Origin of the sequence: Polyangium mundeleinium, assembly GCF_028369105.1 — a bacterium.
Lineage (GTDB): Bacteria > Myxococcota_A > Polyangia > Polyangiales > Polyangiaceae > Polyangium > Polyangium mundeleinium.
In genome coordinates this window covers 8883144-8940607 of record NZ_JAQNDO010000001.1, presented here as the reverse complement: position 1 = coordinate 8940607, position 57464 = coordinate 8883144, and the positions used below count along the sequence as shown (strand labels likewise).

Sequence of the window (57464 nt, the reverse complement as noted above, 5' to 3'; positions counted from 1 at the left end):
CTACCGCGGCCCGGACGTGCTCGCGGATCTGCTCCTCGGCTCGGCGCAGACGCTCTTTGGCGTCGTCGCGGCGGGCGTGCTCCTCGGCGGATACCTCTTGCTTTACGAGCGGCGCTTTTTCGACGTCTCGCCGGACTCGGCGCTCGCCTGGGCCTCCTTGCTCGTCGGGCTCGATTTTCTTTATTACTGGTTCCACCGCGCCTCGCACCGCATGAACCTCGCGTGGGCCGCGCACGCGCCGCACCACCAGAGCGAGGATTACAACTTCGCCGTCGCGCTCCGCCAGGGGCCCGTCCAGCCGCTCGTATCGCGTTTCTTTTACCTGCCGCTCGCCCTCTTCGGATTCCCACCCGCCATGTTCGCGACGGCGCTCGGAATCAATACGGTCTACCAGTTCTGGATTCACACCGAGCTCGTCGGCAAACTCGGCCCGCTCGAATGGGTGCTGAATACGCCCTCGCACCACCGCGTGCATCACGGTTGCAATGGGCGGTATCTCGATCGCAACCACGGCGGCATGCTCATCGTCTGGGATCGGCTCTTCGGGACGTTCGAGCCCGAGGCGGAGAAGCCGGTCTACGGGACCGTCAAGCCCGTCGCCTCGTGGAACCCGCTCGTCTGCGCGTGGGCGCCCTTCGGCGACATCCTGGAGACCGCCGCTCGCGCGCCGCGCTTCCTCGACAAACTCAAGGTCTGGTTCATGCCCCCCGAGTGGCGGCCCCGCGGGATGACGCCGGCCGCGATCGACATCGCGCCGGATCGACCGAAGTACGATGCGCGGCCGACGCGCGGCGCGGGGATCTACGCGGCCGTGATGCTCGTCCTCACGCTCGCCGCCACGGTGCACTTCCTCGTGAAGGGCGCGTCGGCGCCGCTCGGCACGCAGCTCGTGTTCTCGGCGTGGTTCGTGGCGGCGCTCGGCGGGCTCGGGGGCGTGCTCGAAGGGCGCGCGTGGGCGAAGCCGCTCGAAGCCGCGCGCGTCGTCGCCACGCCGTTCGTGCTCTGGATGCTCCTCTGACGATCCCGAACCGAGCGTTTGCCCAGGAACGATCGGACGGGCGCGCCGAACCCGCGCGCCTCTCGCGCGTCGTGTTCGTGCTCGGTTCGTTCGGCGGAGTGTCGTTCAGCCGACGCGGATCTTGGCGTCGCCACGATGCCGGCCGGTGCGAGAACGGATCTCGATCCTGTACACACCGAGGGACGACACGACGAACTCGATCGGCGGAGGGCTCTGCGGCGCGCCGGTCGGCGGATCCCGCACGAGGGAGTCGACGATGTTCGTGCCCGAGGGCGAGAAGACCTTGAGGGAGTAGGGCGGGTCCGCCGTCTCGGCGGGGACAAAGACGAGCGAGAGCCGTTCCCCCTGCGGGATCTTCTCGAAAAACGGCACAGTGCCGCGGTTCGAGGAGCGGGCCGGGTGGCAGTAAATCTCGATGTCGCCTGAGCTCTCGATCGGTCCTGACATTGTTGGCGGTGTCGCCCTCGGCGGCGGCTGTGAGGCCAGGGGCGAGGAAAGGACGCTAGCAGCCTTGGGGCGGCGCCATCAAGCCCCGTCGACGCGGCGCGCGCTCCCCTGGTAGTATCCGCGATGATGCCGAAAGGCCTCGCCTCCGCGAGCGCAAGACACCACGTCGGGCGCATCCGCGGCAGATCGAGCGGGCGGCGCGTGGATCGTCACGCGAGCCAGCCCCGTACCCGAGGAGAACACGAAGGAACATGGATCAGCGCGCTCTCAGCGATCATCGTTAGGCCCGAAGACCGCGAGCGCGGACCCGATGATCGGTAAGGTCGTCGCAGGTCGTTACCGCCTCGAGACCCGGATCGGCGAGGGCGGTATGGGCGTGGTGTACCGCGCCCGCCACGTGCTCATCGATCGGGTGGTCGCCCTCAAGCTCATCCGCCCCGATCTACGCGGCGAGACGCACCTCCGCGCATGGATGCTCCGTGAGGCCCGTGCCGCGAACCGGGTGGATCACGCCCACATCATCGACATCCACGACATCGGCGAGACCGAGGAAGGCGAGCTCTATCTGGTGATGGAGTACCTCGTCGGCACGCCGCTCAGCGCCGAACTCGCGCGCGGGCCCATGCCGATCGCGCGCGGCGTCGACATCCTCGAACAGATGTGCGCCGCCCTCGCCCGCGCCCACGACCTCGGCGTCGTGCACCGCGATCTGAAGAGCGACAACATCCTCCTCACGCAGCGCGGCGGTCGGAAGGACTTCGTCAAGATCCTCGACTTCGGTCTCGCCGCGATCGCACGCGACCCGCGCCTCGCGCCGAAGGGCGCGGTCTTCGGGACCCCGGAGTACATGTCGCCCGAGCAGGCGCGCGGCGAGGAGGCCACGCCGCACGCGGACCTCTACGCGCTCGGCGTGCTCTTCTACGAGATGCTGACGGGGCAACTTCCTTTCCGCGCAAACGATCGCGAGACGTTGCTCGAGATGCAGCGGACGGCGATCCCCCGTCGCCCGCGCACGGTGCGCCCCGACGCGCATCCGCAAGGCGAGACGATCGCGATGCGGCTCCTCGAGAAGGACATCCGCAAGCGCTACCGCGACGCCCACCATCTCCAGGAAGAGCTCAAGGCCCTGCAGCGCAGCCTGCCGAGCACGCCCTGGGAGATGGAGACGGGCGAGGCCCTGCCCGCGCCGCCGCCGCCGCCGCCGCCGCAGTCGGCCGGCGTGACGGAGTGGGCGAACCGGACGGCGCTCTTCGCCCGCATGGCGGCGCGCGCGTACCCGGCGGGCAACGCGCCGCCCGACATCCAGACCGCGCTCGCGCAGCTCTGGGAGCTCGCGGCGAAGGCGAACCGGCTGGAGGGCGAGGTCGCGAGCCACACGCGCAAGCTCGACGCCCTGGAGCGGCGCGGGCGCGCGCTCCGCGCAGAGATCGGCCGCAAGGTCGAGGAGCTCGCGCACGAGGAGTCGCGCGTGATGCGCGAGGCCGGGGCCGACGGCGAGGACGTGGACAAGGTGCGCAGCGAGCTCGCGCAAGCAGAGAAGCTCGCGACGGAGGCGAAGCTGCTCGCCGACGGCGCCGCGCGACAAGGCGCGTTCGATCGGACGGTGTTCGAACGCGCAGGCGCGACGGGCGCGACCGTGCAGGCGAAGCGCGAGCAGCTCGCGCGTTACGAGGCGAAGAAGAACACGCGCGAGACGACGGCGCGGGATCTGCGGCGCCAGATCGACGAGCTCCGCGGGCAACTGACGCGGTACGCAGAGGCGCTCGAAGAGGATCTCGGGCAGGGCCGCGAGAAGGTCGCACAGCGGACGCGCGAGGGCCTCGGCTTCGAGAAGGCGTTCAGCGACGCGTCGAACCTCCTGCTCGCCCACCTGCGCAACAAGCCCGAATGCCGGGATCTCGTGGCAGAGCTGCTCACGGCGAACAAGGACGCGAACCCCGCGTCGAGCGAGAGCGGCGAGCCCAAAGCCACGCTCGATAAGCGTCCGGGGAATTGATCTCCCGGATCCCGCCAGGGGGCCGGCCGCGGCCGGCCCCACCTCCAACAAAAGAAGGATGACGGGGAAGGCGTGCTGTGGTAGTCAGCGCGCGCCTCGGCGGGGAAAACCGTCGAGGGCGAGGCTGTGCTGAAGCGTCGGCGTCAGGGCTAGCGGGTCGATTTCGACGGAGCCTGCGCCGCGGGGACATTCCCCCGTCGGTGCCCGCTCATCCGCGTCTCACGCAGGCGGCCAACCCCTCGGAACCTGGGAGATCGCCGCGGCGGCGTGAGCCGGACGTCGGCAGTCTCCTCGTTTGAAGGAGGCACACCGTCATGAACGTAGAGGGTTCTTCGCGCCCGAGCTGGGCGCGAGCGTGGCCCGCGCGCGCCTTGGCCGTCGTAGGCGCGCTGTTTGCTATCGCCCTGGCTCGTCCCGCGCACGCGGACGAGGCTTCGCTCAAGCTTCCCGATCTGGGCTCTGTTTCCTTCGCCGGAAACGTGGACGGACGCACGTTGCTCTTCGCGGGCATGGGCGTCTGTGCGCTCGGTTTGATCTTCGGGATGACGATCTACCTGCAGCTCAAGAAGATGGCCGTGCATCGCTCGATGCTCGAGATCTCGGAGCTCATCTACGCGACCTGCAAGACGTACCTGATCACGCAGATCAAGTTCATCGTGCTCCTCGAGGTCCTCATCGGCCTCGTGATCGCGGTGTATTACGGCTATTTCAAGCACTTCGACGTGGGTCGCGTCGCGCTCATCCTGTTCTGCAGCCTCGTCGGCATCGCAGGCAGCACGGGCGTCGCCTGGTTCGGCATCCGCATCAACACGTTCGCGAACAGCCGCACGGCGTTCGCGTCCCTCCGCGGCAAGCCCTTCCCGACCTACGCGATCCCGCTCAAGGCAGGCATGAGCATCGGCACGGTGCTGATCAGCGTCGAGCTGCTCGTCATGCTGATCATCCTGCTCTTCGTCCCCGGCGAGTACGCAGGTCCGTGCTTCATCGGGTTCGCGATCGGCGAGTCGCTCGGCGCCTCGGCGCTGCGCATCGCCGGCGGCATCTTCACGAAGATCGCCGACATCGGCTCCGACCTCATGAAGATCGTCTTCAACATCAAGGAAGACGACGCGCGTAACCCCGGCGTCATCGCCGACTGCACGGGCGACAACGCGGGCGACTCGGTCGGCCCGAGCGCCGACGGCTTCGAGACCTACGGCGTCACCGGCGTCGCGCTCATCTCGTTCATCCTGCTCGCGGTCGCGGACGTCAAGACGCAGGTCCAGCTCCTCGTCTGGATCTTCGTGATGCGCATCATGATGGTCGTGGCCAGCGTCTTCAGCTACCTCGTCAACGAGGCGATCGCGAAGGCCCGCTTCGGCACCGTCGACAAGATGAACTTCGAGGCGCCGCTCACCTGGCTCGTGTGGCTGACCTCGTTCGTGTCGCTCGGCCTCACGTTCGCCGTGTCGTACGTGCTCATCCCGAACCTCGGCGACGGGACGCTCTGGTGGAAGCTCTCGCTGATCATCAGCTGCGGCACGCTCGCGGGCGCGATCATCCCCGAGGCGGTCAAGATCTTCACCTCGACCGAGAGCAGCCACGTGCGCGAGGTCGTGACCTCGTCGCGCGAAGGTGGCCCCTCGCTGAACGTCCTCTCCGGCATGGTGGCCGGTAACTTCAGCGCCTACTGGCTCGGCATGGTCATCGCGGGCCTCATGGGCATCGCGTACCTGGTCGCGCTCCAGGGCCTCGCCGCCGTCTTCACGTCGACGATGGCCGCGCCCGTCTTCGCCTTCGGCCTCGTGGCCTTCGGCTTCCTCGGCATGGGCCCGGTGACCATCGCGGTCGACTCCTACGGTCCGGTGACCGACAACGCGCAGAGCGTCTTCGAGCTCAGCGTGATCGAGTCGCTCCCCGGCATCAAGGAGGAGATCAAGAAGGAACACGGCTTCGACGTCGACTTCGAGAAGGCCAAGCACTACCTCGAGGAGAACGACGGCGCAGGCAACACGTTCAAGGCGACGGCAAAGCCGGTGCTCATCGGCACCGCCGTCGTCGGCGCGACGACCCTGATCTTCTCGATCATCCTGGAGCTGCAGACGGAGTTCGGCGTGGTGGAGGCGATCCAGCGCCTCTCGCTCATCAACGCGCCCTTCCTCCTCGGCCTCATCGTCGGCGGCGCGGTGATCTACTGGTTCAGCGGCGCCTCCTGCCAGGCCGTCGTGACCGGCGCCTACCGCGCCGTCGAGTTCATCAAGGCGAACATCAAGCTCGAAGGCGCCGAGAAGGCGAGCATCGAGGACAGCAAGAAGGTCGTCGAGATCTGCACGCAGTACGCGCAGCGCGGGATGATCAACATCTTCCTCGCGGTCTTCCTCGGCACCCTCGCCTTCGCCTTCCTCGATCCGTTCTTCTTCATCGGCTACCTGATCTCGATCGCGCTCTTCGGCCTGTATCAGGCGCTCTTCATGGCAAACGCCGGCGGCGCCTGGGACAACGCGAAGAAGCTCGTCGAGGTCGAGCTGAAGGAGAAGGGCACCCCCCTCCACGCAGCGACCGTCGTCGGCGACACCGTCGGGGATCCCTTCAAGGACACCTCGTCGGTCGCCATGAACCCGATCATCAAGTTCACCACGCTCTTCGGCCTCCTCGCCGTCGAGCTCGCGATCAAGATCCCGCACCAGACGAGCATCGTGCTCGCCGGCATCTTCTTCATCGCGTCGACGATCTTCGTGTATCGGTCGTTCTACGGCATGCGCATCAAGACGGAAGTGAAGTCGGCAGCGCCCGCAGCGCACTGATCACGTCCCGTCGAGCGGACCGGCAATAGCGGTCCCCGTCGAACGCCCTCGCTCCCCGCAGAGCGAGGGCGTTCGCTTTTTCGAAGCGAGCGATACACCTTCGAACTATAAATCAGGCGATGCGAGCTCTCTGTCCGTCCTGCGGTTTCCACCACGAGGTCGTCCGCGTTCTCGAAGACGGACACGGAGAAAGCCGCAAGGACGTCTACCAGGTCGCGCCGTTGGCCGAGTGCGAGCGCACATGGATCAGCGACCAGGAGCTGCTCGAAGCACGCGCCCGCTTCGGGACCGAGGCCATCGTTCAGGACGACGAGTACGACGTTTGAGGGCGTAGCGCCGGGGTTTCACCCCGGGCCCTACCAGGGGCTGTCCGCCCCTGGACCCGGACCAGGCACGGCCTGGACCGAGGGTGCATCGACCGCGATGCGGTCGATGCAAGGTCAGAAGATGATGGGGACGAGGACTTTGACCTGGGAGCCCTGTGAGGGCGCGGGGAAGCGGAACGTGCCGACGACCTGCGCGACGCAGCTCGCGAGTTCGTGTTGCCAGAAGGTCGATTCGGGGACCCAGACCTCGTCCACGCGGCCGGCGCCGTCGATCGTGAACGACAAGGTCATGCGGCCGCGGACGCGGTTGCCGCGCTTGGATTCGAGGAGGTAGCAATCCTGCACGTCCTCGCGGTGATCCGCGAGGATGCGCTGCACGACGTCGTCCGTGAGCGGCCCCGTGATCGTGGCAGCCTCGATGCGGACTTTGACGCGCTCGCCCGGGCGACTGCTGCCGACGCCGTGGCCGCTGCCGTGCCCGATGGTGCCGATCGAGCCGAGGCCAAGGACGCCCTCGCCCGTTCCACCGCCGCCGATCCCAATCCCGCTCAGGCCGAGGCCGCCGCTGCCGAAGACCTTGCTCGGGCCGCCGACGACGCCACCGACGACGCCACCAAAGACCCCGCCTTCCACGCCGTCGACAGGGGCGAGGTTGTCCCCCGAGCCTTGGAGCACGCCGACCATCCCGTACTCGGCGGCCTCTTCGAGCGCCTTCCTGCGCGCGTCATTCGGATCGTTCGTAGCGGCCGTGCTGGGTTTGTCCGCAGCCTTGGCCTTGACCCCGTCGCCGACCATCACGACGGGCTCGGGCCCAGCGGAGCGCGCGGCGCTGCTCGCGCAGCCACCCACGAGCCACGCCGTCGCCGCGAGTGCCACCACGCGAGCCTGATTGTGCATGAAGCGAGCGTAGAAGGGGGGGCGCAGGGCGTCAACGAACGACGCCCGCGAGAGGCTTCACGCGGCGGTCGCCGCGCTTCCGTCTTTGGACTTGCCCTCGGCGTAGAGGGCCTCGATCTGCTGGCCGTAGCGCTGCCACACCACGCGGCGCTTCACCTTGAGCGAGGGCGTGAGCAGGCCGTTCTGCGTGGTGAAGTCCTCGCTCGTGAGCGTGACCTTCTGGATCTTCTCGAAGCCCTTCCACTCGGACGAGTACGTCTGGATCTCGTCCATCACGAGCTGCTTGACGCGCGCGTTCTCGCACATCGCAGCGTCGCTCTCGAACGAGAGGCCCTGCCCTTGCGCCCACGTCTTCACGGCCTCGACGTCGATGGCCACGAGCGCGACGTTGTAGAGGCGGTTGTCGCCGTAGACCATCGCGTTGAGGATGTACGCCGAGAGCTTGAGCTGCTCCTCGAGCGGAGCCGGGGAGACGTACTTGCCGTTCTCGAGCTTGTACTGCTCCTTGATGCGGCCCGTGATGTAGAGGTAACCCTCGTCGTCGAGGTAGCCGAGGTCGCCCGTGCGGAAGCCACGATCCTCGGTGAAGACCGCTTTGTTCTCGTCGTCGCGGTTGTGGTAGCCCTGCATGATGTTCGGGCCGTGAATGACGATCTCGCCGTGCTTGGGATCGCCCGAGGCTTCCTTGTCGATGACGATCTTCACGTGCGGGATCGCCTTGCCGACGCTGCCGATGCGTTGCGCGCCGGGGCGGTTCGCCGTCGCGATCGGGCTCGTCTCCGTGAGGCCGTAGCCCTCGTAGACCGTGATGCCGAGCGCGTCGATGAACTCGGCGACCTCACGCGAGAGGGCCGCGCCGCCGCTGAACGCGTACTTCATGCGGCCGCCGAACTTGGCGCGGATCTTCGAGAAGACGAGCTTGTCGGCGAGCGCGAGCTTGATCTTCTCGCCGAGCGAGAGCGAGCCCGCGCCCTCCTTGCGCTTCTTCGTGGCCGCGCGGATGCCGGCCTTGAAGAGGGCCTGGATGGGCTTCGGCTTGCCGGCCATCTGCTTGTTCACGCCGTCGTAGATGCGGTTGAAGATGCGCGGGACGCTGCAGAGCATCGTCGGGTGCACCTCCGCGAGGTTCGCGATGATCTTGTCGACGCCCTCGGCGAGCGCCATCGCGCCGCCGAGCGAGAGCAGCGCGTGGAGCTCACACGTGTGGCCGAACGAGTGCGCCCAGGGCAGGAACGAGAGGCTCCTGTCGTCGGTGACGAGCGGCAGGATCTCGTGCACGGCGTTGATGTTCGAGGCGACGTTGCCGTGCGAGAGGATCACGCCCTTGGGGTTGCCCGTCGTGCCCGAGGTGTAGATGAGGCACGCCGTGTCGGCGGGCGTGGGCTTGATGGCCGGGACCGGGCTCTTCGCGCCGGCTTCGAGCAGCGCCGCGTAGGACGAGGGCTCGCTCTTCGGGCGGGTGAGGCCGATGATGTGCTTGAGCGAGGGCGCCTTCTCCGGGATCTCCTGGGCCGTCTGGTAGATCTCCTCGGTCGCCGCGATGAGCGCGACGGCCTCGCAGTCGTTCACGATGAAGGCCCACTCCTTCGGGAGCTGCGCCTCGTACATCGGCACGAGCGCCGCGCCGAGCCCGTAACACGCGTAGGCCGCGACGGCCCACTCGATGCGGTTGTTCGAGATGATGGCGACGTTGTCGCCGCGCTTCACCCCGAGCGACGCGAGCCCCGCGCGGAAGTCGTCGACGAGCTTGCCGACCTCACCGTAGGTGGTCCACACCCACGTGCCGTCCTTCTTCACGCCGAACAGATCCTTGTTCTTGAACTGCTGGACGGAGCGCTCGAACAGGTCCACGAGTGTCTCGAATTTCGCCGACGACATGTCCTCTCCTTGGTCGGTCCCTTGAACCGCGTCTTGTCGTGCACGCCCGCCGTGCTCGCAAGGGGCCACGCGCGGCTGGGACGTCGGAAGAGCGCCTTTTCCTCGCGCCGGCCGCCATCATCGCGGCTCCTTTCGCCCACTGCAACAGCCTCGGCGTGAAGAAGCGCGTCCACGCGCTGGCCGCCCCTCCGCCGTTTTGTTACATGAGCGGCGCCCATGCCTCGTTACGCCATCACGACGTTCGGATGCCAGATGAACGTCCACGACTCCGAGCGGATGCACGAGGTCCTCCGTCGCGCCGGTTATACGGAATCGGAAGACCCGAAGGCCGCGGACGTGGTCGTGCTGAACACCTGCAGCGTCCGGGAAAAGGCCGAGCAGAAGCTCCTCAGCGAGGTCGGCCGCCTCGCGAAGTGGAAGCAGACGCACCCCGAGATGGTCCTCGTGGTGGCCGGGTGTGTGGCCCAGCAGGAGGGCGAGCGGCTGCTCACGCGCAGCCAAGGCATCGACCTCGTCCTCGGCCCCGACAACATCCCCGAGCTGCCGCGCCTGCTCGACGACATCGGCCTCGGCGCGCCGCCGCTCGTGCGGACGGTCTTCGACCTCGAAGCCCCGCGCTTTTTGACCGCGCTCTTCGACGAGGGGGGCTCCACGCCGACAAGCGAAGCCAGCCCCCCGGTCGCCGCGCGTGCGCCCACGGCGTTCGTGACCACGATGAAGGGCTGCAACGAGCGTTGCTCCTTCTGCATCGTCCCGTACACGCGGGGGCCCGAGCGCTACCGGCCGAGCGCGGAGATCGTCGCGGAGATCGCGGGGCTCGTAGAGGCGGGCGTCCGCGAGGTGACGTTGCTCGGGCAAACGGTGAACAGCTACCGGGATCCGAGCAGCGAGCTCTCGCGCGCGCCCGGCGCCTCGCCCGACGATCCGGACGAGAGCGAGTTCGCCGCGCTCCTGCGGCGCATCGCGGCCGAGGTCCCCGGGCTCGTGCGGCTCCGGTACACGAGCCCGCACCCGCGGCACCTCACGCCCTCGCTCATCGAGGCGCACGCGGAGCTCACGGTCCTCGCCCGCCACGTGCACATGCCCGTGCAGTCGGGGAGTGATCGCATCCTGAAGCGCATGATCCGGCGCTACACGCGGGCCGAGTACGTCGCGCGGGTGGGCTCGCTCGTGGCGCGGCTGCCCGATCTGTCGCTCTCGACCGACATCATCGTCGGGTTCCCGGGCGAGACCGAGGAGGACTTCGCCGCCACGCTCTCGCTCGTGCGGGAGGTGGGCTTCCGGGGACTGTTTGGGTTCAAATATTCGCAGCGCCCGTACACGCCGGCCCGCAAGCTCGCGGACGACGTGCCCGAGGCCGAGAAGAGCGAGCGTCTCGCGCGGCTCTTCGAGGTGAGCGAGGAGCTGCTCGGCGCGCATTTGCAAAGGCTCGCCGGGAGCCGCCAGCGCGTGCTCGTCGAAGGCGCGGGCAAGGAAGGCACGAACGCCTGGACGGGTCGCACGGAGCGCAACGAGATCGTGCACGTCGTCGGGGCCGAGCGGCTCGATCTGCGCGGGTCGATCGTCGAGGTCGTGATCACGCGCGCGAACAAGCACTCGCTCCAAGCCGAGCTCTCGGACGAGGCACGCGCGGCGGCAAAGCCGCTCCCCGCGGCACCACCCGCGGCGCCGGTGGAGGCGCCGAAGCCGCGCGCGGCGGGGGAGCGGCGCTCGCTCCCGATCGTGGCCGCCGGGGGAGGGTAGGCGCTTGGCGCTCGTCCTTCCTTACGGGGACCATGCCCCGCGGCTCGGCCGGGGTGTCTTCCTCGCGCCGAACGCGACGCTCGTCGGCGACGTCGAGCTCGGCGACGAGGCGAGCGTGTGGTTCGGCGCCGTCCTGCGCGGCGACATTGGCCCGATCCGCATCGGCCCTCGCACGAACGTGCAGGATCTCGCCTGCCTGCACCTCACGGACGGCGTCTCGAAGACGACGATCGGCGCGGACGTCACGATCGGCCACGGCGCGATCCTGCATGGCTGCACGGTCGAGGACGGTTGCCTCATCGGCATGGGCAGCATCGTGCTCGACAACGCGGTGATCGGCGCGGGCTCGGTCATCGCGGCCGGCGCGCTCGTGCCGCCGCGGATGGTGATCCCGCCTCGATCCATGGTGAAAGGCAGCCCCGCGAAGGTCGTCCGCGAGGTGACCGACGAGGAGGCGAAGCTCGGCCTCGCCGGCGCGATGCATTACGTGCTGAATGCGCAGAGGTACCGCGGGATCTGCGGCGACTGAGCGAAGCGAACCGGCGGCACGGGCGTTCTTGGTCACGCCATGCGTGATCTCCCTCCATCGCTTACCGAGAAACTTCCAAAGACGGAAAGGTCTCCGCTACGATTGCGGCGATCTTCCGTGCAAAAGTCCACTCTCCTCCTCGTCCTGGGCATCGGCTCCTCGGTCGCCGCGGGGCTCGGGCTCGGCGCCTATCGGTACGGGCCACGTTCTCCGGTCGTCGAAGGCCTGTTCCTCGGCGAGCAACGCGTGCCCGACGAAGGCTCGCCCGCCTCGTGGCTCGCCCGCCGTCAGCTCGACGCGCTCGGCTGGGAGGCGCGGTTCCATCACGACGGCGAGATCGTGGAGACCACGCTCGGCGCGGTCGGCGTCGAGATCGACGTGCAGGCCTCGCTCGATCGCGCTGGCGAGGTGGGGCATGCGGGCTCGATCCTGCGTCGCATGAAGGAGGCGCGCCTCGCGCGAAACGGTGAGGTCTTCGTGCCGCTCGCCTTCTGGATCGACGAGGCGAAGGCGCGTCGTTTCCTCGAGTCGATCGCGCCGCGTTTCATCCTCGCGCCCGTCGACGCGGTGCTCGACCTCGAGAACAAGCGCAAGATCGAGGACGTCCCCGGCCGTGAGCTCGACATCGACGCCTCGCTCGCGGAGATGCGCGCGACGAGCTTCGAGGACGGCGTCGTGATCCGCCTCGTCACGCGCCGCGTGCCGGCGAAGGTGACCGCGCTCGATCTCGCGCAGGTCGACGTGACGAAGGTCGTCGCCTCGTTCGAGACCTCGTTCTCGCTCTTTGGCTCGGGCGCGGGGCGCGCGGTCAACATCCGCAACGCCGCGCGCAAGATCGACGGCGTCGTCTTGCCGCCGGGCGCCGGTTTTTCCTTCAACGATCGCGTCGGGGCTCGCACGCGGGAGAACGGTTTTACCCTCGCGCCCGAGATCCAGGGCGACGAGCTCACGGACGGCATCGGCGGCGGCACCTGCCAGCTCTCCTCGACGCTGCACGGCGCGGCCGTCTATGGCGCGCTCGAGGTCCTGCATCGGCAGGGGCATTCGCGCGCGTCGAGCTACACGAAGCTCGGCCTCGACGCGACCGTGAGTTTTCCCGTTGTCGACCTCAAGCTCAAGAACCCCTATCCGTTCCCGGTCATGATCCACGCCCATTTCCCGCAGCCGAACAAGGTGCGCGTGGAGATCCTCGGCGGCGAGCCGGTCGCGAAGGTCGAGTATGGCTACGGGGTCGGGCAGTCGTATGATTTCGTCCGTCGGATCACGGTGAAATCGCATCTGCCGCCCGGGAAACGTATTCATCGGCAGAAGGGCGTGCGCGGGTACGACGTCACCTCGACGCTCCGCATTTCGTACGTCGACGGTCGCGTCGAGGAGCGGCGCTGGTTCAGCGGTTATCGCCCTTCGCCCGAGGTCTACTGGGTCGCGCCCGGCTACGACGAGGCGAACCTGCCGCCGCTCCCCGAGCACGCGAAGGGCATCGAGGGGCGGCTCGCGGACGCCTCTACGGCGACGGCGTCGTTTCCGGTGTCGACGCCTGCGCAGGCTCCGGCGCCGTGACGGGCTCCTCGGGGTCCTTGCAGCAGCGGAAGCCAATCTCGTAATAACGAAACATCGGCCCGTGCGAGTCGTTCGTCCCGCGGCAATGGGCCCAGGGTTTGGCCCAAAAGCCACCTTTGAGCGACGAGCGGTATCGCCACTCTTTGCGTGACGTCCGCACCCACTCCTCCACGTTGCCCACGAGGTCCTTCACGCCGAAGCTCGACGCGCAGCGCGGGCGGGATCCGCTCGCCTCGCCCTGGTAGAGGCGCCACGTCTCGATCTCGCGCACGCGGCGCTCGTCGGCGTTCAGCTTCCCCTCGTCGTACGGGATGAAATCCTTCGAGGCATTGCAGGCGTTCGCGTCGAAGGTGTGGCCGTAGGGCCAGGGCGTGGTCTCGGGGCCCTCGCACGCGAGCTCCCATTCGAATTCGGTGCAGAGGCGCTTGCCCACCGAGGCGCATTTCTTTTCCGCCTCGACGAACCGCATCATCACCTCGGGCCGCTTGCCCTCGCGGTTCGGCCACTCGTGCTCGTCCATGCACACGTGCACCGGCGTGGCCACGGGCTCCTGGGCCAGCATGCCCGGGAGGAACGAATAGCAGTGTCCGAGGCGCCACGTCGTGCAGAGCCGCTGCACGTGCTCGTAATGGGTGCCCGAAACGAGCCGCGTGCCCGAAGGGCAAACGTCCGCCGGGGGCGTGACCTGCACCGCGGCAGGCGCGGCCTGCGGCGCGGCGAAGAGCTGGGCGAGGAGCGTCGGAAGGAGCACCGAGGCGGGGCATCCTAGCGCAGAAACCGCGCCCTCGGGCAGCGCAACGCGTGCGACGCGACGAACCCCCCCGGCGAAAGCGTGCCCGCCGTCCACGTTCTCGCCCGTCCCAGCCGTCCGGGGTACGATGCGGCCCATGCAACGGACGATGCTTGGCTTCCTGGGGATCATGACGCTCGCGCTCGTGGGGGCCGGGGCTTGCGGCGGCAAGGTGGTGATCGACGCGGATGGCACGGGCGGCGCGGGCGGCGTCGGTGCTGCGGGGAGCGGGAGTGCCGGGACGAACACGACGACGAGCTCGAGCGGGGCGGGGGGCGGCGATCTGCTGAGCCTCTGCCAGGCGGCGTGCGCGAGCTTCAGCGCGGTCCCGGGGTGCGTGGAGGATGACTGTGTCGCCGAATGCGTGGAGGAGTTCGAGGACGAGGCCGGTCCGTGCTGGAGCGAGGTCAACGCTTTGCTCGCGTGTGTCACCAAGAACGCGGGCCTGAACGGCGAGTGCTTCAGCTCGACCTGCTTCCCGTTCCTCGAGGCGGTCGAGGCGTGCGAGACCCCGAGCGCCGGCTGCTCCGGCGCGCTTTGCTCCCAGAGCTCGGAAGGGTCGTGCGAGTGCTCGGGCCAGTGCAACGGGGCCTCGGTGACCACGCAGTGTTTCCCGCAGCCGGGCACCACGCAGGTCTGCGTGTGCTCCGTCAACGGGATGGACGTCGGCAAGTGCGAGGCCAGCCTCGGCGTCTTCGCGTGCAGCGTCGACCAGGGCTGCTGCGCGCAGTTTTTCTAGAGCGCCGAACCGTTCGGCGCTCTGCGAGATCGCGAAGCAAGCTCGCCTCGCGTCCCCCTCGGGACCTAGAAGTCGAGGCCATCGATCCCGAGCGGGAGGATCGAGGGGTCGTCGAGCAGATCACGGCCCATGCGCAGCTCGTAGTGGCGCGCGCCGTTCGTGACGCGGGTGAGCAGGGCGAGGTGTTCGGTCTTTCCGGGCACGTCGTCGATCACGAGGCCGCCGCTCGACGCGATCAGGTGGCCGAGGGCCTCGGCCTTCGCGAGGGGGGCGAGCAGGGTCGGTTGATCCGGCTCGATGCGCGGGTAAAGCACGAGGGTCGGCGCAAGGCCGGTGGGCCGGGCTTGGCCCGGGAAGGCGCGCTTCGGGTCGACGTCGCGTTTGTCGCCGTGGCTCTTCGGGGCGCCTGCGAAGGGCGCGAGACGCGGGAAGGCCGAGAGCGCGGCCGGGCCGACGTGAAAGGGGCGCGGAAAGGCGCAGAGGCGCGGCTTCCCGAGGGGGCTGTCTTCGAGGAGGAGCGCGTCGTCGCCGAGGAAATCGTAGCCGGCGGACGCGAGCGTGATCGTGGTGGTCGTCTTGCCCGCGCCCGCGCCGCCGATGACGAGGACGGTCTCGCCATGCGTGCGGTGGACGAGGGCCGCGGCGTGGAGGTGAAAGAGGCCATGCGCGCGGAGGGCGAGCGAGAGCGCGATCTCGAGCGCGCCGCGGGCCGAGCCGGGCACGATCTCTTCGCCGGACAGGAAGGCCTCGATGCGCGAGGCTCCCTCGGGGACGAGGATACGGCTCTTGCGATCCCAGAGCAGGAAGGCCCGCGGCGCGCCCGTGGGCTCGCGGTAGGCCTGCACGATGCCGTGGAAAAACGAGGGGCGATATCCCTCGATGGCCGGATCCGCGTCGAGCGAAACGCTTCCGCGGTGGAGAAGGATCTCGATGCGGCCGCGGCCCTCCGCTTGGCCGATGCCTTCGTCGAGGCCGAGCTCGCGGACGAGATCGGGCGCGCCGCCCTCGGTGGTCCACGCGAGCGTCACGCCGTGCAGGGCCGCGGATTGCATCACGCGTCAGGCAGGTAGCACGAGGCCATCTTCGAGCATCTCGCGCAGCACGCTGTCGACGTCGCGCGCGGCGGTCTCCCGATCGACGCGGAAGAGCGAGGTGATCCGCGCGGCGATCACGCCTGGATCGGCGATCGACTCGGCGAGGGATTTCCACACGATCACGGCGGCCGCGTTCAGCGTGAAATAGAACTTCGTATCGAGGTGGAGCAGGACGCCGGTGCCGTCGTCGAGCTCGGTGAAGAGCACCTGGGGGTTCGGCCTGGGAAGGCGCGGCTCGGTCACGCGGCGGACTCCTTGGGGTAGGGGAGGTTGCTCGGCTCGTCCGAGCGTGAACGGGGGTAGGCGTACGTCACGACGAGGTCGGGGTCGAGCTCTTCGCCGTACGGCGCGCCGTCGAGCTCCACCCACGCGTGCCCCTCGATCTCCCCGGGCCGCGAGAGGCCCATGATGAACCGAGCGGCGTGTCCGGCGCGGCGGAGCAGCGAGAAACGCGCGAGCGAGCGGTAGAGGCACGTGTCGGGGACGAACGGCAGGTGATGGGTGATCACGTCCGCGCGCGCGAGCGCCTCGTCGATCACATCGAGCGGCGCGGGATCGATCGTGCCCCGCGAGAGCGCGTCGAGCAGCGCGGGCAGGCTCGACTGCGCGACCCGCAGGGGCAGCGACAGGCGCAGGCCGATCGCGGTCGCGGAGAGCCGGAGGTGCTGGGGCCAGGGTGAAGGCATTTCGCGCTCCCCCAGGCCGCCTAGCGCACGACGGGCAAGGTGACCTTCTTCGCCCACGCGCCGCGCCACCGCTCCCGCTGCGCCGACGGGCCGCCCGCGCCTTCGTCGGTCCAGTGGGGCTTGTCGAAGTGCTTCATGCACCAGTTGCAGGGGAAGTGGTCCCACGCGCCGAGCGGGCCCCGGGCCATGGCGGCGAGCTTCGCGGCCTGCGTCTCGTGGATGATGCCGAGCAGGCGGCCATGGGCTTCGAGCAGGCTCGTCGTGGCGAGGTCGGCGGCGACGTCGCGCGGGGGGCCCTCGCTCGGGACGCCCGCGTGCTGGCAGCAGAGGTTGAGCCGGCCCTCGACGTCGACGTGGAGCGACTCGCTTTTCATGGCCTCGCAGACGTGGAAGATCTGCTCGCGGTAGAACCCCTCGGGCATCGTCACGGGCATGGTGAGCGCGGCGGAGAGGCGCTCGATGCGGTGCTGCGCGTCTTGCCAGGCGTGGGGCGGCAGATACAGCGCCTCGTCGTGGTGCGTGCCGGTCGTCTGGAGCATGGAGAGCGACGCGCGCGCCGCGCCGAGCTGCGCGGCCATGAGGCCAAACGCCTCGATCTGATGCACGTTGCGCGCGTGGAGGACCATCTGGAGCGTGAACGGGAGGCCGTGCGCGGTGCAGAGGGTCACGGCCTTCATGACATCGCGAAAGCTCCCCTTGCCGCGGATGCCGTCGTGCGTGGTCTCGTCGGCGCCGTCGAGGCTCAGGTTGACGGCGGTGAGGCGCTCGCGCCGCGCGGGGCCGTCGCGCAGGAGCCCGAGGAGCTGCTCGAAACGCCTGCCGTTCGTGACGATGTGCCATGTGAAGTCGTGCTCCACGATCGCGTCGAGCACGCCTTCGAGCTCGGGGTGGAGCGTGGGCTCGCCGCCGGTGAGCGCGACTTGACGGGTGCGGTAGAGCCGCTTGGCCTCGGCGAGGACCTTCCGGATCGTGGCGAGCGAGAGATCCTTCGGTTTCTGGCCGGGATCACGCAGGCAATGCTGGCAGTCGAGCTGGCAGCGATCCGTGAGGTGGAAGGCGATCCAGTTGACGGCCATGGCGGGTGGGGGCTCCGGGGCGGGCGCGCGGGGAGGGAGACCGCTCAGCCCATGACGGTCATGCCCGTGGCCGGCGTCATCGGCGTGAAGAGCGTCGCGCGGGCCACGGAGCGCTTTTTCGTGAGGCGCGGCGGCTCGTAGGGCTTGCGCGAATCCTCGCCCGGCTCCCTCGCGTCGCCCTCGGTGCCTTCGAGCTTTGCGTTTCGGTCGTCGATGTCGGCCATGCGCGTCGTTCTCCTTCTGCCGCGCCGCGAAGGCGAGCGCCTCGAGGACACTCCGCGCAGCGTATCACCGGGGCGCAGAGGTCACAACGAGGGGCAGCCGTGGGTTCGTTGCGTAGGTGCGGCGTGGCATTCAGGCCGCGCCCGTGAGCGGGGCGAGCAGCGCGTGCGGATAGGGGCCCTCCTCGAAGAGCACGACCTCGTAGCCGGCCTCGAAGGCGACGCGCGGGATCTCGTCGGGCGCGAGGTACGAGAAGAATCCGCCCTCCGGGTAGAAGTGATCACCCGGCTCGCTGCGGCCCGGGGCGCCGATCGTGGTGAAGGCGCGGCGGAGCGCGTCGCGAAGGCGGCCCTTGGTCTCGGTCTTCGCCTCGCTGTCATGGCGGAGCTGGAAGCTCGTGAGCACGACGGCGCGCGGCGCGAGCGTGCGGACGGCACGAAGAAGGTCGAGCCGGCTGGAGGCGGGCAAGACGTGCGAGAGGCTGCCCCAGCCGAGGATCACGGCGTCGAAGGAGGGAGGATCGCCGAGCGAGGCGAGCGGGCCGCCGCGGCCCTGGGAGGCGGCGACGAGGTCGTCGTAGGCGCCGAGGCGGATGTCGGCGGGGCGGCCCTCGACGAGCGCGCGCGCGCTCTCGACGAAGGCGTCGCAGGGGTCGAAGGCCGTGACCGTGTAGCCACGTTCGAGCAGCGCGACGACTTCACGACCGGCGCCCGCCGCGCCGACGAGGACACGGCCCGCGCGGGGGAACGCGGGGGCGTCGAGGGCGCGTTTTTCCCAGGCGAAGAGGCCGCTTTCGAAGCGGTGGCCGCCGGGGAGGTAGGTCTTCTGGCGCGTGTAGAGCGCAGCGGTGAGGGCGGCGCGATCCGCTTCGGGGATCCAGGCGAGGAGCAGCTCGTCGCGCAGGCCTTCGCGGGCGGAGGCAAAGCGGTTCGCGAGGCGGTCGGCCGCGAGGAAGGCGCGGACCCAGGGGGGGATCCTGTACGTCACGGGGGGCATCGTAGCTGGTGGACGCGGAGGGGGAAGCGGGAGCGGCCGCCAGGGAGGATCATGAAGCGCTCGGCCCAGGGCGCTTCCTCGACAACGAATACGAGCGAACCCCCGAGAGGCTCATTTCGGGGCGCGGAGGAGCTGGTTCTTCTCGGCGTCGAACCAGACGACGTCTTTCTCGCCGACGGTGATGGCTGCCGCGTTGGCGTCGGCGACGACGATGGTCGGCGTGCCTCCGGAGGTCGCGACCTTGACGATCCCCGCGGAGGTCTGTGCATAGATGTCAGCTCCATCCACGGTGAAGAAGCCGAGCTTGTTGTCCTCCAGGACCAGGCTCGTGCCCGATCCATTGACCTTGGCGGCCAGAAGGTCGCCGGCCCCCGTCTGGACATAGAGCTGCTCTCCGTCCGTGCGAATGCGGGAGCCGAGGTTGAGGCCGAACTCGAGCGAGCCATAAAGCAGCGCCTCGTTTCCGCCGTCCACGAGCGGCGCGGTGTAGATCCCGATCTTGGTGTCCTGCTGGTTCGTCCGGACGTCGGCCCAGTAGGCTTTGTCTCCGACCACCACGACCTCACGGGGCGAGTCGAGCCCCGTCGCCGCGACCTTGGGCGTGCCGCCCGCGAGGGGGACCGCCATGAGCCGATCGTCTTGCCCCTGAAACCCGGTCGCGACGACCTCCGTATCGGTGACGAACAGGCCGTAGACCGAGAAATCGAGCAGCTTCGTGAAGGCGCCGCCCTGCACGGGGACGCGGCCGAGGACCCCGTTGACGAGGCCGCTGGCGTCGGTGCCGACATAGGCCACCCCGTCCTTCACGCTGAGCTTCACGCCATTGAGGTCCTTGTTCTCGAACGTATGGAGCGAGGTCGGGCAACCGCCGGCGAGCGGAACGCGGAACACGCCCTCGTAGGTCGCGTACACGACCCTGTCTCCGTCGAGGGCAATCGCAGGCAGCCCGTACCCGCCAGGCATGACGGCGTCGGCCAAGACCCCGTCCGCGGGCGTCGGGCACCCACCCCCACCTCCTTCACCTCCACTGCCACCTGCACCACCCCCGCCGCCACCCCCGCCGCCTCCGCTCCCTCCCGTCCCGGTGGAGCTCGATGCGGTCGCGTCCGTGGAGGAGGACGCGCCGCCGGCGCCTCCGCTAGAGCTGCAAGCAGCCGTGAGCAGCAGAGGGAGAACGAGGGACAGGCATCGCGAAAGGAAGCGCATGGCAAAGCTCCGTGTCGGGTGTCGAGCAAAGAGGGAGGCGAGGGGGTCGCCCAAGGAGGCCCGGATGCTAGGCGGGCCGCGCGCGATGCGTCAACGTGCGAACAAGAGGGAGCGGCGCGCTCAGCGCGGCACGAGCCAGGCGTCGAACGGCTCGTAGTATGAGCCGCCGGGGACCTGGCTGTCGGCGCGATAAAGGTCGAAATCCGCGGGGAGCATGGCGTGGTCGGGGCTCGAGAAGCCGCGGATCTCCCAGACCGAGTGCTTGTTCGGGGATTGGCCGAAATCGAAGGGATTCATGCCCGCCGCGAAGGAGACGTTCTCGAAGCGCAGCCAGTCACGGATGCAGTCGGGATCGTTCGGGTCCTCATCCTTGGCCGCGTCGGGGCAGGCCTCCTGGAAGGTGCGGCCGATGCCGACCGGGCGTGTCCCCGTGAAGGTCAAGTTCCGGAAGGTCGCCGGGATCGTCTGCACGAAGACGTAGGACAGAATGGTGATGCTCTCGAGCGTGACGTCGACCATGCGCGGGCGCTCGCTCATGGGAATGGCTTTGATCGCGATGCTGTCGAACCCGTTGTCGACGATCGTGACGTCGTCGAACTCGAACTGGTTGCCATAAGCGCCCCAGTGGATGCCGTACCCTGCGTTCGACCAGAACTCGTTGTTCGTGTACGGGGCCTGGAGGCGCTCGTCGTCGTTGTGCCACACCATCGCGCCGTGCGCGCCGCTGTTATGGGTCACGTTGCGGGTAAAGGTAAAATCCTCCGGGCGCCCCGACCCCCCCTCGACCCAGCCAAACCCGGCGACGTCCGACCCACCGCTGTCCCAGCCAATCCCGACGGCGACGCAGTCGCGGGCGCCCGAGCCCTCGCCGCCGCTGTGCTCGAACCCGGCCAGGCGATGATCGATGCGCAGGCAATCCCCTTCCTCGGAGCGCTTCGACGCGCCCACCTTCGCCGCGAGGACGTGATCGAAGACAATGCTGCGGGGCGCGTTCTCCGCCCGATCCTCGCAGCGCGTCCCGCAGCCGTTCGTGTCGTAGAACATCGCGAACCCGGCGCCATACGTGTCGTAGCCTGCGACGTCCGAGACCTCGATGCCGTGGGATTTCTCGATCACGACGAAGCTCCGTTGCCCGCCCCATATCGCGGCGTGGCGCACGAACGACGGGTCGGACGCTTCCTTCTGCGCGCCGAAATAAAGGGCCGCCCGGCGCGGGGGGCCGCCGCATGTCTCGGGCCCGAGCCACCGGAGCTCGACGCTGTCGAGCTGCGCGATCCCCTGCCCGAGGACCATGATGTGCGCGTGGTTCGTGTCGTCTGCCGACCGGAGGACGACGTTTCGGGTCAGGTTCGCGGCCTCTCCCCGCCGCATGCAATCGCTGCAGCCGTCGTGTGCGAAGCTCGGCGCGGCTTCGAGGGTGACCGTATTGCCCTCCACGGCCGCGATCTTCGCCTCGTCGAACTGGCTCACCCACGTCTCGCCCGCGCTGCGCGGCACCGTCGGCGTGAGCGTGACGCGATCCCCCACCTGCCACCCCGACGCGTCGTCGACGGTGAAGGTCAGGTCCGCCGGGCCCGCCCCGTCGGCGAGCCGTCCCCAGGCGCGTTTCTCCTGCCCCGCGGCCAGCAGGCGACCGCTCCCCGCCACCCAGAGCCCGATATCGCCTTTGACGATTTCAATCGGGGTCTCGACCGAGGTCCACCCCTCATCGCTCGCCTCGACGGACGGGGTGCCCTGGTAGTCCTCGTCTTTCATGCCGGTGAAGATGACCTCGGCGGTCACGCCGGCCGGGATCCGCCCCTCCGGTGTCCCGTAGTCCACGGTCCCCGCGACGACGAGGTTGCCGTGCATCGTGAGGGTCGACGAGACCTCGCGCGAGGCGGAGAGCGTCCCTCCGGCCTCGACGCGGAGCGTGCGCGCTTCGGCCGCGCAATCCACGACGACCACCCTTTTATCGGGGATGACGAGATCGGTCGTGGCGTCCGGTGTCACGCCCCCCCACACCTTCGGGTCACAGAAGGAGCACGCGCCCCCCTCACAGGCCGCCGCGATGCCCGGCGGATCCTCTTTGACGCCGGGGTCGCCGCCGCCTCCGCAGGAGACGAGGGCGAGCGGCAGGACGAGCAGCGTGGTGCGGAGCCCTGGCGAAGCAAGACGGCGTCCTCTCATGGCGAGTTCTCCTGGCAGGCGGTGAGGTCCGGCGCGATTTCGACCGGCGCGACGGCGCGCAGCCCCTGACGCTGCGCGGCCGAGAGCTCCCCGCAGACGCTCTGCCAGGCGTTTGCAAGGAGCGTGTGATGATTGGGCGAAAGCGAGCCGCCCTCGGCGAGGAACGCGGCCTCACGCAGGAAAAACCGGCGGAGGAGCGCCTCGCACGTCGCCGCGTCCACGTGGAGGAGGGGCACGGCGAGCAGGCGCACGGGCCCCTGCGCGGTGCCGAAGTCGTCCGCGAGGGCCCCGCGGGATTCTTCCCAGCTCCCGAGGAGGTGGAAGAAGGTCAGGGTGGACGGCCCTTGCCCGGCGTCCTCCGCGACCCGGAGGACGTCGCGCCAGTTGAGGGGCCGTTCGCCATTCGAAAACCCTCGCCCCGGATTGACCGCGATCTGCGCGACCCACCACGAGAGCGCCTGCGCCATGGCATGCGGCACCGCTTCGGCGATCCCGGCCTCGAAGAAGGCGAAGCCCACCTCGTAGGGGAAGGCCGGGCCGCCGTCGGGGAAGCCGTGGTCCGGGCCCTCGTAGCCGCCGTGCGCGCGCTGCCAGGCCCACAGCTTCACCGCGGCGTAGCGGAGAAGCTCGATTCGCCCTTGATGGTCCCCCTCCTCGATCAGGAGCTCCTTGCCGATCTGGATCGCCGCCGACTGGAAGGCGAGCGCGTCGGAGAGCGCCCCGGGATCGGCGAGCGCCGCCTCGGTGCTGGCGAGGAGCCCGCCGGCGCGCGTGAACCAGCCTGAATCGATCTTGCGCGGGAGCCAGCGCAGCCAGGTCGGCGCGGAGGCCGGGCTCGGGAGCTGCGAGGTATCGAGCGAGGCGAGCGTTTCCCAGGCGGGCTCGGCGGGGAGGCCGTCCGGGAAGAGGGCCGCGCCGAGCGCAGCGTCGTCGGCAAGGACCGCGTCATACCCGGCCCCCGCTTCGCCACGCATGCCGGGTCCGGGTTGAAACGGCGGATCATGGACCCGCCCCGCGGGAGCGACCGGCAAGGAGCGGATATAACTCGCAATGGCTGCCGCCTCCTCGGGGGAGAACAGGTGGTGCTCCGCGCGCGCCTCGATGCTGTGGTTCGAGAAGGCGAAGACGGCGAGATCCGCGCCGTCGTCGGCGTGGCAGCGGGCGCAGGTCGGGCCGCCGTCGCGCGAGATGGCCGTGAAATAGGCGCGCCCCTGCTCCACCGCCGCGGGATCGGTGAGGGGGGCGGTCCACGTGGCCGGGTCCTCCCACGGGAGATCGAGCTCGACCCGGCTCCCCGCGTCGTCGGGCGCGCGGATCAAAAGGCCGAGGACGCGGAAGCCCGAGACGTCGGGCACCTGGCGGGCATACCTGAAGGCAATCCGGTTTTCGCCCGTCTTCACCACGCCGGCGTCGAGCGGGATCGTGCCGCGTCCCGTCCCGCCGAAGGGGCGGCGGATCCCCAGGCCCGACGCGCCGAGGTCGATCGGCGCCCCGTCGTTCACCACAACCCACGCCGCCTCCCCTGCCACGACGTTGTCCGCCACCACCTCGAGCGAAAGGGCCGGGCGCGCCGCCAGCCAGGCCGGCACCTCGAGCGTGACCGTGACCTCGGTCCCCGGCGGGCCGAGGATCTCGACCGGGAATGCACGCGCTCCGGCCACGGGCTCACCTCCGCCCGAGGGCTCGCCGCACCCGGCGCTCGCCATTGCGAGCCCTCCGAGCAGCGCGGTGCGCATGCGGATCCTGGCGCCCCAATGCATTGAGGTAGCTAAGACGCGGTCCGACAGGGAGTCAATCGTCAACCATCGGCGAAGTGCGCGAAATGCTCGGGTTGGTGCAACAAAACTTCAATCCGCCGAGAATTCGGCTCCTCCGGGTGGTAAATACCGCCGCTCGCGGAAGCGGGGGCGGTTCCGCCGCGCCATCACGTATCTCTTCCATCGCCGGTCGGCGTGACGCACGCATTTCGCTGCCGTTGCGACGGTGTCGTGGATTCGAGGACGCGTCCCGGACCGGTGAGGTGCTCCAAAACGGAGCGTTGGGTGCTCCAAAATGGAGCGGGGAGGCCCCAAAGGCAGGTCCGGGCGCTCGGGCTCGGTCCTGGGGAGGCCCCAAAGGCAGGTCCGGGCGCTCGGGAGGGTCTTTGGGGAAGCCCCAACGTGAGGTCCCGGCGGTCGGGAGGGTCTTTGGGGAGCCCCCAAAGCGAACCTCCCGGTGTGCCACCGGAATCAGGGGGGCCCCTCGTCGTCACACCGTGGGCGTGGCCCCTCCGTCGATGCGAAAGGTCGTGCCCGTCATGAAGTCCGTCCGCGGACTCGCGAGGAAACACACGGCCGCAGCGATATCGGCCGGCATGCCGAGGCGATCCACCGTCTGATGAACCGCGTTCTTCAACACCCACGCACGCCCTTCGGCGGGATCCGTCAATCCCTGCTTGGCGGCGATCTCGCGGAACCACCCATCGAGGGCGGGCGTGTAAATGAGGCCGGGCATGATGCCGTTCGACGTCACGCCCGTGCCGGCCAGGGCCTTCGACAAACTCAGCGTGAAGTTGTTGAGCGCCGCCTTCGATGCGCCGTAAGCGCCGAGCTGCGCGTGCGGGGAGATCGCATTGCGCGACGAGATCTGGATGACGCGGCCCCACCGACGCTCCCGCATGCCCGGTACGAACGCCTGCACGAGCCGCACGGCGGGAAGCGTGTTGCTCTTGTAGTCGTCGAGCCATTCTTCGAGCGGCGCGTCGAACCACGAGGCGTGGGCGACGTTCGTCGCGCCGCCCGCATTGTTGACGAGGATGTCGATGCCGCCCAAGGCGCGCGCGGCGGCGTCGATGACGCTGCCGAGACCCTCGGCGGTCGATAGGTCCCCGATGGCAACGACCGCGCGTCCTCCCGCCGTGGTGATCTCGTCCGCGACGACCCGCGCGCGTTCGGCATTGCGGCCGTGCACGACGACCTCGACGCCCTCGCGCGCCAAGAATCGCGCCACCTCCGCGCCAATGCCCGAGCTCGACCCGGTGACGAGCGCGCGCTTGTCTTTCAGGTGCAGATCCATGGTGTCCTCCCTTTGCGGTCTTTCAAGGGTGGTGCAGCTTCAGCAGCTCTCGGCCCACGTCGGTGTCGGCGAAGTCGGGGAGGCCGTCGGCGTCGGTGCTCGTGCTGAGGGCCCGGTGGGCCTCGTCGCTGGCACCCATCTCGTGCAGCGTCAGCTTGGCGAGCGCGTACGCGTCGCTCCCCAGGAGCAGGCGTCGCGGTTGCTTCTCCATCGACGTAAGCGCGAGCAGGGCCTTCGCGGCTTTTTCGGGCACGCCGCGCGAAGTACCGGGGTTGCCCCGGAAACGCTTGTTCGTCGCGCCCACGGAGGCTTCGTAATCGGGCGAAGACGCGTACACCTTCATCGAGCTGCCCCCCCAGTCGGTGCCGAAGCCGCCCGGCTCGACGATGGTGACCTGAATGCCGAGGTGCGCGACTTCGTTGAGGACGACCTCGCTGAAGCCCGCGACGGCGAACTTCGCCGCCTGGTACGCGGAGAGGCCCGGCGTGCCCCCGCGCCGTCCGCCAATGGAGCTTACCTGCAGGATGCGCCCGCTGCGTTGCGCGCGCATGACGGGCAGCACGGCGCGCGTGACGTGCACGACGCCATAGAAGTTGGTGTCGATCTGCGCGCGGAAATCGTCGAGCGGGATGTCTTCGGCCGAATCGATGTTGGCGTAGCCCGCATTGTTGACGAGCACGTCGATGCGGCCGAAGGCGTCGACCGCTTGCTGGACCGCGCGCACCGCCTGCTCGGGCTGGGTGACGTCGAGCGCGACCGCCTTCACGCGGTCGCCGTATTGGTTCACGAGCTCATCCAGATCGGCGGGCTTGCGCGCGGTGGCGACGACACGGTGCCCGGCGGCGAGCACGGCAAGAGCGAGGGCGCGGCCGAGGCCCCGCGAGCTTCCAGTGATGAACCAGACCTGCGATGGTTTCTCTGTCATGCACGAAGCATCGTGCCCAGAGCGCCCGTCTTCAAATCCGATCGCGCCACAATTACATCGAATCACGCCAACGGTGCGGGGTGGTCCCCTCCCAGGCGCGGAACGCCCGCGTGAAGGAATTGACCTCGTCGAAGCCGAGCAGGAACGCGATCTCGTTGACGTCGACGTCGTCCGTGCGCAGGAGGCGCAGCGCGGTGTGATGCCGAACGTCGTCGAGCACGTGCTGATAGCTGACCCCGAGCTCGCCCAGTCGCCGCTGGAGTGTGCGCGTGCTGAGGGAGAGCTCGCGCGCCACCTTCGCGAGGCTCGGCCGCTCGCCCGACATGCGGCGCGCGACGACCGCACGGACCTGCTCGACGAACGAGCCCTGTTCGAGAGGCGCGAGCTTCTGGTCGAGGCTGGGGAGGAGCACCTGCAAAAGGTCGGCGTTGTGCGTGACGAACGGCGTCGCGAGGAGGCGCTCTTCGAGGACGAGCGTGTCGCGCTCCGAGCGGAACCGCAGCGGGCAGCCGAAGAAGCGCATCAGCATCGGCTCGTCGCTACGCGCACGCGTGAGCTCGACGCGCTTCGGCGCAAGCGCGAGCCCGCTGCCTCGTTGCAAGAGCACGAGGAGCGAGGCGAGCGATGCATCGACCAGACGCGGGGGCATAGGGCCGGGCGCGTGCAGGTAGGTCGTGTGAATCGCCACCTCCTTCCCCTTCGTGTCGATGACCATGTCCTTCAGCCCGCAAAGCCGTTTGTAGCGGGCGAGCTTGGTCAAGGCGGTGCCGAGGTCGGGAGAGTGCAGCGCCGCGAGCGACGAGATGTCGTACTCGTGCACCTGCGTCTCCGTCGCCAAGCGAAGGCCGACGTCGTGGGGGGACGACGCGCCGAGCGCTTCCCAGAAGGTGAAAAACTGCTCGGTGCTCAGCTCTTCGCTGGACGGCACGCGCGCTGCGGCCGTCGCATGGGCCACGTTCGCCCCGACACGCGCGAGGCGAGCGCGCACCGCGGACGGGAGGTGGACGAGGTCACGGTTCATCACGAGGAAGATAGCGAATCGAGAGGCCACGACCCATCCGATCGCGCCGATCGTGCCCGAGGAGCCGGGCGAACGATGGGGGCCATTGCGAGGACACGTGCGGGGGGCGGGTGTGGGGGCGGGAGCGGGAGCAGGAGCGGGGCAGGGGCGGGGCGCCCGGGATTTGTTCTCGGCTGCGCTGTTCTTTCCGAACGGGTGCGAGATGGTCGCGGCCGTCCTCTGATGGCCGCGACCATCTCGCACGGGCGCGATTGAATTTGCGCTCCCGCGCGTAAGCGCCGCTCCCGCTCCCGCCCACGCCCTCGGTCCGTTTTTTTTCTGCGCACCTACGCTGATTTCCCGTAGAGTGGCAACGTGTCCGGGGAAGGAATGCGCGTTCCACCGAGCAAACGATGGGAGCCCTTTGGCACGCACCTGCACAGGTTCGAGTCGCCCGACCTGTACATCGTCCGCATCCGGGGGAACGTGCTGGACGACGACATGCGCACGCAGATCGCAGCGCTCCGAGCGCTCGCCGAGCGCACCGGGGGCGGCATCTTTTGGATCGCGGACGTGACGGAGATGGGCTCCCTCACGCCGCAGGCGCGGCGCGCGGCGGCGGCGAATGAATTCGCAGATGTGCGGAATGTGCTGCGCGGCTCGGCGGTCGTCGGCGCCTCGTTCACGACGCGGGTCGTGGCGACCCTGTTGATACGCGCCGTTCGCTCCCTGGAGCCGCACAAGATTCGCCCCGTGGCGTTCGTCGAGACGGAAGCCGAGGCGCGCGCGTTTCTGGAGGAATACCGCAGGCACAGGGCCGGCGTCTCCGCCGCGCCGTAGGCGATTCACGCGGCCATGGGAGCGCGTAAACCCGCGAACGTGATCGACGAGATCACGGATAGAGCGGGCCGAGCAACCAGTGGGCGGGAGAGTCGGGCGATTCGTCGAAATAATAACCGCGAATGGCCTCGACCAGCTCGCTGGCGGTGATGAAGCCGTCGTTGTCCTTGTCGATGCGGTGGAACGCCTCGCGCACCACGGGCTCGGGCACGTGCATCAACGAGCCCATCCAGCGGATCTGCTCGGAGGCGGTGAGCTTGCCGTCGCCATCCTGATCGGCGACAGCCATGACCGCGTTGATGTAGGGGACGTAGCCCGCATCGAACGATTCGGCGGTCTCGAGCAGGCCCGCCGCGAACGCAGCCTTGTACTCGGCCAAGCTGATGCGCCCGTCCGTGTCGAGGTCCGCGACCTTCCGCAGGTGCTCCCACAAGCCCAAGCTGATCTCGACGAGCTTTTGCCGGGCAGGAGATTCGGGCCCGTGCCCGAACTCTTCGGCCATACGCACGGCCGAGATATCGAAATCGCGTCGCTCCAGGTAGCCATTTTGGTTGGTGTCGTGCGCGCGAAAGCGTCGAGCCAGCCGGCGCTCCAGAAAATCGTTCATTTGGGACATGCCGTAGCCCGTACCATGGGGGTGAATCAGGTGTCAACGGATGCAGGAAGGTGGCGCTCGCTGGCGACGTGGGAAAACAGCTTTTTTGAATCGCTTTTCGAGGAGCTTTGCGGCGGCATCTCCGGCGAGCCCGCCGCCGGACGTCCTCTCCTCCTGGACCGCGACCGCTTGCCAGGCCGTCCCCCCCGCCCGAGCTTTGTCGCGGGTGAGGTCACTACGTGGCGACGGGTCGCCCTCGACCCTTCGCCACGACTGCATAATTGCTGCCGTAACGTGAGCTTTGGGCGGACCACGAGCCGCCGGGAGGAGACGGAAGCACCGTGGAATTCGTGCGCACTTCCGTCCAGACCGATGTAGGATGCACGTTGGGAGACCTAGCTGATGATCGAGCGCGCGACCCTGGGCGGCTTGGAATTCGAATACGATACCGAGCAGAAGACGATACGCATGGGGGGCAACCCCGCCATTTTCATCTGGACCGAGAGCACCCTGGCAGGGCTGCTCTCGGGGCAGCACCGCATGGTGGGCACCGAGCGGATCCGGCTCTCGCTCCACGGCGGCGGGCGCGACGGCGTCGAGCAAGATTGGGTGTACATCTGCCAGTATCCCACGTTCGAACAGGGCTTCGCCGAGCTCATCAAGGTGGCCGCGGCCGCAGGCTGGGGCCGCTGGGAGCTCGTCTCGCTCGATCCCAAGGCCAAGGAGGCGCGCGTGCGTTCCTGGAACCACTGGGAGGCCACCTGCCAGAATGCGCTCGGGGTGAGCTGGGGTTCGAGTTACCTCGGCGGCAAGTTCGCGGGAATCTTCCAGCGGTTCTTCAAGGTCTCCCAATGCTGGGCCGAGCAGGTCACGTTCGCGACGAAGGGGGATGCATACGACGAATTCGTCATCCGGCCCTCGGACGCGAGCCTGGAGGACCGTGTCGAGCGCCTGCTCGGCAGCGACGAGGCGACGAAGGCCGACCTGGCCGTGGCCCTCGAACGGGTGCGCAAGGAGGTCGAGGAGCGCGCCGCGACCGAAAAAGAGCTGCGGGACAAGCTCGACCTCATCGCGCGCCAGGAGGAGGCCATTCGCGCCCTGTCCACGCCGATCATCGAGGTATGGGACGGCGTGATCACCCTGCCGTTGATGGGCGTCGTCGATAGCCAGCGCGCGGCCGAGACCATGACGCGCTTGCTCGACGCGATCGTGCAGAAGAACGCGCGTCACGCAATCATCGATTTGACGGGCGTGGACGTGATCGACACGTCCACCGCCGATCACATCCTGCGGCTCGTCCGCGCCGCCGAGCTGCTCGGGGCGCACTGCGTGATCACGGGCATCCGCCCCGCCGTCGCCCAGACGATGGTGTCGATTGGCATCGATCTGTCGAAGCTCGTGACGCTCGCCAGCCTGCGCGACGGCCTCTTGCGTTGCATGGGCCCCACGCGCAAGGGTGGCTGAGAGGGCATTTCGTCACCGCACCACGAGCCGATCCGAAACCCGCGCCGCCGCATACCGCGCGAGCCCTCGCGCCCACGCGCCGAGATCATCCCGCAGCGGCGTTTGTCCGAGCACCCACGGCACGCCGAGCTCAGCCTTCCTGCGCGCGATCGGAAACGCGCCCACATCGTAGAACGGCACGAGCGCCGCGCGCCGCAGCCTCCCCGGCTCGAACGCCCGCAAAAGCTCCGCATCCACGCTCGCGGCCCCGAGCGCGCGCAACGTCGACAGCATCACGAACATCACCGTCCCGAGCCGGAACGCCCGTGCCCTCTCCACGAGCACCTGCCCGTCGATTCCGCCGCGCAAGAGCAGCTCCAGATCGAGCCACGCAGCCTCGTGCCGAAACTCGTGCCCCGCGGCATGCAGCGCCACGAGCAGCGCATGATCCTCCACGGACGGCACGAGCAATCCCGGCAGCCCCGGGGCCACGCTCGCGCGCGCTTCCACGGCCTCCACGTCGATCGGCCGCGGGACGATCTTGTCCAGCGTCCCGTGCACCTCCACGAGCAAACGCATCTCCCCGGCGCGCGCGACGAGCTGCGTCTCCCCCAGCATCTCGCGGCTCTTGGGACGAAAGCGATGTTCGTGCAGCTCGAGCCCCGCCGCCGCGAGCACCTCGATCACCGCCCGCTCCCGCCGCGGCGGCACGAGCAGGTCCACGTCGCACATCGGCCGCGCGGCAGGCGAGGGGTACACCGTGAGCGCGAGCGCCGCGCCTTTCACGAGCATGGCGCGCTCCCCTCGCGCGACGAGCGCACGCGAGATCTGCCCGAGCACGTGCGCCCGCAGCATCGCCTCGGCGTGGGCCTGCGGCGTCGGCGCGGGCATCACGGCGCGTGGATCACGCAGCAGGTCGAGGCGCGGCGTCGAAGGCGGCGTCATGGGGAGAGCCGGAGCACGTGGTTGGCAAAGCCGAGCACGGCGGGATCGTGGATCGCGGCGATGACACGGCGGCGTTCGGCGAGACGGCGAAGCAGCCCGGCGAGCTCGGCGACGCTCGTCGCATCGAGGTGGGCCTCGGGCTCGTCGAGCACCACGAGGTCCGCCTCGCGCACGAGCGCCCGCGCGAGCATCACGCGCCGCGCCTGCCCGCGCGAGAGCGAGCCGAGGCGTATCGCCAGCGCCGCCGCATCGGAGCCTGCGCGCGTCCGGAGCGAGGTCCATAGGCCCACCTCGTCGAGCGCAGAGGCGAGGCGTTCGTCGGGCGCATCCGCGTCGAACGCGCGAAGGGACGCGGCGATCGTCGCGTCGGGGGGTTCGAACGGTTCTTGCGAGACGAACGCGACCCGATCGCCGAACCGCGCGTTTCCCGGCCCCGGAGGCTCCGCGCCGTCGACGAGGACACGCCCTTCGTCCGGACGAACGAGCCCGAGCAGGAGGTAGAGCAGCGTGGTTTTCCCCGCGCCATTCGAGCCGAGCACGGCGAGGCTCTCGCCGGCCGGGAGCACGAGCGAGACGTTCCGGAGCGCGTGGGTCTTCGACGCGCCATCTGCACCTTGCCGCGGCGGATACGCGTATCCGACGCCGTCGAGCCGGATCTCCGCGCGGGGATCGAGCGTACGAGCGGACGCATCCCTCGGCGCAGCAAGGCCCTCCGCCGCGCCCTTCGCGAGCATGTCCCCGAGCGACGCGAGCTCGCCCCGCGCGTGGACGAAGTTCCCGAGGCCCGCGATCGTCATCTGCAACGTCGGGATCGCGGCGAGCACGAGGAGGAGTGATCGGTGCACGTCGCGCCCCTCGCCGGCGTCGAACGCCTTCACGCCGAAGAGCTCCGCCGCGCCGAGCGCCGCCGCGATCGTCGCGAGCAGCGCGCCCCAGCCCGCGATCGCGCTCGTGGCGCGAGCACGGAGCTCCGAGGAGGACCACGCCGACACCTCGGCCCGGAGCTCCGCGGCGAAGGCCCGCGCGCGTCCGTGTGCGACGAGCTCGGCCGCGCCGGCAAACCCCGCGGTCGCCCGCGCGAGCAGCACGCGCGACCGCTCGAACACCACGTCCCACGCAGCCTCGACGTGCGACGCACCGAGCATCGTGACGAGCCCGCCCGTCAGGCCCGCGGCGACGAGCGGCGCGAGCGCCGACGCCCCGAGCGCCGAGACGAGCAGCGCGGTCACGGCGGGCACGGCGATCGCGCCGGCGAACAGGATGGCCACGCCCTCCACGGCCCAGCTCACGAGCACGGGCAGCGCCGTGGAGAGCCGCGCGGACATGACCGCGGCCGGCGGCATCGCCACGACCGCGCCGCGTTCGAGGGGCGCGACGAAGAGGTCGACGACGCGGAGGCGCACCTCCCGCGCGAGGGCGTCGGCAGCCCGCGCGCGGACGAAGCTCAAGGCGGCCGCGGCCGCGAGCAGGACGAGCGCGTCGCGGGGGCCTCGGTCGCCGAGCCAAAGGGCCGCGAGCGGCAGGGCCACGCGTTGCGCGCACGCGGCGGCCGCCACGACCACGAGGCTCGGCCCGCCCCCGCGCAGCAGCACGCGCGCGGGGGCGAGGGAGGTTCGCGGGGAGATCGGGGCCTGCTGGGACACGTGCGGCGAGGACGTTTGCGGGCGAGCTCAGCCATGAACTTCACCCGCGGGCGTCTCGGCTTGATAGCATCGGCACAGCCGCCGCGGGGATGCCGGGGCGAGCCTTCCCGTGAGCACCCCGATGTCGACCTTCCCCTCCGCTCCCCGCTCGTCTCGGTTCCGTGGCCACGCGCGGACGCTGTCGTTCGTCTCGGCCCTCGCGTTCGCGGGCCTCTCCTTCGCGGCGTGCAGCCGCACCGGCATCGGCACGCCCCCGGAGGAGTCGATCTCGGGGCCGGGCGGCGCGGGCGGTCAAGGCGGCGTGGGCGGCGGGAGCTCCACGTCGAGCACCGGCGGCGGCGGGCAGGGCGGCGTGGGCGGCGCGCTCCCGTGTGTCGTGGCCCAGGACTGCACCGACGCGGATCCCTGCACGACGGACACCTGCGTGGACGGCGTTTGTCAGAACGGCCCGCGCGACGACGACGCGGATGGGTTTCCTCCGCTCGCGTGTGGCGGCGCGGACTGCAACGATCTGAACCCGAAGGTCTTTCCGGGCAGCCCCGAGATCTGCACCGACGCGGCGGACAACGACTGCAACGGCGTGGCCGACTGCTCGGATCCCGCCTGCCAGCTCGCGCCCACCTGCGGCTGCGTGCCGAAGCCGGGCGGCGAAGCTTGCGCGAACGGCGAGGACGACGACTGCGACACCATCGTCGACTGCTTCGACAGCGATTGCGTAGGCACGCCGGCGTGCGGCTGCAAGCCGAGCGAGGCGCTCGATTGCGACAATGGGTTCGACGACGATTGCGACGGCAGCATCGACTGCAACGACCCCGACTGCTTCGGCTCCACGGCCTGCTCCTGCCAGGCGAAGGCCGAGGTCTGCAGCAACGGGACCGACGAGGACTGCGATCTCCTGGTCGACTGCGCCGATCCCGATTGTTTCGGCATCTTCCCGTGCGCCTGCCAGCCGCCGGGCACGCCGGAGGTCTGCACGGGCGGGCTCGACGAGGATTGCGACAAGCTCATCGATTGCGCCGATCCGAGCTGCCTCGTCGCGCCGGCCTGCCAGAACTGCACGGCCGAGGTCTGCAACGACGGCAAGGACAACAACTGCGACAACAAGATCGACTGCGCCGACCCGGCGTGTTTCTTCGCGCCGAACTGCGCGCCCAAGCCCGAGGTTTGCAACAACGGGCTCGACGACGACAACGACACGCTCGTCGATTGCCAGGATCCCGACTGCGCGAACAACCCGATCTGCATCCTCCAGCAGGCGAACTGCCTGTCGCCGAAGCTCATCCCCGGCACGGGCCAGTACACGGGCGACACCACGGGCAACGTGAGCGAGACGAAGGGCTTTTGCGGCGGTGACGCCGGCGAGGCGGTCTTTTATTTCGTGCTGAACCAGCCCTCGCGCGTCCACCTCGACTCCATCGGGACGAGCTTCGACTCGACGCTCTACGTGCGCACGGGCAAGTGCAACTCCGGCAAGGAGATCGGCTGCGACGACGACAGCGCGGGCGTCAGCTGGTCGGCGCGGCTCGACTTCACGCTGCTCTATCCGGGCACGTATTACGTGTTCCTCGACGGGTACACCGTCGATCCGGAGCAAGGCGCGAACGAGGGGCCCTTCGTGCTCAACGTCGAGATCGAGCCGAACCCGAAGGAGAAGTGCGACGACGGCAAGGACAACGACGGCGACGTCTATGTCGACTGCGCCGATCCGGATTGCGCGAGCTTCGGCGCCTGCGCGACCTGCCTCAATGGCGGCCCGGGCAAGCCCGAGTTCGGCACGTCGGCCTGCAAGAACGGCCTCGACGACGACTGCGACGGCGCCGCCGACTGCGCCGACGAGGACTGCAGCGCGAGCGATTATTACGTCACCGAGTGCTGCGACGGCCTCGACGAGAACGGGAACCAGATCCCCGACGACTTCAACTGCCGCTGCGCCTCCAACGCCGACTGCTCGGGCGGGCAGATCTGCTACACCCACACCGCGTTCGCCTGCGGCATCCCCTGCACGCAGTACTTCGGCGACGTCTGCCCGTTCGTCGCGGCAGGTTCGTATTGTAATCCCGCGACGAACCAATGCGAGTTCTGAGCCGGGCCCGCCCGGGCGCCGGCGCGCAGCTCGCATCGGCGTGACCCGATGACGTGATGTTCCTGCTCGCTCGGCTGCCCGCGGGCGCGGCTCGTGATACCTTTGTCCGCGGAGGATCGGGGGGGCGAGGAGACCGGGGGCGGATGACCCTTCGTATCGTCTACGTGCCCATCGCTTGCAGCATGCCGCTTCTTTATGCGGCAGCGCGCGGCTTTTTCGAGCAGAAGGGGCTCTCCGTCGAGCTCCGCCGGGCCCCGAGCTGGGACGCCGTGCGGCGGCTGCTCACCCACGACAAGGTCGACGCGGCGCACGTGCTCGCGCCCCTCGCCCTCGCCACCGGCCTCGGGATCGACGGCCGCGCCGCCCCCATCCGCGTGCGCGCCCTGCAGAACCAGAACGGCAGCACGCTCGTCGTGGCCAAGACCCACGGCCGGATCGCCGCGCCGCGCGAGCTCGCCGGAAAGGTCCTCGGCGTGCCGCATCGCTTCTCGATGCAGTATTACCTGCTCTGCGACTGGCTCGCGCGTGGAGGCGTGAATCCGCTCCAGGACGTGACGATCCGCGAGGTGCCGCCCCCGCGCATGCCGCGCTGGCTCGCGCTCGGGCGCATCGACGGCGCGATGTTCCCCGAGCCGTTCGCGCAGCACGTCGTGGATCGAGGCGGCGGCGTGGACTGCATGCAGAGCCGCGAGGTTTGGCAGGGCCATCCCTGCTGTACGCTCTCGTTCGGGCCGAGGCTCTGGCGCGAGAGGCCCGAGCGCGCCGGCGCGCTGCTCGAAGCCGTCGTCGAGGCCCAGGCCGAGCTCGAACGGATGGATCCCGAAGGCCGCCGCGCCGCCGCGGGCCTCGTCGTCGCCCGAGGTTATTTGCCCGTGGAGGTGTGCGGCGCCCTGGAAAAAGGCCTCGCCGGCGATCCCATGAGCCCGGGCGACCCCCTCGGCCCCGAGCGCCTCGGCTTCGCGCCCACGCCGTTCGTCGAATACGGCGTGTGGATCCTCGCGCAAATGCAGCGCTGGGGGCAGCTCGCGGGGGACGTGGAGCACCTCGCCGCCGCGCGCGAGATCTTCGAAGCCGAGCCGGCGCGCGAGCTCGCAGCGCGCCTCGGCATGAACGACGCCGCCCCGCGCCTCGACGACGTGCGCGGGTTCTCCTTCGACGATCCGCTCGGCGCGGTGCGCGCCGCGCCGTTCTGCGCCCATCGCGCCGAGCGCCCTCCGTCGCCGCCGTGCAGCCTCCCCGCGCCTGCCGTCGATCGCATCCAGCGGATCCTCGACCGGCTCGCCGACATGGCGTGGGGCGCGCCCGATCTCGGGGGTTCGACCTTCGAGGACGACGAACTCGGCGAGCTCGAGCGCGCGCTCGACGAGTCCATCCGGGCCCGCGCGTTCGCCGAGGAGGCGCTCGTCGAGCACATGGAGCTCGAGGAGGCGCACACGCGGCAAGAGGCGCGGATCGAGGCGCAACACGCGCTCATCCGCGAGCTCGGCGCGCCCCTCGCGCCCGTGCTCCCGGGCGTCTTGCTCCTGCCGCTCGTGGGGCGCATCGATCGAGCGCGCGCGGCGGACATCGAGGAGCGCGCGCTCCGCGCAGCCTGGGAACGATCGGCGCGCCGCGTGATCGTGGACGTGACCGGCGCGCGCCTGATCGACGACGAAGCCCTCGCGCTCGTCCTGCGCCTCTCGCGCGCGCTCCGCCTGGTCGGGGCCGAGTGCTTGCTCGTCGGGGTTTCGCCGGAGGCCGCGCGGGCGCTCGCGACGAGCCACGATCCGGCCGCCTTGCCGCGCTGCGTGCGGGATCTCTCGGCGGCCCTCGGGGCGCCGAAGGACGCAATTCCCCGGTGATTTCGCGCAGGAACGAGCCCATCTCGTTCCGGAATTCCCCGACGGAGGATCAGGATCTTCACGGGTTTCGCGGCTCGGCCCAAGCGGGGAAGATTTCCCACAAATCATGGATCGTGCTGGACATTGGGAGGGGGATTCGGGGAGTGATCTCTTCTTCACCTCGGACGCTCGATCCTCGGTTTTACGGGAGGAGAGTGGTGCTGCCGTGCGGGCCGGCGAGACACATGCTTGTAGTGCTCTCCGGCGGCTCGTTTGCCTCGAAGAGATCACGATCGCGCTCCTCACGGCGACGGGCGAAGACGCTGTCGCGAAGGTGATCCTCGACCTCGGCGCGGCTGCACTCGGCGCGAGCGCGGCGGTCGTCGCGATGGTCGAGGGCGACGAGTTCGTGATCCTCGACGCGAAGGGCATGCCCAACGAGGCGCTCGCGCAGTGGCGAAGGCACTCGCGCAACGCATCGACGCCGATCGCAATGGCCGTGCAAAGACGAGCGCCCGTGTTCATCGAGACCGAGGCGGAGTGGGCGGCCACCTGTCCGGACGCCGCACGCGCCACGCTCGGGCCGCGCGGACCCCGCATCGCGCTCCCGCTTCTCGTGGGAGATCGTGTCCTCGGCGGGATGGGCTTCAGCTTCCCGGCGAGCGTGCGCTTCACCGAGGAGGATCGGGTGCTCGCCGTCATGCTCGGGCGCCAGTGCGCGCTCGCCCTCGATCGCGCGCGTCTTTTCGACGCCGAGCGGAAGGCCCGCGCGGAGCTCGCGCTCGTCGCCCAGCGGATCGATCGCCTCCAGCACACGACCGCCGCGCTCGCCGCGGCCACGACGCCGCTCGAGGTCGCGCGTGCCGTCGTGGTCGACGCCCGCGCGGCCCTCACGGCCGATCGCGCGGTCCTCGCGATCCCCACGCCGGACGGGCAAAGGCTCGTGGTGCTGGAGCACGAGGGCGCGGCGTCGTGGACGAGCCGCACGCCGAGCCCGTCGTTCCCCGTCGACGCGAACAGCCCGCTCGCGGTCACCTTTCGCACGGGCGAGCGCCTGCGGCTCTCCTCGAAGGCCGCGATCGCGGCGCGCTTCCCGCCTGCGAGCGGGGATGGCGCGGTCACGCCGGGCTCGTTGCTCTGTCACCCGCTCGTGGCCCGCGGCCGTACGATCGGCGTGCTCCTCTTCGGCTGGGGCGCCGAGGGCGCGCTCGACGCGGACGGCGCTTCGATCGCCGAGGAGCTCGTGCACAGGAGCGCGGTCGCGCTCGACCGGGCCATGCTTCACGCCGCCTTTGAGCACGAGAACCGCACGCTCACCGCGTTCATCGCGGCTTGCCCCGTGGCGGCCATGATCCTCGACACCGACGGCACCGTGCGCGTCTGGAACCCCGCGGCCGAGCGTATGTTCGGCTGGTCCGCGGCCGAGACCGTGGGGCGCTTTTTGCCCATCACGGACAAACCGCATGAGACCGAGGCGTTCCTCGCGCGGGTCGCGCAGGGCGAAGTGCTCTCGGACGTCGAGGTCGAGCGCAAGCACAAGCTCGGCCACAGCATCGACATGTCCCTCTACTCGGCGCCCGTCGTGCATGGAGACGGCAGCGTCCAGTGCCTGTCCATCTGCATGGACATCGGGGATCGCAAGCAGGCCGAGGCCGAGCTGCGCCGCGCCTACGAGATCGCGCGCGACGCCGATCGGCGCAAGGACGAGTTCCTCGCGCTCCTCGGGCACGAGCTCCGAAACCCCCTCTCCCCGATCCTCACGGCGCTCTACCTGATGCGCCTCAAGGGGCGCACGGACGGCCTCGAGCGCGAGCGTGACGTCATCGAGCGCCAGGTCCAGCACCTCGTCTCGCTCGTCGACGACCTGCTCGACGTCTCGCGCATCATGCGCGGCAAGATCCAGCTCAGCACGCGGCCCATCGAGATCGCTCGTGTCTTCTCGCAGGCCATCGAGATCGCGAGCCCGCTCTTCGAGCAGAAGCAGCACGAGCTCCGCGTGGACGTGCCGGCCGAGGGGCTCGTCGTCGAGGTGGACGAGACCCGCATGGCGCAGGTCCTCGCGAATTTGCTCACGAATGCGGCCCGGTACACGGACGCGGGCGGGCACATCGCGGTCGCCGCGCGGCGCGAGGGAAACGAGGTCGTGGTCTTCGTGCGTGACGACGGCAGCGGCATCCCCTCCGAGATGCTGCCCGTGATCTTCGACCTCTTCGTGCAGGGTGCGCGGGGCGCCGATCGTGCGGGCGGCGGGCTCGGGCTCGGGCTCGGGCTCGTGCGGAGCCTGGTCAAGCTGCACGGGGGCGCGGTGAGCGCGCGCAGCGAGGGCCCGGGGAGGGGCAGCGAGTTCGAGGTGCGCTTGCCTGCGCTCTCGCCGCGCCGCGCGTCCTCGCCGGACCTCCCTGCGCCCGTCTCACCGCGGCTCAGCAAGGTGCGGCGCGTGCTCGTCGTCGACGACAACCGCGACGCGGCGCAGATGCTTGCCGAGGTGCTCACGAGCCACGGCCACGAGGTCGTGGTCGCGCACGACGGCCCGCAGGCGCTCGCCCTCGCGGCGTCGTTCCGACCCGAGATCGGCATCCTCGACATCGGCTTGCCGGTCATGGACGGCTACGAGCTCGCGCTCGAGCTCCGCGCGGCATACGGCGAGCGCATCACGCTCGTCGCGGTGACCGGGTACGGCCAGGAGCACGACAAACGCCGCGCGTTCGACGCGGGTTTTTCCCGGCATTACGTCAAGCCGGTCGCGGCCGACGCGCTCCTCAGCGACGTGTTTCCTTGACGGCGGGGGGACGGCGCGCTCGGGCGAGCGCGGAGGCGCGGGCGAGGCAGATGTCCTGCTTCGCCCGGCGGACGAACGCTCAGAAGTGGATGTGGACGCCGCCGTGACCGCGGTTCTTCTTCCACTTCCATTTGCCCTTGCCCTTGCCCTTGCCGACGACGATGACGCCGGGGGTGGGGACGACGACGACCGGGGCCCAGTTCGCCACGACAAACAGGCCCACTACGGGCGCGCTTGGGCCCACGACGACGACCGCGCCGGGGTGCCAGCCGCAGAGCACGACGACCGGCGTCGGCGTGTCCTCCGGGTAGACCATGACCGTCAGCTTGTGGGGGTTTGTCTTCACGCCGAGCTTGCCGGTGAAGTAGAGGCCCTTCGGCTCTGCGTCGAGCTCGACGAACTCGGGCCCGCTCGCCACGACGCCGAGCTTCACCTTCCGCTTGCCGACGGGGATCGGCTTGAGATCGTCGTCGAGCACGTAGACGCGTGTCTCGCCCGTCTTCACGTCGGCCGCGACCTCGATGAGATCGTCGCCCGCGATCTGCAGGATGCCGCCGTTCGGGCCTTTTTTGCCCTCGGGGATCTTCACCTCGGCGTTGAGCTTCGCGGTCGCGACGAGCTCGTGCGTGCCGCCCTTGGGCACGTAGAGCGTGCTCTTCAGGGGCTTGCCCTTCACCTGGACGTCGTAGCTGACCTCGGTGAGGTCGTCTTCGAGCTTGGGGATCTCGGCCGTGTGGACGCCGGCTTTCGCGTCGAAGACGAGCTTCGCGGTCACGGGCTCCGCGCCTTTGCGCGCGGGCTTCACGGTGACCGTGCCGGCCACGTCGTTGTCGAGCGGCGTCCCGTCGGGCGCCTTGAAGCGGGCCTTCACCTTGCCTTCCGGCGCGACGGCCCACGTCACGGTGGCAGCTTCGTGTTGCTCCGTGATCGCGTCTTCGGCCGCGATGTTCTCGGCCGTCACCTCGGCCTCGGCCTTGGCGTCTGTCTTCGAGCACGCGGGCAGCGCCGCGACCGCGGCGAGCGAGAGCGCGACGAGCGTGGAGTGCAGGAGCTTTTCGAGTCGCATCCCGAACATCTTACCCAGAATCGCTCCGCTCCGCGATATCCATCCCGACGAATCCTTGCCTTTTTAGGCCTCCGGAGCGCGTGCGGGGTGGGAATGCCCCCTGGTCACTGGAATGGGCAGTGGCCTTTCGACGTGTGGACGCGTCATATTTGTCGTTTGCGGACGGACCAAACGAAGCCGTCGTAGAAGAAATGCATCAGGGCCACGGTCTGGACGAGGCTCCAGAGCGCGCGGCTCCCGTCGGCGGTGATTTCGGCGACGGCGCCGTACGCGAGGGTCACGCAGGCGAACACGGCGGCGGCGAGGGGCGCGCCGAGCCGGAATTGTTGGAGGCGCAACCTTTGGACGAGCACGCGCCGTTCGGACCACCAGACGAGGCCGAAGTACTGCACCGCGTGAAAGAGGTTCATGATGAGAAAGGCTTGCCCGAACGGGTTCCAGCCCCACGCCCAGATCGAGCAGAGGCCCGTCGTGGCGAGCAAAAACACTTTGGGAAAGCTCACCACGTGGCCGCGCCGCGCGAGGCGAACGTAGGTGATCACGTAATACACGAGGAAGAGGCCTCCCCCGACGATCACGGCCCAGGCGATGGAGCGCTGGTGGGACGACATCGCGGTCGGGATCTCGGTGAGGAAGAGGGCGCCGACGTCCTCGAAGAGCTCGAACTTCTGGAAATGCGCCAGCATCGTGGCGCCTGAGACGATGGGGCCGGCGTAGAGCAAGAGGTTCAGGCCTAGATCGAGCCCGCGGAGCGTGGTGGGATCGTTGCCCTGGTTCCGCTCGTAAATGCGTCCGAGGCCGAAGGTCTGGAGCGCCGAATGATAGACGTCCCAGAACGTGACGAGCACCGTGGCGATCACCACGGCCCACATCGAGGTCATCATCGCGGCGAACGCGGCGATCGGGACGACGAGGAACCGGACCTTGTGGCGCGGGAACACGTCCGGATTGAGGTGGCTGCGGACGAACACCGCGACGAGGTGCGCGTTGACGACGACGCCGAGCAGGAGCGTGCTCCAGGTGACCCGCTTGCCCGCGAGCCAGAATCGGTCCGTGGCGATCCACGTGCCCGAGACGAGCGCGCCGACGAGCACGGAGACGATCGGCGGCAGCAGGAAAAACACCCAATCGTAGACGGGGCCCGCGATGTAGACGGATCGGGCCTTCTTGGCGCTCTCGGCGGGCCTCGTCGCTTCGAGCGTGGTCATGGTGCGTCTGCGGCCTCGGCCTCGGGCGCGGGCTCGGCTGGCGCTTCGGGCGCCGGGTTCGCGAAGCGCAGGGTGACGCCCTTCTCCGCGAGGTGATCGACGAGCCAGAGCACGAACAGGTTGATCCCGAGCATTTCGAGCGACTCTTCGACCGCGTCGAGGAGCCCGTATCCGAGGTTGTGCGTGCCATTCTGCTCGGTCCAGTATCCGAGCGGCAGCTCCATCCCGACGGCGCCGCCCACGTAAATGGCGCCCGCGACGAGGAACCGGATCCTCGTCCGCAGCGGCAAATGCCGCAGGAATGGGACGTACACGAGGCCCACGAGGAGCACCACGACCACGGCTGGAATCACCCAGCTGAAGTAGAGGACGCCCGAGAGCTCCACGAACGTGCCGGCCATTTCGTGAAACTCGAAGACCTCGTCCACCGCGATGTACGCGAAGCCCGCGGAGAGCCCCCACCAGTGCGCGACGAAACGCTCGCCCGCCCGCCGCGTCGCTGCGGCGGCGAGCGCGAGCAGGAGCGACGTGAGCCCGAGGAGCGACGCCGTGTAGAACGTCGGCACGTTGCCCTCGTAACTCATCGACAGGAAAGGCACGATCCCGCTACGGCTCGGCAGCTCGTAGAGGGGCTTCAGCACCTCCACGAGCACGCCCGCGAGGACCACGAGGCCCATGGGCACGAAAAGGAGCGGCCGGAGCCACGATTTCGACAGGACGACGTCCATCTCGGTGCCTCTACGCGCGCCCTTCGATCGAGCCCATCATGCACCCGCGCGGAGGCCACGCGCAAGGCTCACGTTCGTGGTATCAAGGGTTCGTGCACGACGGTCGTCCCAGCTTGACATCCATGGCCGTGGCCACGATCCGGGCGCTTTACACCGATCTTCCGGCTCCGTTCGCCGGCGCGCACGATCCCATCGCGGGTGCGCTCGTCCCGCGGCCGCTTTCGCTCGCGGCGCGCCTCGCGGCCCGCGCGGCGGTCTCGGATCGCGCGACCGGGCTCGTCCACCACGCACTCGGCCTCGCGTCGCTCGGCATGACGTACCACGTCGCGCTGCGGACGCGGGCGATCGACGACGCGCTCCGCGAGAGCCTCGCCGCGGGCGTGCGGCAGCTCGTCGTGCTCGGCGCGGGCCTCGACGGGCGCGCCTATCGGATGGACGAGCTCGGAGACGCGGCCGTCTTCGAGGTGGATCACCCGAGCACGCAGCGCGACAAACGGGCGCGCTTGCGGGCGGCGCGGATCGAGCCCAAGGCGCGCGAAGTGCGGCTCGTGCCCGTCGATTTCGAGCGTGACGACCTCGGCGCCTCCCTCGCGCGGGAGGGTTTTTCCGCGGACGAGCCCTCGTTCTGGATATGGGAGGGCGTCACCGTGTATCTCACGCGCGCGGCCATTGCGGGCACGCTCCACGCTGTCGGCGCGGCGAGCGCGCCGGGCAGCCGGCTCGCGCTCACGTACGTGCCCCCGCGCGAGCCCCGGATCGAGCGGATCTTGCTCGTGGGCGGGCGCGTGGCCGCGCGGGTGATTGGCGAGCCCGTTCGTGGATTCGTTGCGCCTGCAGAACTCGCCGCGCTCGGACGGGACGCGGGGCTCGACGTCTTCCGCGACGAGGGCGCGGATGCCTGGGCCCCGCGGTACTGGTCGACCGAATACGAGGGCATTTTTGAATGGGAGCGCCTCGCGATCCTGGAGCGGCGCGCGGGGTAACCGAGGGGGCGCTCCGAATCGGCGCACGATTCGTGCTCGGCGCGGGATTCCCGTGACGGAGCCTTTGGCTTGTGGAATCGTCGTTCGCGCGGACTTCCTTTCCCTCATTTCCGGGAGGCCTCATGCGAAGGACGTTGCTCATCACCCCGCTTTTTCTGCTCGCGATTGCCTGTGGAGACGAAGGCCCCACGAAGCCCCCCGCGTGTGGCGACGGCGAGCTGAGCGAGGCCGAGATCTGCGACGACGGCAACACCGAGAACGGCGACGGATGCAGCGCCGACTGCGTGCCCGAGCAGGGCGGCGAGGCGTGCGGCAACGGCGTCGTGGATCCGCTCGAACATTGCGATGACGGCAACAAGGCGAACGGCGACGGGTGCAGCGCGACCTGCGACCTGGAGAGCTGCGGCAATGGCGTGGTCGATCCGGGGGAGGATTGCGACGACGGGAACGGCATCAACCTCGACGGGTGTCCCAACGACTGCACGCTCGCGAAATGCGGCAACGGCGTGATCGAGGCGCCGTACGAGACCTGCGATCCGCCGGATACGGCCGTTTGTGACAGCCAGTGCCAGGGGCTCCCGTTCTGCGGCGACGGCGAGCTCGAAGGCGACGAGCAGTGCGACGACGGCAATTTCTTCGGCGGCGACGGCTGCAATTCCGCCTGCAAGCTCGAGTTTTGCGGGGACGGCTTCGCCAACGACAGCGGGCAGGAGCAATGCGACGACGGCAACAACGAGGATGACGACGGATGCAACGCCCTCTGCGTGCTCGAGACGTGCGGCGACGGTATCCTGCAAACCGGGATCGGCGAGGCGTGCGACGACGGCAATACCCTCGGCGGCGACGGCTGCCGGTCGAACTGCACCCTGGAGGTCTGCGGGGACGGCGTCCTGGATCCGACCGAGGCTTGCGACGACGGCAACACGGTCGATAACGACGGCTGCGGGAACGATTGCAAGTCGGATGGATGCCGCGATGGCGTGACGAACCCCGACGAGCGCTGCTATACGAGCTTTTCCGCGTTCCCGGGGTCCTCGGGCTTGACGATTGTGGGCAAGGGGGATCTCGACGGTGATGGGCGGGTCGATCTTGTCGCCTGGAACAGCGAGAACCTCGTGTGGTTCCGGAACCTCGGCGACGGGAGCTTCGGCGCGCGACCGATCTTCTCGGGGTCCCCGATCCGCGCGGTGGCAATCGGGGACGTGGATGCCGATGGAGACACGGACGTCGTGATGACGTTCGGTCAGGACATGGCGAGCGCGCTCGTTGTCTGGACAAATGACGGCGCGGGCCATTTCACCAAGACACAGACGCCCAATCCGCCGATCGGCGCCTTCACGCTCGCCGATCTCGACGGCGACGGGGATCCGGATCTCGCCATGATGCTCGACGTCCTCGGCGGCCTCGTCGTGCTCGAGAACATGGGCGGCACCTTCGGGCCGCCGAAGACGATCTCCACGAACCCGGAGGGGTATGTCATCGTGGCCGGGGATCTCGACGGGGATCTCGATCCGGATCTCGCCACGTTCGCGCCGACGACCAGCTCGCTGCGATTCTACCAGAACCAGGGGAATTTTACGTTTGCCGAACCGATCGACGTCCCGATTCCGACGGGCGCCGGATCGTTCAGCGCGAACGTGCTGCTCGACGACATCGACGGCGATGGCCTGCTCGATGCGCTCACGACGGATGGATTGCAGGACGAGATCGTGATCGCCCGGAACACGGGCGGGTTCACGTTTGCCCTGCAGGAAGTGCCCGTCGGCAAGGACGCGTCCCCGGCCCTCGTGATCGACGCCGATGCCGACGGCGACAAGGACATTTTCCTCTCGGCGGATGTCCAGGCCGGCGATCCGCAGGGGCTCAGCGTGTTGACGAATGATGGCACGGGCACGTTCGCGCTCGGCGCGGATCAATGGGTCCCCGAAGGCGTATGGACCGGACCCATGGTGACGCTCGATCTGGAGCAGGACGGCGACGAGGACGTCGTCCTCAACACGCTGTACGGCCTGAATGCGCTCGTGTCCAACGGACCCCAAGGGTTTGTCCCGCGCCAGGTCGTGGTGGCGAGCGGTTCTGCCAAATCGATCCAGCTCGGCGATGTGGACGGCGATGGCGACGACGACGCCGTGCTCGCAGGCGGCGGCGTTTGGATCGCGCAAAACGACGGAACGGGGCACCTCCTCCCGCCGGTGCAGGTGCCGAATACACAGTCAACGTCACGGGTCGCGCTCGGGGACATGAACGGCGACGGCTCGCTCGACCTCGTCCTCTCCTTTTCGCTCGGCACGCAGGCGGTGCACGTTCTCCCGAATGACGGCGCAGGCCATTTCGGCGCGCCGGTGCCGGTGCCGGGTGTCCTCGACGCGACGCATGAGCTTTTCGTCGAGGATCTCGACGCCGACGGCGACGCCGACGTCCTCCTCGTCGGCTCCTACGACGCCCAGGCTCTCCTCAATGACGGCATGGGAGGACTCTCGCCGAAGACCAAGTTCACGATCGCCCTCGGGTTCGACGTCGATTCCGCCACGCTCGTAGATCGCACGGGGGATGGTTTGCCCGAGCTCGTCCTCGGGATAAGCACGCGCGTCGATACATTCGAGAACGAGGGCAACGGAGCCTTCACGAAGCTCGCCACGACGCAATGCGATTTCGAGGTGGGCGCGCTCGCGGCCGGCGACGTCGACCAGGACGGACAAACCGATCTCGTGGTCGCGCCGAGCATCTTCACGGATCTCGCGGACCTGCGCCTCTTCAAGGGAATGCCGGCCGGCGAGCTCGCGGAGCCGACGCTCGTGCCCGCGGGCAAGCAGCTCCGGAAGGTCTTCCTCGTCGATCTGAACCTCGACGGCAGGCTCGACATCGCGAGCGTCGCCTCGTTCGATCAAAAGATCCCGCTGCACTTCCAGGACGCGGCGGGGCAATTCAACGCCGAGGTGACGTTCCCGTACGTCTGGTCCGGGTATTCGCTCGCCGTCGGGCGGCTGAACGGGGACACGTTGCCGGATCTCCTCGTGTCGAGTTACGCGTCCAGGTACGTCGGCGCCATCTTGTCGAGCCCCTGAAGGTCGCTCTTCCTGCGCCTCGCGGACCGGGCGGGCTCCTGGTACGATGCGCCCATGAAGTACCTGCTTGCCTTTCTTGGGTTCTCGGCTGGGCTCGCGGGCTGCGGGCCCGTGGTGGATACGATCGACACCTCCACGTCCGGGAGCGGCGGCGCCGGGGCCTCGGGCGCTGGCGGCTCCGGAGGCGCCGGCGGCTCGTCCGGCGTGGGGGGTTTGGGCGCGGGTCCGTCTGCGCTGTGCAAGCCGCTCACGAAGCCATCGGGCCCCGCGCAGCCGCTTTGCGGCTTGGAAGCGCCTTGCCAGGTCCTCGAAGAGGAGCTGCTCGTCGTCCCGCCCGCATATCGGAACGACGCCCCCGCGCTTTCGCTCGATGCGTCCTGCCACCCCCGGATCCTCTTTTCGTCGGCCACGGGCGAATACAAGGGTTTTTACGCCGTGCGCAAGGCCGTGGGCGACTGGCAGGTGACCCCGACGCCGTTCGATTCGGCCACGGCCGGACTCGTGTCCATTGCGCCGGATTTGCCGGTCGCACTCATGAACGACGGCGCCTTCGGGGCTTCGTTGTGGTCGTTTTCCGCGGAGGGATGGAGCCTCGTCGAGGACGTCCCCGAGGAGGGCACGCACCTGGCCCGGGGATTCGCGCTCGGACCCACGGGTGAGCTCTTCGCTGGGTTCCGGGGTCCCGGCGACGAGCTCCTTTTGGGGCGATATGGTTCGTCCTGGTCCGTCGAAACGCTGGGCGGGACCCCCTTTCCGTTCCCGGTCGTGGTCTCGCCCGAGGGCGCGCCGCACCTCATCGCGTGGGAGGCCGTGAATGGCGCGTGGGAGATCCACTGGCATGCGCCGCCGCTCGCGCACGAGGTCGTCATGCCGTTCGGCTCGGGGACCCTGCAAGCGGACGCGTATCGCCTCGTGCTGGGCACCACCGCGGCGGACGTCGTGAACCCCCAGGGCAAACCCCACATCCTCACATTACGCCAGCTCGCGGATTTCACGTTCGAGCTCGTGTACGTGACGCGGGAAGGGAAGGACACGTGGACCGTCATGCCCCTCGAAAAGGTGCCACAGGACAGCACGGTGTATCCGCTGGGAATCGTGACCAACGAGGCAGGCGCCGTGCGCCTCTTTTATTCGCGGGTCAAGTTCGCCTCGCCGACCGCGGGACAGCTCGTCGTCGCCGCGCCCGTTCCCGGCGGGCCCAAGCAGGCCGTCGTGACGGAGGGGTTTTCCCCGCTCGGCGCCACGTTCGACCGCGACGGGGTCGGCCGGATCCACGTCGCGCTTTACGAGTTCAACACGACGAGCGACATCGGCATCCGATATCTCGTCCTGGGCCCTTGATTCGCTAGAAACCACCCTCGACCCCGATACTCGGGATCACGAGCGGCCCGATCTCCTCGGGCGCGCATCCGTCCTGGAACGAACATTCGTATTGCGTCACCTCCTTGCCGGCGGTCGCGTTCAGCACCTCCACGGTGAACGAGATCCAGCGGCCGTTCGGGAATGTCCATCGTTTTTCCAGACGCACGTCGAGGCGGAAAAACGCGGGCAGGCGATCGGGCAAATTGAGGCTCTGCACGTAGTTCGCGAGCAGCTTTCGAAGCTCCTCGCGTTGCGCGTGGTCCTCGGGTGTGTCGGGGAGATCCGGGCCCTCGTCGGGGTCGTCCGGCAGGCCGAGGTCACGGCGGCGGACCCGGTAATCGAGGATCATCGGCGAGCCCGTGTAAAAGACGATGCGGCCGCCGATCTTCCAGTTCCTGCCGAGGTCGTAGGAGGCCGCGAGGTTCATGACGTGCCGCCGGTCGTAGGCCGACTCGAATGTCTGGTTGCCGATATGGCGGAGCGAACGCGAGAGCGTATACGAGAGGAACCCCCCGAGGCGCTTTGAGAGGCTGCGCCGGAGATAAAGCTCCATGCCGTACGTGCTGCCGGTTCCGCGGAGCTCCGCCTGCCGGGCATACCCGAGCTCGGTCGCGGGCGGGCGATTGCCGATCGGATCGCTCAAGTTGAAGAACGCGCCACGAAAGCCCGTCACGGTCGCGGTGATGTCGAGGGGCAGGGCCATCTCGACGCCCGCGCTCGACAGGAGCCCCGTTTGCACGCCGCCCTGCAATCCTCCGATTTGGAGGCCCGGGGCCGCGCCGAGGAAGCTCGGGGGCTGGTGCGACACGCCAAACGCGCCGACGATCGTGAAGCGTTTTCCGGCCTCGAGCCGGCTCGCGAGCCGCGGATCGAAGGTCGCCTTGGCGACGCCGTCGGACGTGAAAATGTCGGAGCGTACACCGGGGACGAGTTCGAGCGCGGGCAGGGGGCGGATCACGGCGTCGGCCCATAGGGCGGCGGTGAAATCGTCGCGGCTCGTGAGCTGCCGCATGAGCGCGAGGTCGTTCGGGCTCGGCGCGTCGTCGTCCTCCTCCTCGATGTCGATCTTGAAGCGCTCGACGTACGCATCGGCGCCCGCGCGCACGGTCACGCTTTCCGAAGGGCGCAAGGTGAGCTCAGTGCGCGAGCCGAGCAGCCACGTTTTGCCTGCGTTCTCGCCGCCGCGGGCCTGGCTCTCGTCGTAACCGAGCGTGATCGCGTGACGCAATTTTCCGCGGTTGCCGAGCTTCCGATCGTAACGAAAATCGATGCGGTGGAACTGGCCGGCGACGACGACCTCCTTCTCGCCGTCGTCGTCGTCGATCTGCGCGAGGTAGTCGTGCGAGCCGAAGGCGAAGACGCTGATGCGGTCCGAGGGCGTGAGGTCGTAATGGATCCGCGCCTGATAGTCCCAGTAACCGAGCTCGATGCCGGGGAAGCGAGCTTCAGGACCAGCTCGGGATACGCATATCGGCCGGCGACGAGCGCGGCGCCGCGGCCGTTCGCGAAAGGCGCCTCGACCATCGCGCCTGCGTCGAACAAGCGGATGTTGCCCTCGCCGTGCAGGCGATTTTCGGGCTCGCGGACGGTGCCGGCGACGATGCCGCCCGTGAACCGGCCATACCGCGAAGGGAAGCCGCCGGGATAAAGATCCACACGATCGACGAGGCCGGGGTGAATGACGCTCGGCCCCGCGGCCACGTGGAAGAGGAGCGGGACGCGGATGCCGTCGAGGAAATACCCCACGTTGCCGGGCGGCGCGCCGCGCACGAAAAAATAAGGGACGCCCGAGGCGATGGGCGTGACGCCGGGCATGGCCTCGATGGCGCGGAAAGGATCGCCGAACGCGCCGGGGAGCTGGCGGACCTCGACACGCGACATCGTGCGCGTCGTCGGCGCCTGGTGTTCGCCCTGGACGCGGACCTCGATGGCCTCGGGCGCCGGGGGTTTGGCCGGAGGCGCGGTCGGGGTGGGCGCGGCAGGGTTTGCCGCGGGCGTGGGGGAGGTTTCTGCGGGCGGCGCGGGCGCCTCGGGGACGGGGGCGGGCGCGCGGAACGAGACGAGGAAGCGGATGCGGGCGCTGATGGGTTTTCCATTGCGGCGCGCGGGCTCGAATTCCCACGACGAGGCGGCGGCCGCCGCGGCGGTGGCGAACGGCTCGGGGCCTTCGATCACGCGGGCCTCGGTGACCTTGCCGTCGGAGCGCACGAGAATGGCGAGCATGACGTCGGCGTCGCCCGTCGCGCCCTCGGGATAGGGCGGGATCGTCGGCCCGCGCGGCGAAGGCATGGTCGTCTCGGCTGGCGGCTCGCTCGCGGGCTCGGCGTGGGACGGGGTTGTGACGAGGCCGAGGGCGAGCGCCGCTGCGCCGACGACCAGGGCGCGGGAGAGGATCGTTTCGTGCGCGCGGAGGGGACGCGATCCCGGGTACGGCATGGTTTGAGTACAAACCTACCACGAACGCCCGGACTTGCAGGCTAGCCGCAGAGCATTTGCTGCAGGACGGCCGGGTCGAGGGCGAGCAGAATCTCTTCGAGCTCCTTGGGCCGGACGGCATCGCCGATCACCTCCACGCCGTCCGCCGTCGGCCGGATGCGCAGCTTGACCTTTCGGCCCTCGGGATCGGCCGCGTACTCCTCGGGCGTGATGAGGTCGGGCAGGGATTCGACGAATTCGCGTTTCGTCATGTCGACACCTCGTCCCATCGCCCGGGGACCTTCCGTGAGCAATGGGGGCATGTTCCGTGAAGGAGGGTGTTCTCCGCGAGCGCCCACACGTCCCTTCGAATCACGGTCTGGCCACAGCCCGCGCAATATGTATTGCGCCCCTCCTCGCCAAGCGCACGCTCGACGTACACGTGCACGAGCCCGACGTCCTTCGCGAGGGCGACGGCGCGGCGGAGGAGGTCGGGGTGTGTCGGGGGGGCTTCCTGGAGGCGGTAATCGGGGTGGAAACGGACGAGGTGCCACGGGGTCTCGGCGCCGAAGGAATAAACGAGCGCGGCGAGGGCGCGGAGCGAGGCGTCGTCCGTGTTCAGGCCCGGAATGAGCGGCGTTGAGATTTCGAGCCAGACGCCACATTCTTTCCAGATGGAAAGGGCCTCCAGGACGGGCGCGAGCGGCGCGGCCGTGAGCCTGCGGTGGGTCACCTCGGTTGGCGTCTTCAGATCGACGTTGGCGGCGAGCAGGGTCGGCGCGAGGAGGCGGGCAGCGTTCGGGGTGACAAACCCGTTGGTCTTCCAAACGATGGCGGGGCCGGTGTCGCCCCGCAGCTCGGCGACGTCGAGCGCGAGCTCGGCGGCGAGGAGGGGCTCGGTGTACGAGAAGGCGAGGAGCGCGTCTTTCTCCGCGCACGCGCGGGCGAGCTCCCGCGCCGTGATGGGCCGCGCGGTCCACGGCGCCTCGGGGATACGGCCGTGCTGCGAGAGGGGGAAGTTCTGGCAATACGTGCAGGCGAACGTGCAGCCCGGCGCGGCCACGGTGAGGACGGTTTTTCCGGGATGAACGTGATACAGCGGCTTGCGCTCGATGGGCTGGGCGTGGAGGACGGACGTCGCGTAGGTCGCCGTTTCCATCATGTCGCCGCGCCTCTGCCGGACGTGGCAGCGGCCGCGATCGCCGTCCGCGAGCGCGCACGCGAAGGGGCAAAGGGTGCAGGTGAGGCGCGCGCCGTCGGTCCGGTAAAACCGCGCGGGGCGCCATTCCGGAGACGAGGTCACGCGAGCACCTGCCCGAGGGCCGCCGCGAGCAGACCTTCGTCGTCGGGGCCGAGGCAGACGGCGCGTTTGCATCGCCTTTGCCACGCAGGCTCCCGGGGGTGGCCCGGGTAATGGACGAAAAAGCCGGCGAGGTCCTTGGGCGCAGGGACGTCGAGGTCCTCCTCGCCGAACGACGGATGCGAGAGGAGGACGATCGTGGGCTCGAGCGGACCGTGCATGGGCAAGGAGGCGCAAAGCTCGGCGGCGAGGGCCAGGGTTTTTCCGGTATGCACGGGCTCTCGCGCGCGGGCTGTGAGCACTTCGAAGAGGTCTGTGCGGTGGGCGATTGCCCGCGCTTCGTTGTTGCCGCCGGCCGCAATGAAATAGGCGGGCAGGCCGATGTCGAGCAGGGACGCGGCGAGGGCGTGTGCGGCTTGCCGGAGCATGGCCTCGACCGGGCCGAAGGCGGTGGGCGAGACGTCGAGGACGAGCACGAGGGGGCGCAGGCGCGGCGGCTCGCGACCGAAGCGGGCGCGGTAGAGCAGGCCACCGGCGAGGGCACGGTAATGCCGGAGATCGTCGGGCAAGGCCCATTGCGAGGAGACGAGCTGGAGGGGATGGCCCGACGAGGAAAAACCCGAAGGTTCGAGCCAGGGGCCCCGCGCCTCCGCGGCGCCGAGGCTTTGCGCGGGGACACGCAAGGCGAGGAGCCGGCGATCGAGGGCGATCCGAGGGGCGAGCTGGGCGAGGCGCCTGAGCATCACGAGGGGCAGGGTGGGATCGTCGGCGCACGCCTCGGGGCCGAGGGAGCCGAGCAAAGCGAGCAGGCGATCGTCGACGGCGTCGAGGGCGTGTTCGAGGTACGCGAGGGGCAAGGGCGGCGCGTCGGGCTCGGAGGCGCCGCCGGCGAGGGCGTCGATGAGGGCAAAGCGAATCTCGGCGGCGGAGGTGTCATTTGGCGGGGAAAACGAGGTGTCCTCGTATTCGCGGAGCAGGAGCAAGATGAGCGCGACGCGAGCCTGCGGAGGCCAGCGGAGCGCGGCGAGGGCGCTCGCACCGGGGTGGCGCGCGAGGCGCTGGGCTTCGGGCGACGAGGTTTGTCCGGCGGTGAGGGCGAGCAATTCGCGGAGGAGCGAGAGCGGGGCCGAGCGATTCACGCGGAGCAAAGCGACGAGCGCGCCGGGCAGAGGGTCGAGATCGGCGGCGAGCGGGCCCGCGCTGAGGAGGCGCGGCGCGGGCGCCACGGCTTTCACGGTGGCCCGCGTGTTCCAGACGCGCGCCGTGCAGGGGTGCGTCGACGCGAGCAGGACGCCGTCGGGCGAAAAGGCGAGGCGGTAGGCGAATTCCTCGGGGAACTCGTACCGGGCGAGCGGGAGGCCGGTGTGCGCATCCCAGATTCGAATGGTGCGATCGGCCGAGCCGGAGGCGATGCGGCGGCCCTCGGGGGACCAGGCGACGCAAAAGACGAGGCTCGTGTGGCCCGTGAGGCGGAGGATCGGATCTTTCGGCTCGAGGCCGCAGATGATGACGTCTTTGTCCTCGGACGCGGTGACGAGACGGTTGCCGTCGGGCGACCAGGCGACGCCGTGAATGTCGCCTCGATGGTGCTGGTGCTCGGCGCGGAGCCCGCTCGGCATGTTCCAGAGGCGGAGCTTTCCGCCCGTCGCGCCCTCGGCGAGGATCGGCGCCTCGGGGGCGAACGCGACGGAATAGGACATGGTCCAATGGCTCGCGGCGAGCGCGGTCTCGGCCATCGTGGTGAGGTGAAGGAGGCGCGTCCCGCCCTGGCCGCCCATGGCGAGGAACTGGCCGTCCTTCGAGAAGGAAAGCTCGAAGACGGCACTGCCGCCCTTGATTTCGCGGAGGGTCTTACCAGTCTCGGCGTCGGCGATACGGACGTCGCCGCTCTTGCGGGCATAGGCGATTCGTTTTCCGTCGGGCGACACCGCGACGCACAGAATGCCACGTCCGTATTCGGATTCGCTTTGCTCCCATACGAGCGTGCCCGCGGGCAGGGCGAGGCGCCGGAGCTTGCCGTCGTCGCGGCCGAAGTAGAGCGAGCGGCCGTCGCGGGCGAAGGTGACGGAGCCCGGGCCCTTGCCGAGGTAACTCTCGGAGAAATCGTCGATGATGCCGAGCGAGGCCGCGCCGGTGGCGCCTTTGAAGGGGCCGACGGGGCCGATCGTCGCGACGTCCTCGGCCACGGGCGCGCGGCCGACCGTGGCGGCCTGGCGCGCCACGTACGCGTCGAGCGTGGCCTTGCGTGCGTGCTGCGCCTCGCTCATGCCCGGGAGTTCCCGACTCCCGGGTGTATCCGAATCCGAGGGGATTTGCTAAGGTTCTTTGCAGATGGCGAAGCGGGACACCGGGGAAGTGGCCCTCTGCGAGGCGTTCGATCGAGGCCTCGGAAAGGGGCGGGATCCGACACGCAAAGAACCCGGGGCAGGGGGGAGCACGCGGACCACGATCCGCTCGCCATGGCTGGGAAAACCCTGCGCGCGCTGCGGGCACACGTTTCGGCGCGGCGACGCCGTGGAGCCCGAGGCGGCGGCGACGGACGAGGTGCGTCACGGCGGGGTTTGTCCGGACGAGGAGACGGCCTCGACGTCGGTGTCGTCACGGGAGCGCGAGGCGTTTTACGCGGGGGTCGCGTCCGCGCATCCGCCGCCGCAGGGGCTTCTGCTCGTGCGGCTTTTGCCGGGGGATCCGCGGCTCGCGGCGCCTGGACCGGCGGGGCGGCGGCCTTCGTGCGTGATCTGCGGGCACACGCTCCGGCCGTTCGACGAGGTCGTGGTTTGTCCGTGCAGCCCCGAGGCGCCGCTCTGCCGCGGGGCCGTGCACCGCGACGCGATCCGGACGATGTATTGCTTCGACGAGTGGCAGAAGAGCAAGATCGGGCAGCATTGCCCCGTGACCTCGCGGAAGCTCACGTGAGTGGTTTGTCCGAGCGGTTCGCGCGGCACGCGCTCGTGCCGGGGTTTCGGCAGGATCGGCTCGCCGCGGCGACGGTGGTGATCGCAGGCGTGGGCGCGCTCGGGAACGTAGTCGCGCAGGCGCTCGCGCTCGCGGGCGTGGGAAAGCTCGTGCTTTGTGATCACGATGTTGTCGCGGCCTCGAACCTGAGCCGTGCGCCGCTGTTTCGGCCCGCGGACGTGGGGCGGCCGAAGGTGCTGGCGGCGAAGGATACGCTCGCCGCGCTCGCGCCGGAGACGGTCGTGGAGGCGCGGCAAGCGGCGCTCGTCTCGGGTGTGGGGCTCGCGGAGATGCGGGATGCGTCGCTCGTTGTGGGGTGTCTCGATAGCCGCGCGGCGCGGATGTCGCTCGCGGGGCGCGCGGGGCTCGTGCGCGCGCGGTGGATCGACGCGGCGACGTCGGCGTGGGGCGGGGAGGTGCGGCCGTTTCTGGATCCGGACGGGCCGTGTTACGCGTGCGCGCTCTCGCCCGAGGAGCGCGCGAAGAGCGATGTGCCGTGGAGCTGCATGGATCCGCGCAGGCCTGCGGAGCTCGGGTCGAGCGCGCCCGTCGCGGGCCTCGTGGGCGCGTGGGCGAGCGCGCTCGCGGCGCGGGTGATCATGGGCGAGGCGGCGGCGACGGACGCGGTCGTGATCGACGTGCTGCGCGGCGCGGCCGAGCCGCTCAGGATCCAGCGCGCGCCGGATTGCCCGCTGCACGCGCCGATCGGAGAGGCGACGCGGATTTCGCTCGGGCGTGATGCGACCGTGGGCGCGCTTCGCGCGGCGCTCGGGCCGGGGGCGCGGCCGCTCGCGTGGAGCCCGCTTTTGCAAAGGCTCGAATGTCCGCGCGGGGATCACGCCGAGGAGGCGTGGGGCATGCCGTCCACCCGAGGCTGTCCGCGTTGTGGTACGTTGATGCGAGCGCGGACGACGCTCCTCTTCGAGAGCGCGCCCAAGGGGGCGGTGTTGTCGGATCTGGGGGTGGCGCCGCGCGAGATCCTCGCGGTGCTCGGTCGAGTCGGAATCACGTACGTGGAGCTTTCCTGATGTCGAACGCGGGACTTCTTCTGGAGAGGGCGGAGGTCGTAGGCGAGCTCGGGCGCGTGGCAGCGACACGCGAGGACGCGCTCACGCTGCTCGGAGGCGCGATCCTCGCAGGCGTGCCAGGTCTCGATGGCGCGCGCTTGCCGCGGTTCGAGGGGCCGGCGCACGACTATTTCCAGAAGGTCGCCGAGATCGTCGAGCAAGGCGGCGGGCGCGCGGGGGTCTCGGCGCTGCTCGCCGAAGCGTCGCGGCTCTTTCCCGGCAAGAGCGGCAAGGGGCGTGAGGCGGCCTTTGCGCGGGAATCGGGCGCGCGTGCGTTGCCCATTTCAATCGTGCCCGAGGAGGATCTCGGCGACGAGCAGATCCTCGCGATCGTGAAGGCGTCGCGCGGCGTCGCGGCCTCGCTCGGGCGAAGGGCGGCGCTCGATCTCGTGAGCCGCGAGGAAGGAGGCCTCTGCGTGTCGTTCGAAGGCGCGAGCGAGGAGGAGGCGGAGACGATCGTGCGGTCGCTTCGCGCCTCGATCGAGCCCTCGATGCGCGTGGAGGTCGCGCGCGAGAGCCACGCGTTCCGCGATTATTTCCTCGATCCGCTGCAAGCCGAGGGGCCGGACGGGCAGCGGTTCGTGCTCGATCACGTGCGGGCTTCGACGCGGCTCGTGGACGTGGCGCAGGCGATCCTCGGGGCCTACGAGGAGGCGTTCTGGCCCATGGGCAAGGGCGAAAAGGCGCTGCCCGTCGTGGATCTGCGGCGGCCCGGCGAGCGCGGGGCGAGGCGGCTCTTCTCGCAGCAGACGCTGCACGACGCGGGCGTGCGCCCCTTCGATCTCCTGGAAATTCACCCGGAGCGCCGCGCGGGCAGCGTGAACCCGTTTCTGCTGACCGAGAGCCTCGCGATGGTGAAGAACCAGATCCTCGAGTTTGCCGGAACGCACCCGGGCTTCGAGGTGCAGGCGAACGCGCTCGACGTGCCGACGGAGTATCTCGTGCGCTTTCGCGCACCGGGGTTTGCCCCGGGATCGCCGCCGCGGCGGGTCGAGGAGCACGAGGTGCTTCTGGTGATGCCGCCCGATTTCCCGGTGAAGGCGCCGGAGGCGTATTTTCAGCGGGAGGTGTTTCACCCGAACGTGGACGCGAAGACGGGGCTCGTTTGTCTGGGCGTGCTCGCGGAGAGCTACCGGCCGGGGCTGCATTTCGGTACGGTTTGTCAGATGCTCGTCGACATGGCGTCGTACCGGAACTACGAGCTGCGCGAGTTCTACAACCCCGAGGCCCACGCCTGGGCCGCCTCGTCCGAGGGGCAGGCCGCGATCATGGCGATCGGCGGGCGCTCGCGGAGCGAGCTCGAAGGCGGGGCGGCGCGGCGCGCGCGCAGCGTGAGGATCGAGCGGCTCTCGGCATGATGCGGGCGAAAAAGGCGTTCGGCGTGTCCCCGATCGAGGAGCCGCCGGCGCCCCTCCGAACGAAGAGCGCGCTCGGTCCGCGCGGACGCGCGTGGCCCGGGGTGGCGCGTGAAGGCGGGCCCGTCGACGTGTTCGTCCGGGACCACGTGCGCGATTCGCTCGGCGTTTCGTGGGGATTTTCGCGCGAGGTGGAGGAAGGCGGGTTTCTGTTCGGCGAGGTGCACCGGGACGCGGATGCGCCTTCGCGGTGGCTCGTCGTGGTGACGGAGGTGATCCGGGCCGAGCACACGGAGGAGGCGCCGGACGCGCTCGTGTTTTCGCCGGAGTCGTTCGCCTCGATGCGGCGGCATGCCGAGGCGAAGCGGGACGGGGCCTCGATCCTCGGCTGGTTTCACACGCACCTCGTCGCGGGGCCGGAGGATCGAGGGCTCTCCGTCGTCGACCGGGATCTGCACTTCTCCACGTTCCGGCGGCCCTGGCAGGTCGCGGCGCTCGTCTGCGTGGATCCGGCGCGGGATCCCGAGGGGCGTGAGGTTTCGTTTTTCGCGCGGCAAGGCGATTTCTTGGTGCCTTGCGCCGTGGAGGTGCTCGCGTGACCGAGCTCGAACGGGGTGCGTCGGGACGAACGGCGGGCCGGACCTCAGCGGCCGCGGCGATCGCGGCGGAGGTGATTTC

General features: G+C 69.3%; 47 protein-coding genes and 1 pseudogene (2 of these 48 cut by a window edge). 21 read left to right on the top strand and 27 right to left on the bottom strand.

What is annotated here, in order from left to right; genetic code table 11:
- A protein-coding gene (locus tag POL67_RS35375; RefSeq protein WP_271925042.1) for a sterol desaturase family protein crosses the window boundary here: on the top strand, nt 1-1018 show its 3' portion. The gene continues 86 nt to the left of window position 1, outside the view; the window shows 1018 of its 1104 coding nt (coding positions 87-1104); its start codon lies beyond the left edge, outside the window; it ends in the stop codon at nt 1016-1018.
- 105 nt (nt 1019-1123) lie between these two features.
- On the opposite strand, the gene POL67_RS35370 is transcribed toward POL67_RS35375, so the two are convergent.
- Nucleotides 1124-1465 carry a hypothetical protein gene (locus POL67_RS35370; RefSeq protein ID WP_271925041.1) on the bottom strand — a complete coding sequence of 114 codons (342 nt, stop codon included), beginning with the start codon at nt 1463-1465 and terminating at the stop codon, nt 1124-1126.
- 310 nt (nt 1466-1775) lie between these two features.
- Between POL67_RS35370 and POL67_RS35365 the strand changes: the two genes are divergently transcribed.
- From POL67_RS35365 to POL67_RS35355, 3 genes are all read left to right on the top strand, one after another.
- Nucleotides 1776-3461, top strand: a complete 1686-nt coding sequence (locus POL67_RS35365) for a serine/threonine protein kinase (protein ID WP_271925040.1) — start codon at nt 1776-1778, stop codon at nt 3459-3461.
- 314 nt (nt 3462-3775) lie between these two features.
- Nucleotides 3776-6244: a sodium-translocating pyrophosphatase gene (locus POL67_RS35360; RefSeq protein ID WP_271925039.1), complete on the top strand. Its 2469-nt coding sequence runs from the start codon at nt 3776-3778 to the stop codon at nt 6242-6244.
- 119 nt (nt 6245-6363) lie between these two features.
- Nucleotides 6364-6570 carry a hypothetical protein gene (locus tag POL67_RS35355; protein WP_136931046.1) on the top strand — a complete coding sequence of 69 codons (207 nt, stop codon included), beginning with the start codon at nt 6364-6366 and terminating at the stop codon, nt 6568-6570.
- Between the two features lie 114 nt (nt 6571-6684).
- Here the strand turns inward: POL67_RS35355 and POL67_RS35350 are convergent, their stop codons facing one another.
- Complete coding sequence (locus tag POL67_RS35350) at nt 6685-7467, bottom strand: AgmX/PglI C-terminal domain-containing protein (RefSeq protein WP_271925037.1); 783 nt, start codon at nt 7465-7467, stop codon at nt 6685-6687.
- Between the two features lie 57 nt (nt 7468-7524).
- A complete protein-coding gene (locus POL67_RS35345; protein WP_271925036.1) occupies nt 7525-9345 on the bottom strand; it encodes an AMP-dependent synthetase/ligase in 1821 nt (606 codons plus the stop codon).
- Between the two features lie 216 nt (nt 9346-9561).
- On the opposite strand from POL67_RS35345, the gene miaB reads away from it, so the two are divergent.
- From miaB to POL67_RS35330, 3 genes are all read left to right on the top strand, one after another.
- Nucleotides 9562-11088: a tRNA (N6-isopentenyl adenosine(37)-C2)-methylthiotransferase MiaB gene (miaB, locus tag POL67_RS35340; protein WP_271925035.1), complete on the top strand. Its 1527-nt coding sequence runs from the start codon at nt 9562-9564 to the stop codon at nt 11086-11088.
- Between the two features lie 4 nt (nt 11089-11092).
- Nucleotides 11093-11617 (top strand): gamma carbonic anhydrase family protein, encoded by a 525-nt coding sequence (locus POL67_RS35335; RefSeq protein ID WP_271925033.1) that lies wholly within the window; start codon nt 11093-11095, stop codon nt 11615-11617.
- Between the two features lie 117 nt (nt 11618-11734).
- Nucleotides 11735-13177, top strand: a complete 1443-nt coding sequence (locus POL67_RS35330) for a VanW family protein (RefSeq protein WP_271925032.1) — start codon at nt 11735-11737, stop codon at nt 13175-13177.
- Here the strand turns inward: POL67_RS35330 and POL67_RS35325 are convergent.
- Complete coding sequence (locus tag POL67_RS35325; protein ID WP_271925031.1) at nt 13122-13928, bottom strand: formylglycine-generating enzyme family protein; 807 nt, start codon at nt 13926-13928, stop codon at nt 13122-13124. The genes POL67_RS35330 and POL67_RS35325 overlap by 56 nt on opposite strands.
- Nucleotides 13929-14064: 136 nt before the next feature.
- Here POL67_RS35325 and POL67_RS35320 point away from each other — a divergent pair, with 136 nt between their 5' ends.
- On the top strand, nt 14065-14706 hold the full coding sequence (locus POL67_RS35320) for a hypothetical protein (RefSeq protein WP_271925030.1): 642 nt from the start codon (nt 14065-14067) through the stop codon (nt 14704-14706).
- 65 nt (nt 14707-14771) lie between these two features.
- On the opposite strand, the gene POL67_RS35315 is transcribed toward POL67_RS35320, so the two are convergent.
- From POL67_RS35315 to POL67_RS35260, 12 genes are all read right to left on the bottom strand, one after another.
- Nucleotides 14772-15761 (bottom strand): hypothetical protein, encoded by a 990-nt coding sequence (locus POL67_RS35315; RefSeq protein WP_271925029.1) that lies wholly within the window; start codon nt 15759-15761, stop codon nt 14772-14774.
- A gap of 3 nt (nt 15762-15764) precedes the next feature.
- The gene (locus tag POL67_RS35310; protein ID WP_271925028.1) at nt 15765-16043 is read right to left on the bottom strand and encodes a PqqD family protein; all 279 of its coding nucleotides are present in this window, start codon (nt 16041-16043) and stop codon (nt 15765-15767) included.
- On the bottom strand, nt 16040-16486 hold the full coding sequence (locus tag POL67_RS35305; protein ID WP_271925027.1) for a lasso peptide biosynthesis B2 protein: 447 nt from the start codon (nt 16484-16486) through the stop codon (nt 16040-16042). Before POL67_RS35305 ends, POL67_RS35310 begins: the two co-directional genes overlap by 4 nt.
- A gap of 20 nt (nt 16487-16506) precedes the next feature.
- Nucleotides 16507-17562 (bottom strand): radical SAM protein, encoded by a 1056-nt coding sequence (locus POL67_RS35300; RefSeq protein ID WP_271925026.1) that lies wholly within the window; start codon nt 17560-17562, stop codon nt 16507-16509.
- 44 nt (nt 17563-17606) lie between these two features.
- Nucleotides 17607-17786: a hypothetical protein gene (locus POL67_RS35295; RefSeq protein ID WP_271925025.1), complete on the bottom strand. Its 180-nt coding sequence runs from the start codon at nt 17784-17786 to the stop codon at nt 17607-17609.
- 130 nt (nt 17787-17916) lie between these two features.
- Complete coding sequence (locus tag POL67_RS35290) at nt 17917-18771, bottom strand: class I SAM-dependent methyltransferase (protein WP_271925024.1); 855 nt, start codon at nt 18769-18771, stop codon at nt 17917-17919.
- A 120-nt stretch (nt 18772-18891) separates the two neighbouring features.
- Nucleotides 18892-19743, bottom strand: coding sequence for a hypothetical protein (locus POL67_RS35285; RefSeq protein ID WP_271925023.1), 852 nt, complete (start codon nt 19741-19743; stop codon nt 18892-18894).
- A 363-nt stretch (nt 19744-20106) separates the two neighbouring features.
- Nucleotides 20107-22155, bottom strand: a complete 2049-nt coding sequence (locus tag POL67_RS35280) for a right-handed parallel beta-helix repeat-containing protein (RefSeq protein ID WP_271925022.1) — start codon at nt 22153-22155, stop codon at nt 20107-20109.
- Nucleotides 22152-23891 carry a cytochrome c gene (locus POL67_RS35275; protein ID WP_271925021.1) on the bottom strand — a complete coding sequence of 580 codons (1740 nt, stop codon included), beginning with the start codon at nt 23889-23891 and terminating at the stop codon, nt 22152-22154. The genes POL67_RS35280 and POL67_RS35275 overlap by 4 nt, the downstream gene beginning before the upstream one ends.
- A 511-nt stretch (nt 23892-24402) precedes the next feature.
- On the bottom strand, nt 24403-25209 hold the full coding sequence (locus POL67_RS35270; protein ID WP_271925020.1) for an SDR family NAD(P)-dependent oxidoreductase: 807 nt from the start codon (nt 25207-25209) through the stop codon (nt 24403-24405).
- Between the two features lie 22 nt (nt 25210-25231).
- The gene (locus POL67_RS35265; RefSeq protein WP_271925019.1) at nt 25232-26134 is read right to left on the bottom strand and encodes an SDR family NAD(P)-dependent oxidoreductase; all 903 of its coding nucleotides are present in this window, start codon (nt 26132-26134) and stop codon (nt 25232-25234) included.
- A gap of 52 nt (nt 26135-26186) precedes the next feature.
- A complete protein-coding gene (locus POL67_RS35260) occupies nt 26187-27185 on the bottom strand; it encodes an AraC family transcriptional regulator (RefSeq protein ID WP_271925018.1) in 999 nt (332 codons plus the stop codon).
- A 324-nt stretch (nt 27186-27509) separates the two neighbouring features.
- On the opposite strand from POL67_RS35260, the gene POL67_RS35255 reads away from it, so the two are divergent.
- Nucleotides 27510-27974, top strand: coding sequence for an STAS/SEC14 domain-containing protein (locus tag POL67_RS35255; protein WP_271925017.1), 465 nt, complete (start codon nt 27510-27512; stop codon nt 27972-27974).
- A 52-nt stretch (nt 27975-28026) separates the two neighbouring features.
- On the opposite strand, the gene POL67_RS35250 is transcribed toward POL67_RS35255, so the two are convergent.
- Nucleotides 28027-28590 (bottom strand): EF-hand domain-containing protein, encoded by a 564-nt coding sequence (locus POL67_RS35250; protein ID WP_271925016.1) that lies wholly within the window; start codon nt 28588-28590, stop codon nt 28027-28029.
- 381 nt (nt 28591-28971) lie between these two features.
- Between POL67_RS35250 and POL67_RS35245 the strand changes: the two genes are divergently transcribed.
- A complete protein-coding gene (locus tag POL67_RS35245) occupies nt 28972-30033 on the top strand; it encodes an STAS domain-containing protein (RefSeq protein WP_271925015.1) in 1062 nt (353 codons plus the stop codon).
- A 12-nt stretch (nt 30034-30045) separates the two neighbouring features.
- Here POL67_RS35245 and POL67_RS35240 read toward each other — a convergent pair whose 3' ends face one another.
- The gene (locus tag POL67_RS35240) at nt 30046-30957 is read right to left on the bottom strand and encodes a nucleotidyltransferase family protein (RefSeq protein WP_271925014.1); all 912 of its coding nucleotides are present in this window, start codon (nt 30955-30957) and stop codon (nt 30046-30048) included.
- Complete coding sequence (locus tag POL67_RS53820; RefSeq protein WP_271925013.1) at nt 30954-32600, bottom strand: ATP-binding cassette domain-containing protein; 1647 nt, start codon at nt 32598-32600, stop codon at nt 30954-30956. Before POL67_RS53820 ends, POL67_RS35240 begins: the two co-directional genes overlap by 4 nt.
- A gap of 109 nt (nt 32601-32709) precedes the next feature.
- Between POL67_RS53820 and POL67_RS35230 the strand changes: the two genes are divergently transcribed.
- The 3 genes from POL67_RS35230 to POL67_RS35220 all read left to right on the top strand — a co-directional run bounded on the left by POL67_RS35230 (nt 32710) and on the right by POL67_RS35220 (nt 39282).
- Entirely contained in the window at nt 32710-34683 is a 1974-nt protein-coding gene (locus tag POL67_RS35230) for a MopE-related protein (RefSeq protein WP_271925012.1), read from the top strand.
- Between the two features lie 143 nt (nt 34684-34826).
- Nucleotides 34827-36524, top strand: a complete 1698-nt coding sequence (locus POL67_RS35225; protein WP_271925011.1) for an ABC transporter substrate-binding protein — start codon at nt 34827-34829, stop codon at nt 36522-36524.
- Between the two features lie 106 nt (nt 36525-36630).
- Nucleotides 36631-39282, top strand: a complete 2652-nt coding sequence (locus tag POL67_RS35220; protein WP_271925010.1) for a hybrid sensor histidine kinase/response regulator — start codon at nt 36631-36633, stop codon at nt 39280-39282.
- A gap of 79 nt (nt 39283-39361) precedes the next feature.
- On the opposite strand, the gene POL67_RS35215 is transcribed toward POL67_RS35220, so the two are convergent.
- The 3 genes from POL67_RS35215 to POL67_RS35205 all read right to left on the bottom strand — a co-directional run bounded on the left by POL67_RS35215 (nt 39362) and on the right by POL67_RS35205 (nt 42284).
- Entirely contained in the window at nt 39362-40348 is a 987-nt protein-coding gene (locus tag POL67_RS35215; RefSeq protein ID WP_271925009.1) for a hypothetical protein, read from the bottom strand.
- Between the two features lie 143 nt (nt 40349-40491).
- Nucleotides 40492-41556: a hypothetical protein gene (locus tag POL67_RS35210; RefSeq protein WP_271925008.1), complete on the bottom strand. Its 1065-nt coding sequence runs from the start codon at nt 41554-41556 to the stop codon at nt 40492-40494.
- On the bottom strand, nt 41553-42284 hold the full coding sequence (locus POL67_RS35205; RefSeq protein ID WP_271925007.1) for a DUF8692 domain-containing protein: 732 nt from the start codon (nt 42282-42284) through the stop codon (nt 41553-41555). The genes POL67_RS35210 and POL67_RS35205 overlap by 4 nt, the downstream gene beginning before the upstream one ends.
- Nucleotides 42285-42322: 38 nt before the next feature.
- Between POL67_RS35205 and POL67_RS35200 the strand changes: the two genes are divergently transcribed.
- The 3 genes from POL67_RS35200 to POL67_RS35190 all read left to right on the top strand — a co-directional run bounded on the left by POL67_RS35200 (nt 42323) and on the right by POL67_RS35190 (nt 47673).
- Nucleotides 42323-43267, top strand: a complete 945-nt coding sequence (locus tag POL67_RS35200; RefSeq protein ID WP_308789563.1) for a class I SAM-dependent methyltransferase — start codon at nt 42323-42325, stop codon at nt 43265-43267.
- Between the two features lie 122 nt (nt 43268-43389).
- Complete coding sequence (locus POL67_RS35195) at nt 43390-46332, top strand: FG-GAP-like repeat-containing protein (RefSeq protein ID WP_271925005.1); 2943 nt, start codon at nt 43390-43392, stop codon at nt 46330-46332.
- Between the two features lie 54 nt (nt 46333-46386).
- Nucleotides 46387-47673, top strand: a complete 1287-nt coding sequence (locus POL67_RS35190) for a hypothetical protein (RefSeq protein WP_271925003.1) — start codon at nt 46387-46389, stop codon at nt 47671-47673.
- A 4-nt stretch (nt 47674-47677) separates the two neighbouring features.
- Here the strand turns inward: POL67_RS35190 and POL67_RS35185 are convergent, their stop codons facing one another.
- The 5 genes and pseudogenes from POL67_RS35185 to POL67_RS35165 form a co-directional block, all read right to left on the bottom strand.
- Nucleotides 47678-49060 (bottom strand): TonB-dependent receptor plug domain-containing protein, encoded by a 1383-nt coding sequence (locus POL67_RS35185; RefSeq protein WP_271930941.1) that lies wholly within the window; start codon nt 49058-49060, stop codon nt 47678-47680.
- 296 nt (nt 49061-49356) lie between these two features.
- A pseudogene (locus POL67_RS35180) lies at nt 49357-49917 on the bottom strand (energy transducer TonB); the annotation flags it as partial.
- 254 nt (nt 49918-50171) lie between these two features.
- The gene (locus POL67_RS35175; RefSeq protein WP_271925002.1) at nt 50172-50381 is read right to left on the bottom strand and encodes a radical SAM-modified peptide, FtsH ternary system-associated; all 210 of its coding nucleotides are present in this window, start codon (nt 50379-50381) and stop codon (nt 50172-50174) included.
- On the bottom strand, nt 50378-51412 hold the full coding sequence (amrS, locus tag POL67_RS35170; protein WP_271925001.1) for an AmmeMemoRadiSam system radical SAM enzyme: 1035 nt from the start codon (nt 51410-51412) through the stop codon (nt 50378-50380). The genes POL67_RS35175 and amrS overlap by 4 nt, the downstream gene beginning before the upstream one ends.
- On the bottom strand, nt 51409-53676 hold the full coding sequence (locus POL67_RS35165; RefSeq protein ID WP_271925000.1) for a WD40 repeat domain-containing protein: 2268 nt from the start codon (nt 53674-53676) through the stop codon (nt 51409-51411). Before POL67_RS35165 ends, amrS begins: the two co-directional genes overlap by 4 nt.
- Nucleotides 53677-53740: 64 nt before the next feature.
- On the opposite strand from POL67_RS35165, the gene POL67_RS35160 reads away from it, so the two are divergent.
- The 5 genes in view from POL67_RS35160 to POL67_RS35140 are tightly spaced (each overlapping or abutting the next) and all read left to right on the top strand, a layout consistent with a single transcriptional unit that may run on beyond the window.
- On the top strand, nt 53741-54325 hold the full coding sequence (locus POL67_RS35160; protein WP_271924999.1) for a hypothetical protein: 585 nt from the start codon (nt 53741-53743) through the stop codon (nt 54323-54325).
- Nucleotides 54322-55392 (top strand): HesA/MoeB/ThiF family protein, encoded by a 1071-nt coding sequence (locus POL67_RS35155; RefSeq protein ID WP_271924998.1) that lies wholly within the window; start codon nt 54322-54324, stop codon nt 55390-55392. The genes POL67_RS35160 and POL67_RS35155 overlap by 4 nt, the downstream gene beginning before the upstream one ends.
- A complete protein-coding gene (locus POL67_RS35150; protein WP_271924997.1) occupies nt 55392-56789 on the top strand; it encodes a ubiquitin-conjugating enzyme E2 in 1398 nt (465 codons plus the stop codon). The genes POL67_RS35155 and POL67_RS35150 overlap by 1 nt, the downstream gene beginning before the upstream one ends.
- On the top strand, nt 56786-57385 hold the full coding sequence (locus POL67_RS35145; RefSeq protein ID WP_271924996.1) for an MPN domain-containing protein: 600 nt from the start codon (nt 56786-56788) through the stop codon (nt 57383-57385). The genes POL67_RS35150 and POL67_RS35145 overlap by 4 nt, the downstream gene beginning before the upstream one ends.
- On the top strand, nt 57382-57464 hold the 5' end (the start) of the coding sequence (locus POL67_RS35140; RefSeq protein WP_271924995.1) for a hypothetical protein. Its footprint extends 841 nt past the window's final position; the window shows 83 of its 924 coding nt (coding positions 1-83); its start codon is at nt 57382-57384; its stop codon lies beyond the right edge, outside the window. Before POL67_RS35145 ends, POL67_RS35140 begins: the two co-directional genes overlap by 4 nt.

Excerpts from the sequence above, each read along its gene's own strand:
- POL67_RS35225 (WP_271925011.1), top strand. The coding sequence starts at position 34,827 with ATGACCCTTCGTATCGTCTACGTGCCCATCGCTTGCAGCATGCCGCTT.
- POL67_RS35350 (WP_271925037.1), bottom strand. The coding sequence starts at position 7,467 with ATGCACAATCAGGCTCGCGTGGTGGCACTCGCGGCGACGGCGTGGCTC.
- POL67_RS35205 (WP_271925007.1), bottom strand. The coding sequence starts at position 42,284 with ATGGACGTCGTCCTGTCGAAATCGTGGCTCCGGCCGCTCCTTTTCGTG.
- POL67_RS35285 (WP_271925023.1), bottom strand. The coding sequence starts at position 19,743 with ATGCCTGGCGGGTACGGGCTGCCTGCGATTGCCCTCGACGGAGACAGG.
- POL67_RS35200 (WP_308789563.1), top strand. The coding sequence starts at position 42,323 with ATGCACCCGCGCGGAGGCCACGCGCAAGGCTCACGTTCGTGGTATCAA.
- POL67_RS35245 (WP_271925015.1), top strand. The coding sequence starts at position 28,972 with ATGATCGAGCGCGCGACCCTGGGCGGCTTGGAATTCGAATACGATACC.
- POL67_RS35365 (WP_271925040.1), top strand. The coding sequence starts at position 1,776 with ATGATCGGTAAGGTCGTCGCAGGTCGTTACCGCCTCGAGACCCGGATC.
- POL67_RS35190 (WP_271925003.1), top strand. The coding sequence starts at position 46,387 with ATGAAGTACCTGCTTGCCTTTCTTGGGTTCTCGGCTGGGCTCGCGGGC.
- POL67_RS35295 (WP_271925025.1), bottom strand. The coding sequence starts at position 17,786 with ATGGCCGACATCGACGACCGAAACGCAAAGCTCGAAGGCACCGAGGGC.
- POL67_RS35270 (WP_271925020.1), bottom strand. The coding sequence starts at position 25,209 with ATGGATCTGCACCTGAAAGACAAGCGCGCGCTCGTCACCGGGTCGAGC.
- POL67_RS35275 (WP_271925021.1), bottom strand. The coding sequence starts at position 23,891 with ATGCGCACCGCGCTGCTCGGAGGGCTCGCAATGGCGAGCGCCGGGTGC.
- POL67_RS35160 (WP_271924999.1), top strand. The coding sequence starts at position 53,741 with ATGGCGAAGCGGGACACCGGGGAAGTGGCCCTCTGCGAGGCGTTCGAT.
- POL67_RS35265 (WP_271925019.1), bottom strand. The coding sequence starts at position 26,134 with ATGACAGAGAAACCATCGCAGGTCTGGTTCATCACTGGAAGCTCGCGG.
- POL67_RS35360 (WP_271925039.1), top strand. The coding sequence starts at position 3,776 with ATGAACGTAGAGGGTTCTTCGCGCCCGAGCTGGGCGCGAGCGTGGCCC.
- POL67_RS35370 (WP_271925041.1), bottom strand. The coding sequence starts at position 1,465 with ATGTCAGGACCGATCGAGAGCTCAGGCGACATCGAGATTTACTGCCAC.
- POL67_RS35300 (WP_271925026.1), bottom strand. The coding sequence starts at position 17,562 with ATGGCCGTCAACTGGATCGCCTTCCACCTCACGGATCGCTGCCAGCTC.
- POL67_RS35175 (WP_271925002.1), bottom strand. The coding sequence starts at position 50,381 with ATGACGAAACGCGAATTCGTCGAATCCCTGCCCGACCTCATCACGCCC.
- POL67_RS35305 (WP_271925027.1), bottom strand. The coding sequence starts at position 16,486 with ATGCCTTCACCCTGGCCCCAGCACCTCCGGCTCTCCGCGACCGCGATC.
- POL67_RS35320 (WP_271925030.1), top strand. The coding sequence starts at position 14,065 with ATGCAACGGACGATGCTTGGCTTCCTGGGGATCATGACGCTCGCGCTC.
- miaB (WP_271925035.1), top strand. The coding sequence starts at position 9,562 with ATGCCTCGTTACGCCATCACGACGTTCGGATGCCAGATGAACGTCCAC.
- POL67_RS35210 (WP_271925008.1), bottom strand. The coding sequence starts at position 41,556 with ATGACCACGCTCGAAGCGACGAGGCCCGCCGAGAGCGCCAAGAAGGCC.
- POL67_RS35150 (WP_271924997.1), top strand. The coding sequence starts at position 55,392 with ATGTCGAACGCGGGACTTCTTCTGGAGAGGGCGGAGGTCGTAGGCGAG.
- POL67_RS35355 (WP_136931046.1), top strand. The coding sequence starts at position 6,364 with ATGCGAGCTCTCTGTCCGTCCTGCGGTTTCCACCACGAGGTCGTCCGC.
- POL67_RS35165 (WP_271925000.1), bottom strand. The coding sequence starts at position 53,676 with ATGAGCGAGGCGCAGCACGCACGCAAGGCCACGCTCGACGCGTACGTG.
- POL67_RS35345 (WP_271925036.1), bottom strand. The coding sequence starts at position 9,345 with ATGTCGTCGGCGAAATTCGAGACACTCGTGGACCTGTTCGAGCGCTCC.
- POL67_RS35215 (WP_271925009.1), bottom strand. The coding sequence starts at position 40,348 with ATGCGACTCGAAAAGCTCCTGCACTCCACGCTCGTCGCGCTCTCGCTC.
- POL67_RS35145 (WP_271924996.1), top strand. The coding sequence starts at position 56,786 with ATGATGCGGGCGAAAAAGGCGTTCGGCGTGTCCCCGATCGAGGAGCCG.
- POL67_RS35280 (WP_271925022.1), bottom strand. The coding sequence starts at position 22,155 with ATGAGAGGACGCCGTCTTGCTTCGCCAGGGCTCCGCACCACGCTGCTC.
- POL67_RS35195 (WP_271925005.1), top strand. The coding sequence starts at position 43,390 with ATGCGAAGGACGTTGCTCATCACCCCGCTTTTTCTGCTCGCGATTGCC.
- POL67_RS35250 (WP_271925016.1), bottom strand. The coding sequence starts at position 28,590 with ATGTCCCAAATGAACGATTTTCTGGAGCGCCGGCTGGCTCGACGCTTT.
- POL67_RS35240 (WP_271925014.1), bottom strand. The coding sequence starts at position 30,957 with ATGACGCCGCCTTCGACGCCGCGCCTCGACCTGCTGCGTGATCCACGC.
- POL67_RS35220 (WP_271925010.1), top strand. The coding sequence starts at position 36,631 with ATGGATCGTGCTGGACATTGGGAGGGGGATTCGGGGAGTGATCTCTTC.